The sequence below is a fragment of the Pontibacter brevis genome (genome assembly GCF_054779655.1).
The window spans coordinates 57,672-98,661 of the sequence record NZ_BAAGXV010000085.1; the positions used below are offsets into that span (position 1 = coordinate 57,672).

Annotated in this window: 25 protein-coding genes (1 of these 25 running past the window's edge); 7 read left to right on the forward strand and 18 right to left on the reverse strand. The window is 49.0% G+C overall.

Features of this window, described 5'->3' with window-relative positions:
* Window positions 1–673: the 5' portion of a restriction endonuclease gene (locus tag ACYVB1_RS18380; protein ID WP_460925265.1), read on the reverse strand. The gene continues 197 nt to the left of window position 1, outside the view; only the first 673 of its 870 coding nucleotides appear in the window; it begins with the start codon at window positions 671–673; the stop codon falls past the left edge of the window.
* A 497-nt stretch (window positions 674–1,170) separates the two neighbouring features.
* On the opposite strand from ACYVB1_RS18380, the gene cphA reads away from it, so the two are divergent.
* Window positions 1,171–3,807 (forward strand): cyanophycin synthetase, encoded by a 2,637-nt coding sequence (gene cphA / locus ACYVB1_RS18385; RefSeq protein WP_460925266.1) that lies wholly within the window; start codon window positions 1,171–1,173, stop codon window positions 3,805–3,807.
* A gap of 99 nt (window positions 3,808–3,906) precedes the next feature.
* Entirely contained in the window at window positions 3,907–5,364 is a 1,458-nt protein-coding gene (locus tag ACYVB1_RS18390; RefSeq protein WP_460925267.1) for an aldehyde dehydrogenase family protein, read from the forward strand.
* Window positions 5,365–5,918: 554 nt separating this feature from the next.
* On the opposite strand, the gene ACYVB1_RS18395 is transcribed toward ACYVB1_RS18390, so the two are convergent.
* The 10 genes from ACYVB1_RS18395 to ACYVB1_RS18440 form a co-directional block, all read right to left on the reverse strand.
* Window positions 5,919–7,253: an NAD(P)/FAD-dependent oxidoreductase gene (locus ACYVB1_RS18395; RefSeq protein WP_460925268.1), complete on the reverse strand. Its 1,335-nt coding sequence runs from the start codon at window positions 7,251–7,253 to the stop codon at window positions 5,919–5,921.
* 390 nt (window positions 7,254–7,643) lie between these two features.
* Window positions 7,644–7,979 (reverse strand): hypothetical protein, encoded by a 336-nt coding sequence (locus ACYVB1_RS18400; RefSeq protein WP_460925269.1) that lies wholly within the window; start codon window positions 7,977–7,979, stop codon window positions 7,644–7,646.
* Between the two features lie 184 nt (window positions 7,980–8,163).
* Window positions 8,164–9,066 carry a Gfo/Idh/MocA family protein gene (locus ACYVB1_RS18405; protein ID WP_460925270.1) on the reverse strand — a complete coding sequence of 301 codons (903 nt, stop codon included), beginning with the start codon at window positions 9,064–9,066 and terminating at the stop codon, window positions 8,164–8,166.
* Between the two features lie 250 nt (window positions 9,067–9,316).
* On the reverse strand, window positions 9,317–11,053 hold the full coding sequence (locus ACYVB1_RS18410) for an alpha-amylase family glycosyl hydrolase (RefSeq protein ID WP_460925271.1): 1,737 nt from the start codon (window positions 11,051–11,053) through the stop codon (window positions 9,317–9,319).
* A 308-nt stretch (window positions 11,054–11,361) separates the two neighbouring features.
* Window positions 11,362–12,402 (reverse strand): SusE domain-containing protein, encoded by a 1,041-nt coding sequence (locus ACYVB1_RS18415; protein ID WP_460925272.1) that lies wholly within the window; start codon window positions 12,400–12,402, stop codon window positions 11,362–11,364.
* A gap of 90 nt (window positions 12,403–12,492) precedes the next feature.
* The gene (locus ACYVB1_RS18420; protein WP_460925273.1) at window positions 12,493–14,046 is read right to left on the reverse strand and encodes a RagB/SusD family nutrient uptake outer membrane protein; all 1,554 of its coding nucleotides are present in this window, start codon (window positions 14,044–14,046) and stop codon (window positions 12,493–12,495) included.
* 51 nt (window positions 14,047–14,097) lie between these two features.
* Window positions 14,098–17,325, reverse strand: coding sequence for a SusC/RagA family TonB-linked outer membrane protein (locus tag ACYVB1_RS18425; protein ID WP_460925274.1), 3,228 nt, complete (start codon window positions 17,323–17,325; stop codon window positions 14,098–14,100).
* Window positions 17,326–17,432: 107 nt separating this feature from the next.
* On the reverse strand, window positions 17,433–18,473 hold the full coding sequence (locus ACYVB1_RS18430; protein WP_460925275.1) for a FecR family protein: 1,041 nt from the start codon (window positions 18,471–18,473) through the stop codon (window positions 17,433–17,435).
* 625 nt (window positions 18,474–19,098) lie between these two features.
* Window positions 19,099–20,703, reverse strand: a complete 1,605-nt coding sequence (locus ACYVB1_RS18435) for a DUF6377 domain-containing protein (RefSeq protein WP_460925276.1) — start codon at window positions 20,701–20,703, stop codon at window positions 19,099–19,101.
* Between the two features lie 125 nt (window positions 20,704–20,828).
* Window positions 20,829–21,422, reverse strand: coding sequence for an RNA polymerase sigma factor (locus ACYVB1_RS18440; RefSeq protein WP_460925277.1), 594 nt, complete (start codon window positions 21,420–21,422; stop codon window positions 20,829–20,831).
* A gap of 532 nt (window positions 21,423–21,954) precedes the next feature.
* Here ACYVB1_RS18440 and ACYVB1_RS18445 point away from each other — a divergent pair.
* Both ACYVB1_RS18445 and ACYVB1_RS18450 read left to right on the forward strand, forming a co-directional pair.
* Window positions 21,955–22,530, forward strand: coding sequence for a hypothetical protein (locus ACYVB1_RS18445; RefSeq protein WP_460925278.1), 576 nt, complete (start codon window positions 21,955–21,957; stop codon window positions 22,528–22,530).
* Window positions 22,520–23,392: a glycerophosphodiester phosphodiesterase gene (locus tag ACYVB1_RS18450; protein ID WP_460925279.1), complete on the forward strand. Its 873-nt coding sequence runs from the start codon at window positions 22,520–22,522 to the stop codon at window positions 23,390–23,392. The genes ACYVB1_RS18445 and ACYVB1_RS18450 overlap by 11 nt, the downstream gene beginning before the upstream one ends.
* Before the next feature lie 316 nt (window positions 23,393–23,708).
* Here the strand turns inward: ACYVB1_RS18450 and ACYVB1_RS18455 are convergent, their stop codons facing one another.
* From ACYVB1_RS18455 to ACYVB1_RS18480, 6 genes are all read right to left on the reverse strand, one after another.
* Window positions 23,709–24,734 (reverse strand): UDP-glucose--hexose-1-phosphate uridylyltransferase, encoded by a 1,026-nt coding sequence (locus ACYVB1_RS18455; RefSeq protein ID WP_460925280.1) that lies wholly within the window; start codon window positions 24,732–24,734, stop codon window positions 23,709–23,711.
* 55 nt (window positions 24,735–24,789) lie between these two features.
* Window positions 24,790–25,938 (reverse strand): galactokinase, encoded by a 1,149-nt coding sequence (locus tag ACYVB1_RS18460; RefSeq protein ID WP_460925281.1) that lies wholly within the window; start codon window positions 25,936–25,938, stop codon window positions 24,790–24,792.
* A gap of 405 nt (window positions 25,939–26,343) precedes the next feature.
* A complete protein-coding gene (locus tag ACYVB1_RS18465; RefSeq protein ID WP_460925282.1) occupies window positions 26,344–27,948 on the reverse strand; it encodes an alpha-amylase family glycosyl hydrolase in 1,605 nt (534 codons plus the stop codon).
* Window positions 27,949–28,017: 69 nt separating this feature from the next.
* Window positions 28,018–30,447, reverse strand: a complete 2,430-nt coding sequence (locus ACYVB1_RS18470) for a glycoside hydrolase family 2 protein (protein WP_460925283.1) — start codon at window positions 30,445–30,447, stop codon at window positions 28,018–28,020.
* A 2-nt stretch (window positions 30,448–30,449) separates the two neighbouring features.
* Entirely contained in the window at window positions 30,450–33,017 is a 2,568-nt protein-coding gene (locus ACYVB1_RS18475; protein ID WP_460925284.1) for a cellulase family glycosylhydrolase, read from the reverse strand.
* 514 nt (window positions 33,018–33,531) lie between these two features.
* A complete protein-coding gene (locus ACYVB1_RS18480) occupies window positions 33,532–36,360 on the reverse strand; it encodes a DUF4961 domain-containing protein (protein WP_460925286.1) in 2,829 nt (942 codons plus the stop codon).
* Window positions 36,361–36,765: 405 nt separating this feature from the next.
* Here ACYVB1_RS18480 and ACYVB1_RS18485 point away from each other — a divergent pair, with 405 nt between their 5' ends.
* From ACYVB1_RS18485 to ACYVB1_RS18495, 3 genes are all read left to right on the forward strand, one after another.
* Window positions 36,766–37,050: a GNAT family N-acetyltransferase gene (locus ACYVB1_RS18485; protein WP_460925287.1), complete on the forward strand. Its 285-nt coding sequence runs from the start codon at window positions 36,766–36,768 to the stop codon at window positions 37,048–37,050.
* A gap of 821 nt (window positions 37,051–37,871) precedes the next feature.
* Window positions 37,872–38,135, forward strand: coding sequence for a hypothetical protein (locus ACYVB1_RS18490; RefSeq protein WP_460925288.1), 264 nt, complete (start codon window positions 37,872–37,874; stop codon window positions 38,133–38,135).
* A gap of 331 nt (window positions 38,136–38,466) precedes the next feature.
* On the forward strand, window positions 38,467–40,128 hold the full coding sequence (locus ACYVB1_RS18495) for a M1 family metallopeptidase (RefSeq protein ID WP_460925289.1): 1,662 nt from the start codon (window positions 38,467–38,469) through the stop codon (window positions 40,126–40,128).
* A gap of 605 nt (window positions 40,129–40,733) precedes the next feature.
* Here the strand turns inward: ACYVB1_RS18495 and ACYVB1_RS18500 are convergent.
* Complete coding sequence (locus ACYVB1_RS18500) at window positions 40,734–40,883, reverse strand: hypothetical protein (protein ID WP_460925290.1); 150 nt, start codon at window positions 40,881–40,883, stop codon at window positions 40,734–40,736.
* Between the last annotated feature and the right edge of the window lie 107 nt (window positions 40,884–40,990).

A 40,990-nucleotide genomic window follows, 5' to 3' on the forward strand; every position in this document is an offset into this window, starting at 1 on the left:
TCCCCTGCATTGCCCCTCTAAAATCTCTTACGTGATGGGGCGAAACGGTTTCCTTGTAACGTTTACACTGGAAAATAATGTTTAGGCTTACAACATCATTAAGTTTTACCACACCTTTACCGTCAATACCTTGATCTCCTGATCCTCCAGTTATAATAATCTCATTTATTCCAATTTCTGTCAATAACCTTTTACAAAGTTTTTCAAAACCGGATGCTGATAAACTCTGAATTAAATGTATCAGGCCAACAGTATGCTCTTCATCCTCAGTTGGAATACTTTCAAATTTAGGTTCGCTTTTTTTAGGGGATGGCTCAGCAGATTTCTTAACGCTCTCCTGAACTTTTTTGAACAATTTGTAAACCCCGTCTTCTGTTAATTTTGATTCAAGCCCTTCATTGGTTAATCGCCAAATACCTCTTTGGGCATTGTCAATCAAACCAGCTTTGAACAGATAGAACCTTGCCCACTGAATCTGATTCCGTATTCGTGACTGACCATTAGATGTTGTTTCCTCTAGTTCTGACTCTGTTATGCCTAATTTTTCAATTACCTGATCAATTACATCAGATGAATCTCCAGCACCTCCATTAGCTTGCAAAATTGTTAATACTGGGATTATATATTTTAGAAATTCAGGCCCTTTCATTTTTTTGCTAATAAGTTCAATCACAAAAGCACAATTATCTGCAATATGAATGGAGAAGACTAAGCCTCAGCCTTGGTTTCATAGTGCTATCTCTGAACAATATAGTAAGAGCAGAAATATGCTCCTAACAACTATCATTGTATTATTATATACCTATAACACAGTATCTTAAACAATAAGGTTTTCACTTGCCACTTTCAGTGATGCTTACTAAAGGTACAACAGAGTCAATATTAAATGATAAATCTTACTAGAGCTAATTGTAGAAAGAAGCGACAGCCAAAAGGTGAGAAGAAAATACAACACAGCTAGATTAGCATAAAAAATACGTACATAAACGCTTTCTGCTGTTTATACTTATTTTAAGTGAGCGGGCACTTTTTAGACCCATAACTACTGCCATACCGCCTCCTGCAACGTATAAGTACTTTTACTAAGCTATAACACATCCTACCAAATCTTATATGGCATTGTACTTAAACATTCATATTGCTGTTTAAGAAGCACTTCCCACTTACTGTATGAAAATAGCAGAGCTTAAAATCATGCGTGGCCCTAACTACTGGTCCATCAAGCATCCGAAGATCATTGTTCTGAAACTGGACCTGGAGGACCTGCAGGACACCCTGACAAATGAAGTACAAAACCTGGCGCAAAAACTCGAAAAGCTTTTCCCCGGCATGTACAAGCACCGTTCTTCCGTAGGCATAGAGGGCGGTTTTTTCCGGTTGGTGCGGGAGGGCACTACCTTTAGTAAAGTAGTACAGCATATTGCACTCGAACTCCAGACAATGGCGGGTATGGAATGCGGGTACGGCAGACGCTACGCGGCATCTGCTCCGGGCATGGAGTGGGTCATATTCTCCTATCAGCAGGAGCGTGCCGGGGAGTATGCAGCCGAAGCAGCTGTACGCATTACTGACTCTCTTGCGAAGGGAGAAAGAGTAAACATCATACAGGACATAGCCAAGCTGCACCAGATACGGGAAGACGAATACTTCGGGCCCAGCACGGAGGCCATCATTCAGGAGGCCGTGTCACGCAATATCCCCTACATTCAGAACAAGAAAAGCGGACACATCCAGTTGGGCTACGGCGTGCATCAGAAACGCATTCAGGCTGCTATGTCAAACAAAACCTCCTTTTTTGCGGTGGAAAGCGCCGGAGACAAAAACACTACGAAACTCATATTAGACGAAGCCGGCATTCCAGTGCCAAAAGGCCATATTGTATATGATGCTGCTGAACTGGAGGAGGCTGTAGAGGAACTTGGATACCCTATTGTGACGAAACCACTGGATGGCAACCAGGGCAAAGGGGCTAGCATTAACATTCAGAATTGGAAAGAGTCGTTGAAAGGACTTGCTGAGGCAAAACGCTTTTCAAATGCGGTAATGGTAGAACAGTTTATACAGGGGTTCGATTACCGTCTGCTCGTGATTGACGGCAAGTTCATAGCGGCGGCAAAGCGCACACCAGCTATGGTAGTTGGAGACGGGCATTCTACTATCAGGCAGCTCGTGAACGTTGTAAACAAAGATCCGCGACGGGGCGTGGGACACGAGAAGGCACTGACACACATCAAGATTGATAAAATAACAAGGGGCATCCTGCGGGAGAAAGGGCTGACATTGCAGTCGGTGCTGCCTGCCGGGGAGACACTGTACCTGAAGAATACCGCTAACTTAAGTACTGGCGGTACTGCCACCGATGTTACGGATATTGTGCACCCCTACAATGTGCTGATGGCAGAGCGGATAGCTGGTATCATTGGCCTGGACATCTGCGGTATCGATGTGATGACCGCTGACATTGCCATACCGCTTCCAGAGACAAGAGGTGCTGTGATAGAGGTGAATGCTGCCCCCGGTTTGCGCATGCACATCTCCCCCACCGAAGGCCTGCCACGCAACGTAGCAGACCCAATCATTAATATGTTGTTCCCGTACGGCTGCCCTTCCCGCATCCCGATAGTGGCCATTACCGGTACCAACGGCAAAACCACCACCTCCCGCCTGGTAGCGCACATGCTCAAGTTTAAGGGCTATAAAGTAGGCTTTACCTCAACAGACGGCATTTATATACAGGACAGAAAGATCATAAAAGGCGACACCACCGGCTCCTTCAGTAGTGAGTTTGTGCTGAAAGACCCAACTGTGAATTATGCTGTTCTGGAGTGCGCACGGGGTGGTCTGCTGCGTTCGGGCCTCGCCTTTACGCAGTGCGACATCGGCATCGTAACCAACGTGTCAGAAGACCACCTCGGGCTGAACGACATCAATACAGTGGAGGATATGGCCAATGTGAAAGCTGTTATCCCCAAAACGGTTTGTGCAGACGGTTATGCCGTGTTGAATGCCGATGATGATTTGGTTTACAACATGGCTGCCGGTTTACGATGTAAGATAGCCCTGTTTAGTATGAATGAGGAAAACTTCCGCATCAAAGAACACATATCGAAGGGAGGACTGGCAGCGGTGTTTGAGGATGGCTACGTTTCTATCTTTAAAAACACCTACAAGATACGGGTAGACCGTGTGGCTGATATCCCCCTTACCTTTGGAGGGAAGGCTAAGTTCAACATTCAGAACGTTTTGGCAGCCACACTGGCGGGTTATATCTCCCATCTCGAGATAAGCGAGATAAAGACAGCCTTACGTACCTTCATTCCATCCGCTGAAACCACACCGGGTCGCATGAACCTGTTCCGCCTGCCAAAGTGCGAGGTACTGATTGACTATGCCCACAATGCCGCCGGCATGCAAGCCATTGGCGACTTTATCAAGAGTGTGGAGGCGCATCCCAAAATTGGTATTGTAGCGGGTATAGGCGACAGGCGCGACGAAGACACACGCGATGTCGGCAGACTTGCCGCCTCCGTGTTTGATGAAATTATTATCAGGCAGGATTCGGACCTGCGTGGCCGCAATGGCAAGGAGATAAATAACCTGCTGAAAGAGGGCATCTTTTCGGTGAAGCCGGAGCTGGAGCCTAAAGAAATTGACCAGGAAACACGGGCGCTTGCCTACGCCCTGGAATATGCCCCGGAAGGAGCCTTTATCACACTTTTCGCCGAAAACATACCCGAGGCGGTTAAATTGGTGGAAAGTTTCCGGATTATACAGCACCGCAAGCAAGCAACAGATCAGCTGAGTTAGGCAGTATGGAGCAGGAGCAGCAAAAGAGATAATCTAAACAATCAGGCTGCTTCGGCTGTAAACTTAGGTAGAAACACTTAAGTAACACCACATATACCTATGGAAGCATACAAAGATTTAAACAAGCAGTTTATCAACGGAGAATGGACAGACGGCACAGAAGGCCATGAAATAGAAAATCTAAATCCTTATGATGAGTCTGTCATCAATATATTTAAAGGAGCGAGTACCGAAGATGTAGACAGGGCCTTCAACACTGCCAAAGAAGCCTCCAAGTCATGGAGCGTATCGCCACCAACGGAGAGGCAAAAGGTGTTACTGAAGGCAGCGAACTTGTTGCAGGAGCGCAAAGACGAGGTCATGGACTGGCTGACAAAAGAGGTAGGCGGCACATACCTGAAGGCAGAAGTCGAATTCAAGCAAACATACCAAATGCTGATAGAGTCTGCTTCCTTCCCGATGTGGATGCACGGCTACACCATCCCCTCCTTTACACCGGGCAAGCAAAGCCTTGTCTACAGGAAAGCACTGGGTGTTGTGGCCATGATCAGTCCCTGGAACTTCCCGCTGTACCTGTCGATGCGTACCGTCGCCCCTGCTTTGGCAGTTGGAAATGCAGTGGTCATGAAGCCAGCTTCTCAGTCCCCGGTTACAGGGGGTACGCTCATCGCCAAGCTTTTTGAGGAAGCAGGTGTGCCCAAAGGAGTTATCAGCGTGGTAGTTGGTAAATCAAGCATCATTGGCGACTATTTTACCGGTCACCCCGTCTCCAGCCTGATATCCTTTACCGGCTCCACTCCTGTTGGAAAGGGAATTGGCCGCATAGGCGGGGAAGGTTTAAAGAAACTGGCTTTGGAGTTAGGAGGCAACAACCCGTTGGTTGTATTGGAGGATGCTGATGTAGAACGTGCGGTAGATGCTGCTATTTTTGGACGCTACATGCACCAGGGGCAGATATGCATGTCCACGAACCGGATTATGGTGCATGAAAAGATTTATGATGAGTTTAAGAACCGGTTTGTAGAGCGGGCTAAATCCCTGCCTTACGGTGATCCGACCGATAAGGAAACCATTATAGGACCGCTGATTGACAACAAGTCCGTAAAGCGTGTGCTGGACCTTGTTGACAGGGCTGTGCAGGCTGGTGCTAAGGTTGAAACAGGCGGTGAGGCAGAAGGCAACGTAGTGCAACCTACAGTACTCTCCGGTGTAACGGAAGACAACCCGGTGTTCCAGGAAGAAATCTTCGGGCCAGTGGTTGGCCTGACAACTTTCAAAGACGAGCAGGAAGGGATACGCCTGGCCAATGCCACCCAGTTCGGTCTAAGTTCAGCCATCCATACCAAAGACCTGCAAAAGGGTATCCGCCTGGCCAAGCAGATAGAAGCAGGCATGGTGCACATCAACGACCAGTCTGTCAACGATGAGATGAATACTCCTTTCGGAGGAGAAAAAGATTCCGGGGTAGGCCGTTTTGGAGGCCAGTGGATTCTGGAAGAACTTACTACCCTCCAGTGGATCAGTTACCAGGATGAGCCAAGAGATTATCCGTTTTAAGAGACGCAGCTTATAAAACAAGAGCGGCCTGTTCATTTAGTTGAGCAGGCCGCTCTTGTTCTTTGCCCAGACTCATCCCAAGACTCGTTAAGCTAATTAAGTACCACCATACTTTCTGCTTTACCGGGTCCAACCACCCCTTCCCCCTCCTTGTCCAAGGCGGGGAATCTGTTTTTTGCAGGTCGCCTAAAGCCTTTTCCATTGTTAAGGCTTTACTTATCTTTATTACTAAAACCAGCCAGCACGAAGTGAATCTGTTTCCAGTCTTCGGGTTGAGCGCCTTGTATTTGTTGCGGTGCTGAGCGGTAGCGAGGCAGCCGGAGCAGAGCGGTAGAGGGCCCCTACCCCCGGCAGCTTCAAATACACAGAGCGATGCCCGAAGACGGGGCCACTCGCCTTGAGAGCACAGAGCTAGAGAAATGAAACAGTAGAATAATTTCCGTTGGATAAACTGAACCCATGGCAGCTCAGACAAATTTAAAACGAGCAAATGCCGTGGCAGGAGCTTTATTTAAGACAGTCTTACCCAAGCAAAAAGCTTCTTCTCAGCAACGCTATACCACTGCCTTATGCGATATCGTTTCCTCCACCGGGATATTCACTTGTTTATTACCTACTATGAGGCGATTACCGGTATCGTAGGTAAAGTAGCTCCAAAGCCAGTTTACGGATACAACAAGGCGGTTACGGAAACCAATAACTGATATCAGGTGGATAAACATCCAGATTAGCCAGGCAAAGAAGCCCTGGGTTTTATACTCCTTTTTAAAGAGCTTCAGGTCAGCCACGGCCCTGTTACGGCCTACTGTTGCCATAGCGCCTTTGTCGTCGTAGTTGAAAGCCTCCAGTGGCTTACCTGCCAACATGTTTGCAATGTTCTTGCCCAGCTGCTCGCCCTGCTGCATGGCGGGCTGTGCCAGCATGGGGTGCCCGAAAGGATACTCCTCTGTTACCATAGCGGCTACATCGCCAAGGGCGAAAATGTCATCATAGCCTGACACGCGGCTATGCACATCTACCAGCAGCCTGTTCCCTTTCAGGATACTCTCAGGCCTTAGGCCCCGGATAGGAGAACCCGATACGCCTGCCGCCCATATTACGGTGCGGGATATCAGCGTCTCACCAGAATCCAGGTACACGGTATACCCGTCGTAGGATTTCACGCGGCGGTTCAGCCATACCTTCACGCCAAAGTCTTCGAGGTACTTAAGTGCTTCCCGTGACGCTTCTTCTGACATGCCTTTCAGTAAGGCAGGGCCGCTCTGCACCAGGTGTATGTCCATTTCGCAGAAGTCCAGCTCTTTGTAGTCTTTGGGGAACACATGCTTCCGCAGCTCACTCAGCGCTCCGGCCAGCTCCACTCCTGTCGGGCCACCGCCCACTATCACATAGTCCATCAGGCTGTTTACCTGCTCCTCGTCGTCCACCTGCAGCGCCTTCTCAAAGTTCTGCAGAATGGTATTGCGTAGCGTGACTGCATCATCCAGGCTCTTCATAGAGATGGCTTTCTCCTCCATCTCTTTATCTCCGAAAAAGTTAGAGGTGGCACCTGTAGCCAGCACCAGGTAATCGTATTCAATAAGACCAATAGAGGTCTCCACCAGGCGGTTAGCTGTGTCTATATGCTCTACATCAGCCAGCCGGAAGTAGAAGTTTTTCTGGTCACTGAAAATTTTCCGGAAAGGGTGAATAATGGAATCCGCCTCTACACCGGCCGTGGCCACCTGGTAGAGGAGCGGCTGAAAGGTGTGGTAATTCTCCCTGTCTACCAACACCACCTGTACATCAACATCGCGCAGGGACTTTGCCAGTTGGATGCCAGCAAAGCCTCCCCCGATGATAAGGACACGTGGTTTTCCAATATGTTCTATTCTTGTGTGACTTGACATATAAAGCTGCAGTTTGCAATCGTCTCACGTGCCTGTGGTGTGAGCATTGCATTTTTAGGATTAAAAATTAATGGAAATGCACCTGAACAAGTACTAAGCAAAACCTTCCATTCTTTCACTATTCTACGAATTAAGGCTGCTGCTGTTATACTGGAGAGGATTTACAAACCCGGAATTAGACAGAAAGGAGAAGAATAGCAGACTTTACTACTTCAGCAGTTACATCATTTTCCTGAACTACCTGCAAAAGGGGCGTAAGAAAGCAGCTACACAGGCAGCAATTTGCTGCTTATGTAGCTGCCAAAAGGAAACTTACTGCTGCGCTGTGGGGAAGATTCAGGGGAAGATTCAAAAGCTGCTTAGTTCTCTGCCATCAGCTATTAGCAAATGCTATATCCTGGTGTCCAGGTTCTTTCCCATATCAGTGACCTGCTTCAAAAAGCCTTCCACTGTATCGTCTGCATAAGGGCCATAAGAATCGGATATGGTGCCCCTGAAACCTGAGGTGGTTTCCAGCACATACAGGATTGCCATATCATCCGGGTTGGTTTCTCCTTCAAACCGGTAGAAGTTCACTATTCGCACCTGGTCCGGCGTAAACTGCTGCTTGCCGTCCATGGTGCACAGCACACCGTCTTCCGTTACCCTGAAGTCAGTTTTATAGCCTTCTTTGCGTAACTGGGTAAGCACCGAGACAAGGGACGATAATTCTACTTTGTTCTCCATATTTTTAGTAGTTAAATCAATCTGAATTATAAACCTATACGGAGAAAAAGCACAAGTATTCAGGTCAGGCAACAAGAAATAGCAAAGTATGAAGCGAGCACTACAGCATAAGGCTCATTACCATGCTGCTACACCATGTGTGAAAACCTTGAAAACACTGCATTGCTTGCGTTAAACAGCAGTTCTAAGAAAGTTCTGCCACTATTCTTTCACAGATTTCATGTGTGGCCAGGGCATCTTTTGCTGTTATTGCCGGAGAAGTACCCGATGCCACTGCTTGTATAAAATCAGCGACTATCTGCTCAAATCCACGCTTGTGTAAGGTAGGTTCCCAATCGCTGCTTCCCAGCCGTTTTTCGTCTTTTCCCTGCAGCACCACGACATCAGACACATTATAGGCCACTCTTTTCTCTGAGGCGCTCATCACCTCCACCTTCTCTTCATTTGTGCCACTGTCCCGGTTCATGATGCCGATGGCAGTGGCACCAGCGGAAACGAACTGTACCGTTACATGATGCAGTAGCCCCTTCTCCCTTCGGCCATTTACACGTAGCTGTTCGACAGAATAAGGAAACAGGTAGCGCAGGGTGTCTATTACATGAATGAAATCATCGAAAATAAAGGTGCGTACCTCCGCAGGCAAGGCTAGCCGGTTCTTTTGCATGATAACCATGTTCGGCTCCTGCACCTCTTTTAGTTTCTGGTAGGCCGGGGCATATCGCCTGTTAAAGCCGCTCATCAGTATCAAACCTTTGCTCTCCGCCAGTTCAGTTAAAGCCTGGCTGGATGCATAGTTGTAGGTAATCGGCTTATCGACGTAGACATGGATGTTATGCTGCAGCAACTGCTCTACCAGTTCATAATGGGCGTCGGTGGCGCCATGAACAAAAGCGCCTTTTACACCGCTGTGCAGCAGCGCGTCGAGGCTTTGGTGCAGGTGCTGGTACCGGTACTGCTGCCCGATGTGCGCCAGCTTTTCCTGGTTCCGGGTGTACAGGTGCAGCTCCACATCGGCCCGCTGACTAATAACCGGCAGGTACGCTTTCTGCGCAATGTCTCCCAGGCCTATCATTCCTAACTTCAGCATATCTTTTTATAATTTACTGTTCATGGTTTTTATCCCTGCTTCGCCCTCTATGTTATGTTGAGGCATACGTAATAAAACAAAACAAGCCGGAGACGCAGTATCTCCGGCTTGTACAACCTACAGCACAACAGGCTCTTGCAGCTAAATTAGCAGGCACCTTTCTTTGAACGATGAGCGATGGTTTAACCCGATCCGTCAGAAAAGAAGGTGTAAACAGAATTCCCGCTGTTCTTCATTGTTCCAATACAGATTAAAAAGACAGCACCACTGCATCAGAAGGCCCTACTCTTACAGGAATTGCATCAGCTGCATTCTTTACCTGAAAGGTTTCCTGAGTTAATTCATTTTTGAAGGTTAAGGATTTACTTCCGGCTAATCCGATTGCTGCACTTATATCCTGCGGCAATTTAATATTGGTTTCCAGAGGTTTGTTGCGGTCAAAGTTGGCGATGACGAGCACCCGGTCTTTCCCGTTAGAGCGCAAGTAAGCATATTGCTTTTGATTGAAGCCGGGCTGGTTGTTCAACTCATAAAACCTGCCGGCCCTGATAGCACTGTTCTGTGCACTGAAGTTTAAAAGCGTCTGGTAAAATGACCGGAGCTTTTTTTGATCAGCGCTTAATTCACCACCGTCAAAGCGGCCGTTGTTCATCCATTTCTGATGCTCCGGCACACCCCAGTAATCAAAGATGGTGGTGCGGTTGTCGTCTCCACTGAAGCCTTCTACTCCTGCACCGGGCTCTCCTACTTCCTGGCCAAAGTATATCATTACCGGACCCGAAGAAAGGGTAGCCGTGAGGACCATGGCCGGTTTTGCGCGCCACGGGTCCTGAGCAAATCCGGAGGAGGCAATACGTTCTTCATCGTGGTTTTCCAGGAAGCGTAGCATTCGGGACGAAAAACCACGGCTCTCCTGGCTCCAGATTTTTGTGATGTCATTGACATGGCCCTTCGGTTCATCCCGGATGAGGCGTTTCAAAGCATCGTACAGGCCCACTTTGTCATACAGAAAATCAAACTTTCCGACGGTGAGGTACTCCTCGTACACCTTTGGGTCGTAGGCTTCGGCAATAAAGATTAAGTTCGGGTTGATTTCCTTCACCTGCGGAATCACCCAGTTCCAGAACTCAACGGGCACCATTTCGGCCACGTCACAACGGAAGCCATCCACATCCTTGCCGGCCCAAAACCGGAGAATATCATGCATTTTTATCCAAACCGGCGGTATGGGTTCAAAATAGGTCTTTTTGTCATTCTGGTAATCTACACCATAGTTAAGCTTGATGGTTTCGTACCAGTCATCGATGCTGGGCTTGGCAGAAAAAACATTATTGCCCGTTGCCTTGGGCGGATCTTCATCAAACCGGCCGTCTTTCAGAGGGTGCTGGAAAGCTTCGCCCCCGGGGTTAGTACCTTCCGGAACAACAAAAGAACTGCCCGGCAGGTAATAAAAGTCGTTTTTCGGATCGAAGGCTTTCGTCTTATCATCATCTTCCCCAAAGCCCTTTACACCAGCCGGTTTGGCATCGGAGATATACGTTCTGGCAACATGGTTTGGAATAAAGTCAATGATCACCTTTAAGCCGTTCTCATGCGTCCGTTCTACGAGAGCCTCAAACTCTGCCATCCTGTTCTGTACATCCACCGCCAGGTCCGGGTCTACGTCATAATAATCTTTCACCGCATAAGGCGAGCCTGCCCGTCCCTTCACCACATCCGGGTCATCCATCGTAATGCCGTAGGCTGTATAATCGGTCATGGTGGCGTGCTCCAGTACTCCCGTATACCACACATGCGAAACCCCGAGCTTTTTCAGCTCCTGCAGGGCCTCGTCTGTGACATCGTTAAACTTACCGGTACCGTTCTCCTCTTTCGAGCCATGCGTTTTATTTGTGCTCGTCTTGTTGCCAAACAAGCGCACCATCATCTGGTAAATAATCAGCTTATTATCCTTTACTTCTTCCTCAGTCGTGTTGCTTTGGTTCATACTCGTATTGGGTGAAGTGTTAGTGGCACAGGAGTTTCCTATAAATGAAGTGATTAAAATGAAATATAGTAATAGGTTCTTGTTAATGCTCATAATCCGTTTCTGCATGTCTTGTTTACTACAAGTTATTCCTGCTGTTTGTTGTTTCCCCAGGTGACTGCTGCCCTAAGGTTATTGCAGTAGTGATTCGCACGGCTCCAGACCTACACCTGATGCAATGCTGTACATTTTTTTCTGATTGGCTGTTATAAAAAAGCACCTGCGCTTTCAGTTGCACAGGTGCTTTTTACATGGTTTATCATAAGACTTTACTGCCTGGTAACACTATGGCTAGGGCCGTCTTCGCCTTCCAAATCAAGCACAATTTCATATGTGCCGGCCTCTGTAATGGCAATATCAGTGCCTCCCTCATCTAACAGGTTGTTGCTGGTGTCGCTGTCGCCGTAGTTTAGAGCCCAGTCATCGTTGAGCCTGAACTTAATAGCACCCGGAGTTAAATTTGTTGTAAGCTTCCACACTCTTTCTTCATAGTCATACTCCATATCCAGGTCAGCATCCCATCCGGTTGATGTGGCGCTGCCAATTACCCCCCAGGAGTATCTGGCAAAAGACCAGGTGTTATTGTTCAGGTTGGCCGTAATTCTGTAATGGTCAGCGGTAGGTACCGACAAGTTAGCACCCTCTTCGCTCAGGGTTCCGGCAGTAGCTCCCATACCAAAATTCAGATCCCAGCTTCTGTCAGCAGTAAATTTAAAGTTCAAGTCTTCAGCGTCTGAAAAGTTGATGACGCCTGTGTAAATACCGTTATTCTCCACTGATATGAGAGCTGGCGCAGTGCCCGGGTTCCAGCCCTGGTAAGCACCTGGCACATAAAGATAGCCTGGCTCCACAAAAGTAGAATACGGTGTAACACGCACAGTCGTGACATTAGAATGTACCGGGTCTACCCTTTCAGAAACAGAGGCCCTGATACGGATTGGCAGGTCGTGCGCTTCTTCCGGTGTGTACCCTAACCTCGTGAGTAGGGTGTTTAGCTCCTCTACCGTCCAGGTTCTCTGCAGTTCATCTCCTACAGGGACCGTGTATGGCTGCTGAAAATCATTTCCTGCTGTATCTATCTGAACGGCATAGTCTACAGCCGCACTGTATCCAAAATCAGCCTCGCTCCATGAAAGTGTCAGCGCGTTATCAGCTGCCTCCTCCTCCATTAAAACTACATCTGTAGTGGATGTGGTAAGTGTAGGTCCTGCCCCTACATTAAGAATGGCACGGTCTTCATCCTTCTCACAGGAGAACAGCGCCAGGGAGCATAAAGTGAGAAGAAATACTTTGTTTATCCAAGTCTTCATATATCATATTTTAAAATTGGGGATAAAAGGGGGAAGCATGACAATACTGCTTCCCCGATTTTACAACCTGTAATTCGGTTTATTACAAGGTTAGTAACCATTATTCTGGGTTAGGTTCGGATTCGCGATAATGTCTGTAGCCGGAATTGGATACAGCCTGTAATTTTCGCTAACACCTCTGCCTTCTTTCACTCCGCCTTTCCACGGCCACAAATACTCGCCAGAAGTTAATCTTCCGTAACGAATAAGGTCTGTGCGGCGATGCGCTTCCCAATACAATTCCCGGCCTCTTTCCTCCAGAATAAAATCAAGGTTTATGCTATTAACGTTACCAGAAGTACCGTCATGAGCACGGGCACGCAGCGTGTTTATATAATTGATGGCTGTGTTCATGTCTCCACCAGTACCACCACGTAGTACTGCCTCAGCATACACAAGGTACATTTCCGCTAAGCGAAAGAGCGGAAAATCTGTAGAAACGAAGGTACCTCCGGGTGAGGGAGCGATTGCCCCGGTAGAAGTAATGTTCTTGAATTTGGTAACTTTCGGACCTTCATCAAATACCGCAACATTCTCTATTTCATAATTATCACCATAGAACATGGCGCGCTCATCAATAATGCCAGTAGTAGTCGGGAAGAGCGAGGGAAGCTCCTCTGTAGCGCGTACCCCACCCCAGCCACCGCCAGGTATTCCAAAAGCAGCCGGATTCATGGCTGCATTTACCGCTGCATTTACTATATAAGTAGTTCCGCCATAATTCTGGGTTCTTGTGCCATCGTAGTTTATAGCCAGAATTGTTTCTGAATTGTTTAGATGATTGTCGGCCAGGAACAGTTCACGGTAGTTTTCCTCCAGCATATAGCCTGAATTTATCACGTTGTTGGCGTACGTAATAGCATCCGTATAGCGGGCTTCACCGGTATATACCTCCGCATTCAGGTACAAACGAGCCAGCAGCGCCCAAACAGCAGCCTGATCAGCACGGCCGTATTCGTTTTGGCGCGGAGCAACCATCAGGGGCTCAATCGCCAGTAATTCTGATTCTACATAATCAAATAATTCAGCTCTTGAAATCTGCGGCGGGAAGTACTTGCCGATAGGGTCATTTTCAGTGATGAAAGGCGGATTGCCAAACAAATCCATGGCTACCCAATACTGATAAGCCCGCAGGAAACGTGCCTCTGCCCGGTAATGGCGAATATTTTCTGCAGCCTCTCCTGAAATCCCTCTTTCACTTAACTTTTCATCAGTAGACTCTCTGATGAATTCATTCGCCATAGTAATCTGGAAAAAGATACGGTTGTACAAACCCGTTGTCATCACATTGCTGGACGTCCAGTTCAGGTTATGGAAATCCTGCAAACCCGGGTCGTTCCAGGTTATGATGGCTTCTCCTGTCGGCAGTTCCTGGTGGTTCCAGTATAGCCTCAGGAAGTCAGAAGTACCGGCATCAATACCAGCTAGATCGGAGCTGGCGGGCCCGCCACTGCCTGTTAAGGCAAAGGCTCCGTACACTTTGGCCAGCACTTGCTTATAACCCTCAGGGCTATTGTAAGCTATTGCGGAGGTGGTGGCATTTGTTGGAGTTAAATCCAAATCGTCGTGGCAGGATGTAAGGCAGCCGAGCAGTAGGGCTGACATACAGGTTATATTTATAAAATATCTTTTCATTTCTGTATAAATGTGAATGGTTTAGAAACTCAGACCCAGGCCTAACACATAGGTTCTTGGTCTCAGATAGAAGTTATTGTCAATACCACTGCTGATTTCCGGATCTACACCGGAATAGTTCGTAATCGTGAATACGTTCTGGCAGGTAAGGCTTAGGCGGAGATCAGCGGCCTTCAGCACTCTACCGGCATTATAAGCCAGCGTCAGGTTATCCATCCGCAGGAAAGAGGCATTCTCGATATAGTAATCAGACTGGTATTGGTTATTGAAGAAACCTGTTTCAAAGAAACTGGTGCTGCTGTTAGCCAGGATACCTATCGGGCTTAAAATACTTCGTTCTACCCCCAGGTTAGAGGCTATGTTGTTGTACATATAGTTACCCAGGTAAGAGCGAACGATAGTACTGAGGTTCCACTTTCTGTAATCAACCTGCGTGTTGAATCCTATCGTAACCTGTGGGTCTGGCGACTGATACCGGTAAAGGTCATTCTGATTGATGACACCATCGTTGTTCAGGTCAGCGTACAGCCCTTCTATAGGGTTACCACGCTCGTCATAAACCTGCTTGTACACATAGAAAGACCTGGTACGGTACCCAACCGAGTTGATCTGAATGCTCTGGCCGGTTGCACCTGCAATACCGCCGGTTAAGTTACCTGGAAAAGAAGGATCCTCTGAAGCAGTCAGGTTCGTAATCTCGTTCCTGTTTGCAGTAAGGTTAAATCCAATGCTCCAGTTCAGGTCTTCTTTATCTACCGCTACGGCATTGATGCTGAACTCTAAGCCCCTGTTTTCAATGTTTCCGACGTTCGTAAGAATCTGGTTGCTGAAGTTAGAGCCAACCGGAATAGAAATCACGTTCAGTAGGTTCTCTGTGTATCTGCGATAAATATCCAAAGACCCGCTGATGCGGTTGTTAAAGAAACCATAGTCTAACCCGATGTTTGCGGCAGCTGTCTGCTCCCATCTAATGTTGGCATCATACGCAGCGGGGCTATACATCAGGTAGAACTGGTTGCCCAACTGGTACTGGGAGGCCTCGGTACTTAAGCCGTAAACAGGAAGATAGGAATAATTGGCAATGCCTTCCTGCTGCCCTGTAAGACCATAGCTAGCCCGTAGTTTCAGGTCAGAAAGGGACGCTACGGATTTCAGGAACGGCTCTTCGTTTACTCTCCAGGCAATAGAAGCGGACGGGAAAACACCCCATCTAACATCCGGCGCAAACCTCGAGGAGCCGTCAGTACGCACAGTACCGGTAAAAGTATACTTGTCCTTGAAGGTATAAATTATACGCCCGTAGTAAGAAATTAACGTATTTTCCGGAATATCAAACGGGAAAGTAGGGGTAGTTCCTTCTATAGTATCACCGGCTGCATTGAAGCTTGGGTAAAAATAGTTTGTAGTTCTGTTGTTGTAATAACCATACCCGGCAGTAGCATTGATGTTACTTTGTATACCTGGCAGGTCTTTCGTGTAGTTAAAATAAAACTCTAACACTCTATTGTTGACACGCTGCTGGTACTGGTTATTTAAACCTCCGGTAGTAAAGTTTTGTGCAGCCGCAGCCGGAACAAATATGGTTCCTTCGCCTTTGGCTACATCATAACCTAAGTTCAAATTCGCATGCAGGTCAGGCAGGAAATGGAATTTATAATCGATTTGTGCATTACCAAAGCTTCTTTGAACTTGGGAACGGTCATCTCTTAATTCGAGCAGAGCCACCGGGTTACGCGGAGCGTTCGGATTTAAAAGCACCTGTCCCTCGTCATCAACTGTCACCCATTCAAAGTAGTTGCCAAACCGGTTGTTGGCACGTACAGGCTGGGTTGGATCAAAAGAAACCGCTGCTCCGATGGCTCCCTGGTTGGCAAAGCGTGTGTTCGTAATCGAGCCCTTTACATTCAGATCCACTTTCAGGTGATCGTCCAGAAAGTATGGGGTCAGGCTTAACGCTGCAGACTTACGCTCAAACTTATCAGTGCGAAGCACGCCTTCCTGGTTTAAATAGCCTGCAGAAACACGGTAAGGCATGTTTTTAAATGCGCCGGACACACTCAGGTTGTTATCAGTACCGATTGCTGTCTGGTAAATTTCATCCTGCCAGTTGGTGTTGGCTGTACCTAACAATGCTCTCTGCTCTTCTGTGCCATTCTCATTTACATAGGCACGGAACTCGTCTGGGTTCAGGACATCTACCTGCTTTGTAACAGTAGAAGTGATAAACTGAGAGTTGAAATTAACCGTTGGTTTACCGCTTTGCCCCTTCTTTGTTGTAATCAACACAACACCATTTGAGGCTCTTGAACCATAAATAGCAGTAGCTGAAGCATCTTTCAGTATGGTCATGCTCTCAATGTCGTTCGGGTTAATCAAGCTCAAAGCATTGCTAGCCCCTGATATACCACTACTGGAAAGCGGCACACCGTCCACCACGATCAGGGGATCGTTGCTGGCGTTCAGGGAAGCACCGCCCCGGATACGGATGGTGCTGCCTGAACCAGGCTGACCACCATTCGATGTAATCTGAACACCGGCTACTTTACCGGTAATCAACTGCTCAGGCGTAGTCACATTGCCTCGCTGGAAATCCTCAGAGCCCACGGACGACACTGCCCCGGACAGATCTTCCTTACGCTGCGTACCATAGCCCACTATCACCACCTCTTCCAGGGCCTTCGCATCTACACCCATGGTAACATTGATGGCGGTGCGGTTTCCCACCTGAATTTCCTGTGTGGAATAGCCAATGTAGGAGAACACCAAAGTGGCGTTTGTGCTAGGAACAGCAATGGTAAAGTTACCATCAGCACCTGTTGCTGTGCCCCGGGTTGTTCCTTTTACTACTACGGTTACACCGGGCAGACCAACACCGGATTCATCGGTCACCCGGCCTGTTACCGTTACATCTGCCTGCTTCATCTCGCGCTCTGCCTCCTTGCGCACCGGAGCGAAATTATTGGCTCCGGCAGGAGCAGTACTGGCTGCAGCCTTCTGAATGATGAAGATGTCATTCGTTTTTTTGTAAGTAAGGCCGGCCGGCAGCAGGATTTTCTTTAAGAGCGCTTCTGCATCCAATTCCCCCTCAAGAGATGCCGGTACGCGCAACTGAATGTGTTGGGCCACATCCGCTTTAAAAGAAAACTGAATACCGAACTTGCTCCGTAGATCCGTGAGGGCTTCGGTTAATGATTTATTGACGTAGTTCGGTTTATTTCTGCTATAGTTAGCCGCCAGTTCCACCTGCATATCTGAGTTAGTCAGACCTTGCGCAGTTCCTGGTATAGCTAAGCAGCATAACGCAGTGGAAAGGCCAAGAGCCTTAATCCGCCTTGTGTATTTATTTTGCATAGAACTTAGTTGTTTGTTAGACTTATTGTTATTTCCTGATTCTGCTTTTCAATTGTAACTCCCAATGTTTCAGACACAGTTGCCAGAACAGGCTCAACTCCCCTGTCGTCGAGCTGGGCTGTCAGTTTCATCTCTGCCAGACTATTGTCTTTCATCGTAACTTTGTAACCGTACACCTCCTCCAGCATTGTAGCTATCTCCTGCAGCGAGGTGTTATCAAATATTATTTTGTTGTCTTTCCAGGAGGTGTAAAGCTCCGTCCGAACGTTTTTCCTGGTAATCCCTGCTGTGCTTCCTGCCATTTCCACTAACTCACCAGGTTCCATTACCAGTTGTTTTTCCTTGTTGTCCTGTTCATAGTTAATGCGGACTTTACCGGAAGCTAAAACCACACGGTTCCTGCTCCCTCTGCTGGACACGTCGAACGCTGTTCCCAAGACTTCTACTTCTACGCCATCTGTAGTCCGCACGACAAATTTCTGGTCGTTTTGTTTGTGTGTGACTTCAAAAAAAGCCTCCCCTTCAAGCTCTACCAGGCGGGGTTCACTCACAGGCCACTCCCTGGCATATGAAATCCTGGAGTTCGCATTCAGCACAACTATTGATCTATCAGGAAGCTGAAGGGTGCGTCTTTCACCATAAACAGTTGCATATTCCACCATGTCTACCTGCAGGCTGTTGTACAGCACGAAAAAGGACAGCAGGAGCAGGGTGCTTACCGACGCAGCAATTGCCAGCAAGCGACGTTTTTGCCAAAAACTTAATGCTACTACTTTCGCGCCGCCCGATCTACCGGAAGCCTCTGTAGTAATCTTGTGGCTCAAATGCCGCCAGACAGCATCTACCTCCTCTTGGTACAGCTCATCCTCCTCTTCTGACAGCAGCAAGACGAGTTGCCGGGCCTCCTGCACCAACTCCCGCTGGAAAGGATGCTGCTGCATCCAGTTCTCCCAAAACAGGTTGCTTTCCGGCGTAGGTGCTTTCACCCACTGAATAAAATTTTCGTCTGCGGCAAAGTCTGTTGCGCTATTGTACAGGTACTCCATCTAAATCTGCGTTCTCTTTAAACAGGAATAAGCTTCATACCCGTAATAGACAGCCAGTACTTAAATTATCCCCTTCTCACGCAAATTTTTTACCTGAAGTTTACCAGCCAAGACGCGTCTTTATTTTCTTTTGTGCTTTACCTGTGTCTATGGCAATCCTCCTGCTCTGGAAACGGGAGCAAAAACACACCAAAGGGTTAGTACTCACTTACAAAGAAGCATCACATGATAAGCAACAGCAATTCACCCATCTAAAATGTAGAAAATAATACTACTTTACAGATACTAACTACCTGATTCACATAAAGATATATACGATAAAGCTATCGTAAAAAGTAGGTAAAATATAGGCAATTATGTGCCTGAAGAGGAGCAAGAACAGCGGGCTTCAGAAGAGAAACCCCAGATACTGGCACACAGCAAGTGTGACCGGTGAGTGCTAACCTTAAAATTAAAAGTGCCGGGTGCGGCAGGAAAAGGAGCACAAAATCCCTACCTATGGTAGCCGGTTTAATGGCACATTCCATAGCTTAATGCTAACGTTTGCATCGCTGCAAGCAGACTAGGTTATGGGTATATACCAGCCTTTCAGAAGAGTGACAGAAGAGTCCGTCAGCTCACTGGGCTAGAAGGGTTTTATCTCCATTATCTTCTTCTCGAATTCCTCGTTCGGAAGGATGGACTTGTTTTTCACTTTGGTCTTGTAGTTATAGATGGTACTCACAGAGTACTCCAGAATCCGGGCTATCTGCTCATGGTCGGTTATGCCGATACGAATCAAGGCAAAGATCCGCAGTTCTACATTAAGTGAGTCCCGGCTTTTCGGCACAATTTTATCCTCCTCGTGGAAGTAGGAGTTGAAAACAGTGACAAAATCAGGAAAGAGCCGGATGAAGATCATGTCAAAGTTCGTGTACAGCGCCTCCCTTTCCTTCTTCAGGTTAATTGACTTCATCACATAAGGTATCTCATCATACTTTTTAGCCATCCATTTTGTATCCACCGCCTCTTTAAACTTCTCCAGCTTCTTGATATACTCTGAATACACATTAAAAGAGTGGCCGATGTACTCTTCTTTAATGATGTTTGCCTCCAGCAGTTTATCGTTCATTTCCTGCAGGTTCTTGTTTGCCTCCGTTACAGATTGTTTCGCCTGCCTGAGTTGCTTTAACTGCCTGAATATGATAAATACGAACGCAACCACCAGCACAGAAAGCAAAGTGACCGCAACTGCATACAGAAACAAGGTCCTGCGTTGCCGTTCTACTGTCTCCAGTCGCTCCCCTTCTATTACAGGCAATATAGCTGCCACCTGAATTTTACGCTGCTTGGCCCCATAAAAATCCGCATCTTCGAGTGCCTGCTTAATGTAAGTGTAGGCTCTGCTTTCATCCCCGTTTTTGTACAAAAGCTCCGCCAGGTTCATCAGGGCAACAGCTTCTTTTACTGAAGATTGGATGTCTGCGATGGCAGCCCTCGTCATCATCTCGATTGCCTGGTCAGTGTCGCCCATCTCCCTGTAGATTTTACCCAGCGAGTGAGCCGCCATGGCATACTGGTGGTAAGTAGGATTAAACTTCTCCAGCATCACCTGAAAGTCCTCTTTGGCTTTGCTGTAGTTGCCTGCGGCCTCGTGCTTCATGCCTCTTAAAGAGTAAAACTGCAGGCTGTTCGGGCTTGCAAGCGCAATGGCAGAGTCAATGTACCTGCCTCCTTCTTCCTTGTATTGGCTGGCATAGTACCTATCCTGGTTATAACTGGCCAAATCAAAGTAGCCCCTCGCCTTCTGCGCATAATAGTCAATCCTGATACTATCTGGCTGATTGGCCACGTTAACGGAGTCCAGCATATCAAAGGCTTCCTTAAACATGCCCGACGAGAGCAGGATAAAGCTCAGGTTTAACCTGGATTGGGTAATTCTGGTGGAGTCCTGCAGCTGGTTGGCAGTCTTCTGAAGCTTCAGCGCATAGGTAAAGGCAGAGTCATATTTAAAGGAGCGGTACTCATGGTAAAGCTTGTTATACAGGTTAAACTGTTGCACAAGGGAAGCATCACCTTCATTTTCTATTGCCTGTTTCAGTTTGGTTATCCGCTCCCTCTTTTCCCTGTCGAAGGTTTCTCTGTTTTCGATGGTTTGGCTTAACTCACGCAGTAAATTGTCTGTATCTTCTGCTGGAAAAGCCGGCAAAGCATACAGGAAAAGCACCAACAGAACAGAAAACAGCTTCATATTAATTTCTAAATGCATGGACAAGCCTTGATGTGCTTAAACATACAAAGTAACCAATTAATCTACAGGAAAGCTATAAACATATGTACCCGCCTCCACCTTTGTTTGGGGAGGACATGAGCTGATTAGTGCAAAAAGTTTTGGAATTGCTCCGCTAAAGCAGAGAATGTAAGAAGGCTGACGCAGACTTTTGCCAGCAGCTGTTGCAGCTTATCAATGGCTTTGTAAGTGAGTTTGTAAACAGAGTGCTGCTCAATCCCCATCACCGAAGCAATCTCCTCATATTTCAGGTTAGAGTAGTACTTCAGGAAAATAACCTCCCGCTGGCGGTGAGGCAGCTTTGCGAGCACCGCTTTCATTCTCTCGTGGCTGGTTTCGGAGGTCTGCAAGGTAATCAGGTCTGCCTCATAAGAAGCAATTGCCTCATAATTATACTCTTCCGGTAAGGTCTCGTGCGTCATGCCCCGGGTGAGCTTCTTGATAACCTCGCATCGGACTGCTTTTAAAAGGTAATTTTCAATACTAGGGGGCGTGGCAATATTTTCCCTGCTTTTCCATAAGGTAAAGAACACCTGTTGGATAGCATCCTTTAGCAGCTCTCTGTCTTTCGATAACTTTGAGCCATACCGGAACATAATGGGCGCATACTTCCTGTACAGGAGCGTGAAATCGGCTTCGCTGCCATTTTTAAAATTAATCCACAACTCCGGTTCGTTCATTGCAAAGAAAATACAGGATATCTTAGATAACTATATAATAAGTTGTTGATGAGGTTTGGGCGGCTGAAAGAAAGATACGTAAACAACTACCTGCTGTTACATCTTCTGTTCCAAAAGCATGTTAGCACCCACTCAAGACCAGATTTATGGAAAGACAATGCTGTTCCGGCAAGTAAAATTCCGAACAATAAAGCGCAAATACAAACCTATAGTTTAAAGTGAGTGACTTGTCACTTTAGTTAAACAGCTTATATTCTTCAGTGTTCAGAAAAAATTCATAATCATTTTTAAGAAAATGAAACACGATTACCTAACTGTAACCTTTTAGTATTGCATGTCGCAGAGTTGCCCGCTTTACAAGCATCGGATAGCATAGCCTATTCAATAGCAGCGCTATCATGGTTAACGTTGGTATTGTAGTAAAACAGGCACCTTAATGCTGAACCTGGTGATTGGTACTGTTATATTCGCAGAAAGTAATAATTCTGAAAAATGCGCTGCTGAAGTGAGCACCAGCTTTACATGTAATGAGATGCGTAGAACTTACCTGCTACTGATTTGCTTGTTTATGTTGTCTTTCCTGTCGATGGACATCCTGGCGCAGGCGCAACGACAGGAAGAGAAAAGGATAGATTTTGGTGCCTCTGTTAACTCCGGTGTTTCATATACCGGTCTTGGTATAACAGCCGGAGTGAGCTTTAGACTAAAGCAGTTAGAGTTGATTGCCGGACCCAGGCTTTCTGTTACAGATACATATCGTCTTGCATCCGGCCCCTGGGGCGTGTCCTCGGCTTTGTACTACTACACCACTGCCTCCGCCAATAAACGCCTGCAGAGCTTTATAAACATAGATTATCAGAACCTCATACAGAAACCATACTGCCCAACCGGAGACTGCGGCAGCAAACGCAGCATAACTCACGAAATCAGCCTGGGCTACGGGTTAAGTTATAGCCTGAACTCCCACATCTCCCTATTCAATGCTATCAACATCGGTGCTTACAGGGAGTCTCTCTACAACGGTGCGCTTGATGCGCGCTATAAGGTGGATGGGCTGAACATGCTGGTGAAACTAGGGCTAACATACCGCTTCCAGCATGAAGAATAAACTCAAATGCCTGTTGCTTCCCACGCTGCTCTGCCTGTTTTTCAGCTGTGATAAGGCAGACCTTGACCAGGTAAGCAACCTGAATAACGGCAGAATTCAGGTAATCAGGCACGGTGGCAGCGGCTTTCAATCGTACTTCAACCCCATCCCGCACAACAGCATGCGCTCGGTGAGCAGGGCTTTAGATGGACTCAATGTGGAGGGTGTGGAAGTGGATGCGCAGCTAACGGCAGACAGGCAGCTGGTGCTCTACCATGACGAGCAACTCGAAACGCTGACGGATTGCTTTGGCTGCATCTCGGACCAAACAGCTGAAGCAGTTCTTAATTGTCGGTATAACCTACATGCGGGAAACAACCTGGGGGTAAGAGAACCGCTAATCCTGCTGGAAACAGTGTTAGTCAAAGCCAGCACCTACGCCAGAAAGCCCCAGGTATTCATCGACCTGAAAGTAACCAACAACTGCGACCCTCATGCAGTGCCACAGCCAGAAGAATACGCCGCTGCAGTGGCCGCCTTAATCAGCAAATACAGGGCACAAGAATGGACGCGGGTGGAGAGTACCTCCGAGTATCTGCTGCAAAAGCTGAAGGCACAGGATGCAGCCGTACGCGTCTCGTTCTACGCGCAGGACGCCAACCAGGGTATCCAGGTAGCCGCCAGAAATCATTTCGAAGGCATCACCATCAACACTGATTTCATCAATAAGGCACAGGTAAGCGAAGCACATCAACGCAACCTGTTTGTCACGCTCTTCGGCGTTAAATCCCGCAGCGGCTTAATCGCCTCAATGGAGAAATTTCCGGATGCGATACAGACTGATAATGTTGAGTTAATGATAGAGATACTGCGGGGACGGTAAATAATTTGCTCCTTTCAGTCTGTTCCAGGCTGACATCATTTTCCCAAAGTTCCTATCATAGCACGTTTTCGTTGTTGATCTTTGCTTAAGCTGCCGTAGCAAGCTTATCCAGCGACTCATTAGCCACTTTTTTCATAGTTGTTTCCTGTGCTCTCCAGGCCGGGAGGCCTTGTCTTAGGGTAGGGGTGGTTTGACCCGGTACATCAGAAAAAATGAGGTACTGTGACAAAAGGATTGTTATACAGTATAAAAAACTAAAGGTGAAAAGCGACATGGCTTTTCACCTTTAGTTTTTTATCTACCACAGCTGTAATGCTTACACAAGGTCCCTCAGCCGCTCTGCACTGGCTTCCGGGGTTATGTCCCGCTGCGGGTCGCCCATCATTTCGTAACCTACCATAAACTTCCTTACCGAAGCGGAACGGAGCAGTGGCGGGAAGAAGTGCATGTGCAGGTGCCAGCCTGTGTGTTCCTGCCCATCGGTTGGGCGCTGGTGGATACCGGAAGAATAAGGGAAAGAAACATTGAACACCTTATCGTACACCATCGTCAGGCGCTTGATGGCATCGGCAAAAGCGTCTTTTTCCGCATCACTCATCTGGCCTATATGCTGCATGTGGCGCCTGGGCAGAATCATGGTTTCGAATGGCCAGACCGCCCAGAAAGGCACCAGCGCCACAAAATGCTCGTTCTGGTACACAATGCGGGTTTTCTCCTCGAGTTCTATCGCCAGGTAGTCCTGCAGGAGGCTGCGCTGATGCTGCGCATAATACTCAGCCTGGTGCCGGGTCTCTTTGGCCGGGCCACCGGGAACAGAACTCTGCGCCCATATCTGGCCGTGCGGGTGCGGGTTGCTGCAGCCCATGGTCGCGCCCTTGTTCTCGAATATCTGCACGTGGTTGATAAAGTCCAGCATGCCCAGTTCCTCATACTCCTGCTGCCACAGGTCTACTACTTTCCGGATGTCTTCTACCTCCATATCGGGCAAAGTGAGGTCGTGGCGCGGGGAGAAGCAGATAACTTTGGCAATGCCGCGCTCACTTTCTGCCCGCAGCAGTCCTCCTTTGGTAAAGGAGCCGGTGGGAGTGTCTGGCTGTAGTGCCCCGAAGTCGTTGTCGAAGGCGTAGGTCGTTTTGTAATCCGGGTTATGCTCACCGCTGGCCCGCTCGTTGGTGGGGCACAGGTAGCACGCAGGGTCATACTCCAGGCGGGCCTCTTTGTTTACTTTTTCCTGCTGTCCCTGCCATGGCCGCTTGGCCCGGTGAGGTGACACCAGTACCCACTCGCCGCTGAGCGGGTTATACCGACGGTGCGGATGCTCCGCTAAATCAAAAGCTGACATGTCTTCTAATGTTAAATACTAAAGCCATAGACAGGGCTATGCTTTGGGAATAAATTTATTTTGCAAAGCTGCTTCCGTCCACAATCTCTGCTATGTACGTTTTGAGCTGCACATTAAACTGCTCCTGGTACTCCTTTTCCATCTGTTGCACAAAATCTTCCAGCGCCTCTACCTTCACCAGGTTGATAGTACAGCCACCGAAGCCGCCGCCCATCATGCGTGCGCCAAGCACCGCCTCAGAACCCCTCGCCTGCTCTACCAGGAAATCCAGCTCCGGACAGCTTACTTCATAGTCGTGCTGCAGCCCGGCATGCGAGGCATACATCCTGTCGCCGAAAGACTTCATGTCGCCTTTCTCCAGGTCGGCGCAGGCTGCCTCTACCCTGTTGTTTTCGCTCACCACATAGGTGCAGCGCCTGTATACCACCGGGTCAAACTCCTGCTGGTGCTGCGCCAGCATGTCCAGCTTGGCATCGCGCAGGCTTTGCACCTCCGGGTAGTACTGCTGCAGAATCGCGACACCCGCCTCGCACTCTTTGCGCCGCGTGTTATACTCAGAAGAAGCCAGCGAGTGCTTCACCTGTGTGTCGCAGAGCACGATGCGGTAATCCTGCATGGCGAGGTTATAATACTCATACTCTAGTGAGCGGCAGTCCAGTTTGATGGCATGGTTCTCTTTTCCGAACATGCTGGCGAACTGGTCCATGATCCCGCACATGACGCCGGCGTATTCATGCTCCGCCTTCTGCGCCATTTTCACGAGCGTGAATTTATCGATGCCAAAATCAAAGACTTCGTTCAGGCCAAAAGCGATGCCACACTCCACGGCAGCAGAGGAAGATAGTCCCGCCCCAATCGGCACATTACCACCAAATACGAGGTCAAAGCCTGGTACTTTATAATCTGCTTTCTGCAATTGCGCCACCACACCCAGCAGGTAGTTCGCCCAGCTAACATCAGATGGCTGCACCTGTGTTAAATCAAACTCGGCGCTCTCTCCCAGGTTAAAGGAGTGCACCCGGAACGTAGTGGTGTTGTTAGGGGCAAGCGCAAAGAAAATTTCTTTGTTGATGGCTGCCGGCAGCACAAAGCCATTATTGTAATCAGTGTGTTCGCCAATCAGGTTTACCCGCCCCGGAGAGCGGAAAACCGTCGGCACCTCCTTATATAGTTCTCTGAATTTCTGAGATATTTCGTTTATCATTTTCCTGTTGCTTTCGCCCTTGGTCTCCTGTGGCCAGGGCTTATTATTCTGAATATCGGATAAAGCTAATAAAATACTTTATCAGCGCTTACGCAAATGCTCAAGCATATTGGTGCTTTACATATGTAACTCAAGTTACGTTACATTACACAAATGAACATTTCATACTGAAAACCTGCCCCTCCTTGGAGGGGTTAAGGGCAATGCCGTCAAATAAAAATTACTTATGTCATTTCGAACGCAGTGAGAAATCTGAAATATTGCGGGGCAATGAAATAACCCAGATTTCTCACTGCGTTCGAAATGACAGATTAGCTACTGTATTTTAAGCTGACGGCATCGGAATTGGGAGTTAAGGGTTAGGTGACAATTTTGAAACAGAGCGTAAACCGGTGCAGGCAGACGCTACTCTTCTAAAACCACGGTGCTGTAAGGTGCCAGCTTCAGGGTGTTGTTGCTTTTAGTTGATGCCTTGCTTTGGAAGCGCACGTCATCGTAATCCTGTAAGTTTGAAGGAAGACTGACAGACACCTCCTGGCCGGATAAGTTGTGCAGCACCAGGAGTGATTCGTCTTCATGCTTCCGCAAGAAGGCACTCACGCTGTTGGGCCCAAGCTCCAGCGGCTCCAACTCGCCGTAGGTAAGTGCTTTGCTGTTGTTTCTGAGCTGGATGAATTTCTTATAGTGGTTCAGCATCGAGTTCTCGTCCTGCATTTGCACGGCAGCCGGGGTTACCGTTTGCTCGGTGCTGTACTCCGGCTCCACCCAGGTGGCGCGGCAATCATCCGCCTCTTTTCTGTCCCAGATAAAAGGTTCCCGAATCAGCTCATCCGGCTTTTTGCCTGTCATGCCTATTTCCTCTCCATAGTACATGTAAGGGGAACCGGGCAGGGTGAAGAGCAGGGCAGCCGCCATTTTAGCTTTGTCCTTGTTGCCATTCACGGCGCTCATGATGCGGTTCTGGTCGTGGTTTGTCAGGAAAGTGGCGTCTACGTAGTCCGGGTTCACGGTGCTGTAAAAGTCTCTTATCTTTTTGTGGTTTTCCACCACTTCTCCTGCATCTTCTTTGTTCACAGCATCGGTGATAGCGTAGCCCATGTCGAAGTTGAACAGGGCCGGGAGTCCCTTCATATAAGGTGCAACGGTGGCAGCATCTGCCCACACCTCCCCTACCAGGTACACGTCTTCTTTTACCTTCCGCATCTCCTCCCTGAATTCAACCCAGAATGCATGGTTGTCTTCCGGCCTGTCGTCCGGGAAAATATGGCGAGCAGCATCCAGGCGGAAGCCATCCACGCCCACTTCTGAAAGCCAGAACCGGCCAATTTTGTATATCTCTTCCCGCAGCCTGGGGCTGTCGAAATTCAGGTCGGGCATGCCGCCGTAGAAATAGCCATAGTACAATGAGTCGCTTCCTTCTACCTTGTGCCACCTGTTCACATTGTCCGAGTCTCCGGCCAGAATCTTGCCTTCCGCCTGTGTCTGCGGATCATCTTTGTGCGCCCATACATAATAGTCTCTGTAGGGGCTGTTCGGGTTCTTTATCGCTTCCTGGAACCAGGGATGATCGCTGCCGGAATGGTTCACCACCAGGTCCATCACCACATGGATGCCCCGCGCGTGCGCTTCGTTGATAAATGTTTTAAAATCCTCCAGGGTGCCGTAGTCCGGGTGGATGTCGTAATAGTCGGTTACATTGTATTTGTGGTAAGACGGTGAGGGGTTCATCGGCATCAGCCAGATACCCTCCACGCCCAAATCCTGAAGGTAATCGAGTTTGGAAGTCATGCCCTTTATGTCCCCGATGCCATCGTTGTCAGAGTCGCAGAACGATTGCACGAAAATCTCATAGGTGACGCCTCTTGGCCATTTACTTGCTTTTTTCTGGTTCGCAGGTTGTTGCGCCGTGGCTACAGCCTGCGACTGGCTGATATTCTCTGCCGAGGAACAACCAGTGGCAAAGGCAACAGAAGCTGCCAGTGCTAGGTGTAAAAGGTGCTGCTTTTTCATGATTTACTTTCGGTATTATATGCTTACGTTATTCCTTCTTATCCTATAGCCGTTTCAGGGCTATTAAATTTATTCTGCTGGCCTCACCTGCACGGTGGTAGCAGCACTTTCCAGGCCGCTGCTGTTGGCGGTTACCCGGATAGCACCTGGTGTATCGCCCACTTTCAAAAAAATGGCTGCAATACCGGCTTCTGCATCAACGGTATCTGTGTACACAATTTCTGCGTCGCCGTCTACCTGGAAACTCACCTGGTTCGAGGCATCCGGTACTGTATTCCCCTTTGCATCGGTGATGTAGGCGTAAACAAACAGCACATCGTTCTGACCGGCTGTTGCTTCCCTCCCGCTGATGTCAGTCTGCAGGCGCAGTTTGGCTGGCGCTCCGGCTGTGCTTTGCTGCGTTTGCACCACCTGCTGCCCATTGATGTAGCCAATGGCGGTAAGGGTGCCCGGTTGGTACTGCGGCACCTCGAAGGTGAAGGGCGGATGGTTCAGATGTGTCGAGTATTTATCCTGGTCAGGTTTCTGGCGCGCTATTGTTTTCCCGCTCAGCTGCAGTTCCACCTCGTCTGCATTGCTGAACACTTTCACTGTCTTCAGTTCGGGGTCGTTCCAGTAATTGGCAATAAAAATCATCGGCTTGCCAAATTCCGCCTGCGGCTCCAGGTTCGGGCCAGCCTGGCTTTGGTAGAAGTAGTAGGCAAATTTGGGCAGGCGCACGATGTCCATGATGCCGGATGCCTCAATGTCCGGGGCATAGCCGCGCTTGTAGTCGTACATGAGCCAGTTGGCGTCGCCCACCGCCGGGCCCTGCAGGTTGCTGTTATGGGCCTCCTGGTAATTGAGTGCCTGCTGCAGCAGACGCCGCTGGCCAAAGCCGCGCAGCTGCCGGGACGTACGGGCCTCCTCCGTCAGGTCGGCATACTCCTTCTGGTTAAAGCCGGCATTCTGGGCGTAATATTCCCAGTCACCGTACTCGGCTATAAAGAGGGGCTTCTGTTTATCATACTTGTTCCAATAATCAGGAGCCTTGGCATGCTGGCGCGCAGGTATAAAGATGTCGTAGGCATAATCTATCCAGCCGCTGGTGTAGGTGTTTGGGAAAGGCAGTTCTTCGTGCACCGCCCGGTGCGTGGCCTCCATAAACTCCTTCGTCATGCCCGATTCGTTCAGCGAAGCCTCCCAGGCTATCACTGAGGCATGGTTCCGGTCGCGTCGCACCATGTCGCGCACGTCCTTAATGCTGTTGTTCTGAAATGCTTCGTTCCCAAAGAACTGCCAGCCCGGTATGGCATCCATTACGAGCAGCCCCAGTTCATCGGCCGCATCTAAAAACGCAGGCGACTGCGGGTAGTGGGAGGACCGGATAAAGTTAAAGCCGGCTTCCTTTATTTTGTAGGCATCGCGGTAGCGGGCATTGTCTGACAGGGCATAGCCCACGTAGGGGTACTCCTGATGCCGGTTAGTGCCGCGCAGGAAAAGCTTTTCCCCATTCAGGTAAAATCCGTCAGCTGCAAAACGATAGGACCTGACTCCGGTGCGAAGCGGCATATGGTCTATCACTTTCTCGTCCTGCACCAGTTCCACCGACAGGTTGTACAGGTAAGGAGAATCCGGCGACCATAGGTTAGGGTTCGGAATCTGAAGCTCCTGCCGGAAGGTGCCAAAAGCACCTGCTCGTATTGTCACAGGGTCTGACATTGCCGCTGCTACCCTGTTTCCATCTCTGTCTTTCAGCACGACCCTTACCTGCGCGCGCCTGGAGTTAGAGTGGTCGTTTTTCACCTCTGTCTGTACCATCAGCGTAGCCTGCTCCGGACTAACGGCGCTGTAGTGCAACAGCATACCGCCTCCCGCTACACGATTTGCGTCAATGGGGTCCGAGATATACAGTTTATCTTTTGTGATGAGGTACACGTTGCGGTAGAGGCCGCTGTAGTAGTTAAAGTCCAGGTCGGCCAGCGGCTTGCCGGGCGGCACCACGGGATTGTCTTCGTTGTTCAGCTTCACGAGCAGCGTGTTTTCCATTCCGAAGTTCACGGCATCCGAAATGTCCACATAAAACGGAAGATAGCCTCCCAGATGCTTGCAAACATGTTGCCCGTTCAGGTACACATCGGCCACCTGCATGGCGGCCTCAAACTTCAGCGCAATGTGCCGGCCCTGGTCAGAAGCCGGAAGCAGAAAGGTTTTCCGGTAAAAGGCATCTCCCTGCCACTGCTGTTCCGTTTTTTCGATAGGCTCCAGGCGGGCCGTATGCGGCAGCGACACCTGCTCCCAGTCCACCTGCCCCAGGCTACTGCCTGATAATCGGGCAGCGGCATCGGTGGTATCGATGTCCCGAACGAACTCCCAGTCGTCGTTGAAATTCTGCACCGCCGGCGGCTGAAGTACTGCGCTTTTTTGTTGTGTCCGGCAGGCTGCCATCAGGCAACACAGGAAAATCAGATAGGCACTGTATTTAAAAATAGAATTCATTTGCAGTTGATTGATTTTCATACTTACTGCCCTGCTTTCTTCAGCCACACACTCTCTACTTCAAAGGAGTAAGGTTTGCTTTTTTCTGCCGGAGAAAGCCCATCTCCTATGGTTATCTCGAATTTTTCTGCCTGGCCCAGGTTAAAAGGCTCCACTTTGCCAGGTTTAAACCAAAAAGGATGGAAGCCCGGGTATGGTCTCGGCAATAACATAAAAGAAGAAGCCTGGAGGCTGCTCAAAGGCACTTCGATTTCTCTTAAAGTATTATCTAAAGTGATGGTGGCAGCATAGGCCGAAGCATCATCTGTTATCAGCGCCACTTTCGCCTGCACCGGCTCGCTGTTGGTGGTGCGGGCTCTGATTACCAGTCTATCGAATGAGGCTAATTCAGCCTGCCGGCCTTTTACTTTGTCGCCAAAGTAAAACTGCCAGCCCATGACGTCATGGCCGGTGAGCTCTTTGGCTGCCAAACGGAGTCTGAGCTGCCCTGGCCGCTCTCCGGTCAGGAACTGCCGCTCTTCGGGCCGCCACAAGTTCGGGTACACCATAATGTTCTGGTCCTGCGTCGGGTTAAACAACTCCAGCGCTCCGTTTTCGGAAGCTACATATGTTTGCCAGGTGTCGTTCGCCACATAATCCCAGGCCCAAGGGTTGCCTTTGTGGCCTCCCGGGAAGGTGGTGAACTCCCCCTCCTTTGTCTGCACCATAATCCGGTACCGGATAAGCCCCGGTGTAACCATGTCGGCAGGTAAGCTGGCCTGGTAGGTATAAGGTGTCACCCGTTGCATAGGAACTGTTTTCCAGGAACCAGACAGGCTGCTGGCCACCAGGCTAACTTCAGCAGCCGTATCTGCACCTACTACTTCAGCGTTTACGGTGATAGACTGACCGGCAGAAACTTCCTGCTGCGGCTCATGCGACACATATACCTCCTTTGTAAGAGGCAGCGGGGCCACAAACTCATTCAAGCCAACAGCACCTAAGGCTGCGCGTTTTACGTTCCGGCTGTTCCTGCCGCTCCTGGTCAGCAGGTAGGTGCCAGGACCAATTTGGAAGCTTTTGTCTTGAGCGTTGCCGGTATAGGTATTGCCTGGGTTCTGCCCCTGAATGCTGAAGTTTCCCCCCAGGTCCGGCAGGCTGATTTCTATGGGGTGGTTCTGCCACTGGATGCGGGTCACGATTTTCTGAGGCGATGCCTTGGCGAAGGGATCGCGCACATGGATGGCATCCGGCATTACCTCCAGGCGCCACACGCCGTTCTCCAGTTTGTCCAGAAAATATGCCCCGGTGCCCTTGTATTGCACAACGGGCGAACTGCCCACACCGGCAATCTGCGTCAGCTTCGATACATTGGCGGGCCTGGTGCGGGTGGTGTTGGAGTGGTAAAACTTCTGCGGCGCATTCATCTCGCTCAGGCTTTCTTTGTAGCTCACCCGGAACACATCGAACACCGTGTCTAAAGGATAAGTACCGTAGTTCTTCAGCCGCGGCAGTTTATGAAAGGCCTCCGAGGCAATCATGTAGGAAATAGCTTTGGAAGGCGTGTAAGCGAGGTTGAGGTAGTGCGTCTGGTATTCGGTGTTGCCATAGGCCGTCGCCAGTGGATCGTAGGCAAACTGGGTGGCCCACTGGAAACCAGCACCACGGAAGCTGCGCGCCATGGCCGGGTACATCGTGGACTGCAGGATATCCCCGGCATCGAACTCATACACCATGCGGGCCTTGCCGGCAAATTGCGGAATGGTGTCAAACGGAATCCGGTACTGGTCTACGTGCGGCAGGTAATTGCCTGCGAGGGTACGGTTAGCCACCAAGCCAGTCGGGTACCACTGGAAGCTTACGCCATCGATGTTAGCCTTCGCCACTGCATCGGCATACCTGGGCGATTCGCTGATGTTGTAGAAGATAGGTTTCGTCCAGCCGGTGCCGCGCACGGCCGCCACCATTCGGTTTACAAATTCCGTTGCTCTTTCCTTTGGCCCGGAGTGATGTGGCTCGTTGTTTATCTCGGCTGCAATAATGTCAGGGTCATCCTGATAGGTGCGTTTGGTGTAGGGGTTCACGTGCTGGAAGAACTGCTGCAGGTAGCGCTCCTGTGCCAGAAAGGCTGCTTCTTCGGTTACCGCCTGCCGTTTGTTATAGATGCTGGAAAATCCGGCGGTTTTCACGTCCGGCTCCGGGTAACCGGATCCCCAGTAAGCGATGGGTGTGATCAGTATCTTGATGTTGCGCTCCTTGAGTTTGGCAATCAGATAATCAAACAGGCGCAGGTGTTCATTCTCCAGCAAATTTCCTACTGAGTCTGAAATCTCTGTATCCCAGACGTGCACCCGGAAAGCATCGAGTCCCATACGGGCGAAGTGGTACACATCCTGGTCAATGGCTTTCTCCAGGTCCGCATGCAGGGCTTTGTGGGATCGGTAGCCGTATGCGAAGGGCACCGTATAGTTGACGCCGAAAAAAGCAGCCTCTTTGTTTCCTTTCTGCCACCGCAGTACCCCCTGCTTGTCTACGTAAACGCCCTCCCTGTTTTGAGAGAAAACTTCTGTGCCAGCCGTTAGCAGCAGCATGAGCAGCAAACATAACTTCATGCTGAACCGATTATCTTTCATTGTGCTTTGTAATGTGTAAAGTATGTTCTAAAACTAAATAAACGGGAAAGCTTCCCGGGCATTTACTATGTTAAGTCTCATGGGTGAATGAATCCTGGCTCACAAGATTCTTTAAAACATGATAGGGCTCTCCTATTCTGAAACTGCCCTCGCTCGCGTCCCGCAAGTTTGAGTTATATATGAGCCTCCGGCCCAGTTGGGTTGCAAACCCGGCATCATTTTCAGACACAAGTTTGAAAACTTGTGCCAGTACCAGTAAAAGAGAATCCACTCCTAGCCCTAATGCCGTCTACTTAAGAAAATATTTGCCACGAAAATCTCCCGACGCCCTTGCTGTGTCTTTTGACCAGCAAGTAGTTGTTGGTGAAAACACACAACAACGGCAGCGATATTGTTAAGTTGATGGCATTGCCCCTACTCCTCCGAGGAGGGGCAGGTACAAAAGCTTCCCTTACTTCCTGGCTAATGATACTCTGCAATAAAGCCCAAGTAGTTACCGCGCCAGCTTCACCAGTTTACGGGTGCTTTTCTGGCCACCCTGGTCTACCTGCAGATAGTACAGCCCGCCAGCTAAGCCCTGCAACTGCAGTGGCTGCCAGAGCGTCTGCTGCGCTTTCTGGCTTTTGACTGTTCGGAGCACGCGGCCTGTCACATCCACCACCTGCAGCGTCACCGCACCACGATACGTGCTGTTCAGCTCGATAAGCGTGGATTCCTGTACCGGATTCGGGTACACCACCAACGAGCGGGCATCTGCTAATTCCTCTTCCGCATCCAAAACGAGCTGGTTCCAAGGCAGCAGGTTGACTGGCGGCGCAGGAAGTGGTGCTGTTGTGAGCAACCTGAACTCTCCTGGCTGCAGGGCAATAATTTCCGCGGTGTTGGTCACGTTCACCTCATCCCCGGTAAAGTAGTCGTACCAGGTGCCGGTTGCCGGGAAGTTTGCTACTGGCTCCTGGCGCTGCACGTCAAAGTTGCCGATGAGGAACACGGTCATGTCTTCGCCGTTCAGGGTGATGCGCTTCACCATACCGTCTAAAGCCACGTCAAAATCATCTGTCGCGAAGGCAGGCTGTGTTGTTTTCAATTTGATGAGCTCCGCATACACGTTGAACAGCTTTTGCCGCTCCGGATCATCCTGGTATTCCCAGCGTATTGGCTTGGCTCCTGTTCTGCCGTTTTGTTCAATAGACACATCGTAGCCCAACTCGCCGAATTGCCATATCATCTTAGGGCCGGGCACCGTGAGGCTGAAGGCCGCTGCCAGCTTGGCGCGGTTCAAGGCCGTGGTCAGGTTACGGATGTTGTAGTTGCCGGCAGAGCGGCCGTTTTGCAGCAAATCATACATCAGGCGCTCTTCGTCGTGGCTTTCGATATAACCCACCACGTGCGGCACCTGCCAGTCACGCGCCTGGTAAGAAATCCAATGCAGGTTTCTGCTATTTCCTTTGGCAACTTCACGGTAGTCGTGGTTCAGATTTCCCCAGAACAGCATGCCGAATTCCGCCAGCTCTTTTTCCTCCTGGTTCACGGCAAAGTGCTCCAGGATGACATAGGCAGTCGGATCTACCTCGCGTATGTCGGTATAGATGTCTTTCCAGATGGCAACACGGCTGGCATCGTAGGCGCTCCAGGCCTCCACATTATTGCCGGAGTTTCGCTGCGTAAAGCCTTTCGAGAGGTCAAAGCGGTAGCCATCTATGTTGTATTCTTCGAGCCAGTAACGGTTCACTCGCTCCACAAAAGCCTTGGTGGCTGGGCTTTCGTGATTGAAGTCGTAGAACACGCTGAAAGGATGCGTTGCCTGCTGGTTGAAGAAAGGGTTGTTGGCAGCAGGCTGGCTTTTCGCCTCGTCCCAGTACAGGCGCACGTACGGGTTTTCGTAATCTGCCTGGTTCAGGACGATGTCCAGGATAACGGCAATACCTGCTTTGTGGCACGCATCGATAAAGGCCTTTAAATCTTCTTCGGTGCCATAGGCTTTGTCAGGGGCAAAAAAGAAGGTGGGATTGTAGCCCCAGGAGTCGTTGCCGGAAAACTCCATGATGGGCATCAGCTGAACTGCGTTTACGTTCAGGCGCTTGAGGTAGGAAAGGGTATCGATGAGGGTCTGGTAGTTACGGGTGGCGACAAAGTCACGCACCAGCAATTCGTATATCACCAGACTTTCCACGTCCGGGCGCTCGAAGTTCTCTACCTCCCAGTTATACGCCTGCTGGTTTGTCTGCAGCACCGACACAATGCCGTTGGCGCGGCTCGGGTAAGGCTTCAGGTCCGGGTAATTGGCGTCGGTAAGGTACTTGTCGTTGTTCGGGTCCAAAATCTTTTCAGCGTACGGGTCTGCCACGGCAATTTCGCCATCCACCAGGTACTGAAACGCTACTTCCTCGCCTGCCGGCAAGTCGGTTAGCCGGAGCCAGTAGCGCTGGCCGTCAGGCGTGCGGTTCATGAGGTAGTCTTCTGAGGGCAGCCAGTTATTGAACTCCCCTATCACGTACACAAACTCTTTCTGTGGGGCAAAAAGGGTTAGAATCACCTCGTTGCCATTTACATAATTGATACCGTCCTGCACACCTGCCGGGAGCGCCGCCACTGCCGGGGCAGGCTCCACAATATAGTAAAAGGTATCTGCTGCTGTTTCTGTGGCGGTGGCAGCCTCCAGCACAACCATCCGGCGCCTGCCTGCCTGTGTACCAGTGTTCAGGTTATAGCTCAGTTCTTCTTCGTTGTTAGCCGTCGCTACAACTGTGTTGTCAACTTTCAGTGTCAGGTTTGCAGAAGCGGATGCCGCCGCCTCTATGGGTAGAATGGTATTCGCCTGCGTGAAAAGCAATTCCTGCGTGGGTGCTGTGAAGGCCGCTGTCAGTTCATCAGGATAAATCCGAACGAACAGGTCTTCTGTCTGGGCGGTCCCGTTTGCATTTTTCAGCAGCAGCCCCAACCGGCGGATAGGCACATTGTCCGGCACACCAAAATACTCCCGGGGCACCAGCGTAATTTGCCAGCGGTTGTTGCCCAGGTAAGTCATCCTGCCCGGCTCGAATGGCTGTGTCCAGTTGGTTTGGCCTGCCGGCTGGTATTCGAAAGCATCGCCGTCTTCTGTTGTTCCGGCCCCAGACCACAGATAAACGCCACTTGTTAAACCTAACAGTCCCGCTTTTCGGGAATCGGTAGCCTGCGACACATCAAAGGTAAGCGTCACCTCCTCATCTGCCGTCGGGAAAGTGGGCGACGTAGTGACAACCTGACCTGCTGCCTGCAGGCAGCAGCAGAAAAAGAAAACCAGTAAGAGGTATGATTTTTTGAAAGTAGAAAATTGCATAGGCTTTTATTTGAAGACAGCTACATTAAAATCAGTTGAAAAAACATGTAAGGTTCAATTTTCTTGCTCCTGCACAGGTTTTAGAACTGCAGAAGTTTCTCCTGCAGAAAAAGCATTGAAAGTCTGTTTGGAGCTAGACCCGTTTCATCAGTGCACCATCGCAACATGAATGACCATTCCGGGCAAGCATCAGAAACAGAATCCTTTCATAAGAAGTAGACCGAACTGCGCCATTTTATCCCTCCGGGTGAAATCTTTTTTTGCAAAAAGATGCAGAAGCCTAAACAGCCGCCAGCCTGAACAAAGGGTATTATAAACCTCCCTATAACGAGCCCTACCTGCGGGAATTAAATAACACCCCACTGCAGGCCCCGTATATACCTGAGGTTTAAAATTTTTAAGAATATGAGTTTAGATATCATACACGACGAGGAAGATTTGCGCTTTTATGCAGAAATTGAAGGAGATGAAGCAGAGTTAACTTATACATATCCTGAAAGTGGAATCATGGACTTTGACCACACATTTGTGCCGGAAGGCAGCCGGGGCAAAGGTTTAGCCGATCAGCTGGTAAAGACAGGGCTTGATTACGCACGCTCCCAGAACTATCAGGTTATCCCCTCCTGCCCGGTAGTGGGAGCTTACATAAAGCGCCACCCGGATTACCAGGATTTGGTGCAACCTGAGTAAATTGATTTAAATCCCCTGAACTTTAGCGCCTGTATAAGCCTCAAAAGTTCAGGGGATTTTTTTGCCGGGGCATTTACAGCACATTGGAGGCTATGAAGAATTCTCCAGGGCACACTGCATTTTAACCAGTACTACATAACTTCTGCAGGTAGGTATTTTTTCACCCACACCTCATTACCTATTCTTAATCATCTCCCACTGTCTGCATAGGCAGGACAACTGACGCGGCCATACACCTGCAAAGGATATAGAACATTCGCCGCCCCCTGAAAACCCCTCTTATTATCAACAAGTTACGCAAACTAACACCTGCCATACCTCCGGATAGAAGCTCTTTCTGTATAACAAATATTCGTTCAACTGAAAAAATAGGGGGATACACTTACTATATCATCATGTTAACACCCGGATCCCGGGAATACCAGTCGCCATAAGTATTTACACCGCTCTTCCGTACGTATAAACACCTGTCAACAAATATTCTGGTACACAGAAAAGTATTGCATATGAAACTACAGGCGAACTAGTTTTAACTGTACCCTCAGGATATTTCTGGAAGCATTGCCGCTATCTTCCTATGTATGTCAGCAGCAACTGCATGAACCAGGTTTTACAGCACATTCATTCGGGGCAACCGTGTAAACAGATAAGGTCTGGCGGAAAAGTAATGTTGCTACTTCCATCGCGAAGTCGGCAAGCTGCCGCATCAGGTTATGACATATGCAGTCCATCAAACGCCAATGTTACTTCTGAAGCAGCATATCAGAATGTAACAGTCGCGTTATCCATCAAATACATCAGACAATTAAGACGAGAGAATCATGAAACAGACAAAAACAATAGTAACGGAGACAGAGAAAGCAGTGGATGCTAAAGCCGAAGACATCGTTCATAAAGAACGCTTCCTGGAAGCCCTGTCTCACAACCATGCGAACCTTGATGAGGAAGAGTTGGGCCTGAGTATAGGCTTCAGTAAGGAATACACCTATAAAATTATAGAAGAGTTGATGAGGGAAGGTAAAATTACGCACCACACAACTGGCACATGCCGCTATAAACCAACAAAAGAGAAGCTCAACAGATAAATGTTAAGCCATTGAAAACAGAAAACAAAACATGTGAATGAGGGTTGTACAGCACCCTGTACGCCTGGTATAACCTGGGGGTTACTGCCAGTTACCGTTGGTATGTTTGGCAGCGCACCTGCATGCTTCAGTAACTTTTTCATCAGCGTAATCCCCGCAGTATAGCGAGAGTCTGTTGATTCGCGCTAACAATCCTGCCACGCTGTAATGCTCTCGTGCTGCAGTCCTGTTTGGCATAAACCTTGCAAAATGCTACTTTAGCTTCTTGTCAAACCACCTTAGAAGCTTCTGTAGGTTTAAACCGGGCTTTAAACGGCTGCACATCTGTTAGATGAAGAAGAACACATTAACAACTACATTTACCCGTTTCCTGCTGGGTACAGGCTTATACTTTGGCACTGTGCAGGCAAATGCACAGACGCCGGAGTTTACGCGGCAAGATACCCTCCGCGGAAGCATTACGCCCGAAAGGGCTTGGTGGGACCTAACCTATTATCACTTAGATGTTGAAGTGAACCCTGCGGACAGCACCATCTGTGGCAGGAACACGATACAATATAAAGTGCTGGCTCCTCAGCAGCAAATGCAGATAGACCTGCAGCCTCCTATGCGCATTCAGAAAGTAGTACAGAATGGAAAAGAGCTGCAGCTGCAGCGGGACGGCAATGCCTGGTTTGTGAAACTGGCGGAACAGCAGGAGCCTGGAAAGGTAAAAAGCGTGGAGGTGCATTTTGGAGGCAAGCCCCGTGTGAGCAAAAACCCTCCGTGGAGTGGCGGCATCACCTGGCAGTACGATGCAAACGGCAGGCCTTTTGTGGCAAACTCCAACCAGGGAGACGGCGCCAGCCTGTGGTGGCCGAACAAGGACCATATGTATGACGAGCCCGACAGCATGCTTATCAGCGTAAAGGTACCGGAGGGCCTGATGGATGTATCAAACGGCCGCCTGCGCAAAGTAGAACAGCACCCGGACGGCACCAGCACCTTCCACTGGTTTGTGAGTAATCCCATCAATAACTATGGCGTGAATGTGAACGTGGCCGACTACGTTCATTTCTGTGAGAAGTACCAGGGTGAAAAAGGCGTGCTGGACTGTGACTACTATGTACTCCGTGGTAACCTTGAAAAGGCAAAAAAACAGTTCAAAGACGTGCCGCGGATGCTGAAGGCCTTCGAGCACTGGTTTGGCCCCTACCCATTTTATGAAGACAGCTATAAGCTGGTGGAGGCCCCTTACCTCGGCATGGAGCACCAAAGCTCCGTTACGTATGGAAACGGCTATCAGAACGGTTACCTTGGCCGTGACTTAAGCGGCACCGGCTGGGGGAAAAAATTTGACTATATCATCATACACGAGTCCGGGCATGAGTGGTTTGCCAACAACATCACCTACAAAGACAACGCGGACATGTGGATTCATGAAAGCTTTACGACCTACTCTGAAAACCTTTTCCTGGATTACCACTATGGGAAAGACGCTGCCGCAGATTATGTTATTGGCCAGCGGGCGCACATTCAAAACGACCGGCCAATTATCGGCATATATGGGGTAAACTATGAAGGGTCCGGCGATATGTATTTTAAGGGAGCGAATATGCTCCACACCCTGCGCCAGATAATAAACAACGACGAAAAATGGCGGGGAATACTGCGTGGACTGAACAAAGAATTCTATCATCAGACTGTTACCTCTGCCCAAATCGAAAACTACTTAAGCGAAAACACTGGCCGTGACCTTCGCCCCTTCTTTGACCAATACCTACGGGGTGTGCGCGTACCTGAACTTCAGTATCGCCAGGAAGGAAATAAGCTGATGTACCGCTGGAACAACACTGTAGCAGACTTCAACATGCCTGTGAAAGTGACAGTTAATGGAAAGGAACAATGGCTGGAACCCAGCACGGAATGGCAGGAGTTACAAGGCGCTCCAAAAAAAGCGAAACTGGAAGTAGACAGAAACTTTTACGTGACTGCAGCAAGAACAACTTCTTAAAATTAAGGTCCAGTCAAAAAAGCAAAGGCTAAAAGAAGCCATCCTCAGCACCCAAACGGGTATGGCAATCTTTTAGCCTTACAAAATAAAAAATCAGCTTTTGCCAGTCTTCCTGTAAGCTTGATGGGGTGTTTTAATTTGTACTTTAGAGTACGTTATGCCTTTCATCAAAGTGACCCCTCTTCCTATTGTTTGCGTGTTTATCCAGGTATTTTACCTACAAATACTTAGCTTCTGGATTTCCTTTCCTGGTGAATGTTCACCTCAAAGCCCCTGTTCCCGTTCATCCTGTAACAACTGATAAAACGGGTCTCCCTTCTCTTTTATTTGCCGCACCTATACCTCAGCACAAATACTGAACAAACCGCACTTAATTGGTAAATAAGCTGTATTAACTACTAATTTCCATTATAAATGCAGCTCCTGAGCTGTGTGTGCGTAATAGCAGAACATTGGTAGCAACCGCTGCAAAAGGGCATGTTTTGGTTGGTTGAAAGTTGTTTAGAAAGATTCGCTCTTTGGCTTTGCTACCAGTTTATTGGTTTGATGTTAATGGTGGGGTGCTGATGACGGGTGCCTGAAGTACCCTATCCATTTAACTTCAACTAACCCGCTCTCCAGCCTGACCAGAGGAAATCTCTGAACACGTTCCCAAAGCTGAGGTTTTCTGCTGCTTTTTCGTCCACAGTACTGTTTGGGGTGTCGCCACACTTATCTGAAGCAAAGGCACTCCTTTTCCTCATAATAGTTTTCATTCTTTGGCTGTGTTCTAGAATGTATGATGTTGGAATAAGTATGGCAGCAAGGGTGTTTATAGGAAGTTATGTGCGAGATAACTATCCAGGTAAACTGCCCCTACTGC

Bases quoted from the DNA above. Each gene is read 5' to 3' on its own strand.
- cphA (WP_460925266.1), top strand. From the start codon at position 1,171: ATGAAAATAGCAGAGCTTAAAATCATGCGTGGCCCTAACTACTGGTCC.
- ACYVB1_RS18390 (WP_460925267.1), top strand. From the start codon at position 3,907: ATGGAAGCATACAAAGATTTAAACAAGCAGTTTATCAACGGAGAATGG.
- ACYVB1_RS18395 (WP_460925268.1), bottom strand. From the start codon at position 7,253: ATGTCAAGTCACACAAGAATAGAACATATTGGAAAACCACGTGTCCTT.
- ACYVB1_RS18400 (WP_460925269.1), bottom strand. From the start codon at position 7,979: ATGGAGAACAAAGTAGAATTATCGTCCCTTGTCTCGGTGCTTACCCAG.
- ACYVB1_RS18405 (WP_460925270.1), bottom strand. From the start codon at position 9,066: ATGCTGAAGTTAGGAATGATAGGCCTGGGAGACATTGCGCAGAAAGCG.
- ACYVB1_RS18410 (WP_460925271.1), bottom strand. From the start codon at position 11,053: ATGAACCAAAGCAACACGACTGAGGAAGAAGTAAAGGATAATAAGCTG.
- ACYVB1_RS18415 (WP_460925272.1), bottom strand. From the start codon at position 12,402: ATGAAGACTTGGATAAACAAAGTATTTCTTCTCACTTTATGCTCCCTG.
- ACYVB1_RS18420 (WP_460925273.1), bottom strand. From the start codon at position 14,046: ATGTCAGCCCTACTGCTCGGCTGCCTTACATCCTGCCACGACGATTTG.
- ACYVB1_RS18425 (WP_460925274.1), bottom strand. From the start codon at position 17,325: ATGCAGGTGGAACTGGCGGCTAACTATAGCAGAAATAAACCGAACTAC.
- ACYVB1_RS18430 (WP_460925275.1), bottom strand. From the start codon at position 18,473: ATGGAGTACCTGTACAATAGCGCAACAGACTTTGCCGCAGACGAAAAT.
- ACYVB1_RS18435 (WP_460925276.1), bottom strand. From the start codon at position 20,703: ATGAAGCTGTTTTCTGTTCTGTTGGTGCTTTTCCTGTATGCTTTGCCG.
- ACYVB1_RS18440 (WP_460925277.1), bottom strand. From the start codon at position 21,422: ATGAACGAACCGGAGTTGTGGATTAATTTTAAAAATGGCAGCGAAGCC.
- ACYVB1_RS18445 (WP_460925278.1), top strand. From the start codon at position 21,955: ATGCGTAGAACTTACCTGCTACTGATTTGCTTGTTTATGTTGTCTTTC.
- ACYVB1_RS18450 (WP_460925279.1), top strand. From the start codon at position 22,520: ATGAAGAATAAACTCAAATGCCTGTTGCTTCCCACGCTGCTCTGCCTG.
- ACYVB1_RS18455 (WP_460925280.1), bottom strand. From the start codon at position 24,734: ATGTCAGCTTTTGATTTAGCGGAGCATCCGCACCGTCGGTATAACCCG.
- ACYVB1_RS18460 (WP_460925281.1), bottom strand. From the start codon at position 25,938: ATGATAAACGAAATATCTCAGAAATTCAGAGAACTATATAAGGAGGTG.
- ACYVB1_RS18465 (WP_460925282.1), bottom strand. From the start codon at position 27,948: ATGAAAAAGCAGCACCTTTTACACCTAGCACTGGCAGCTTCTGTTGCC.
- ACYVB1_RS18470 (WP_460925283.1), bottom strand. From the start codon at position 30,447: ATGAAAATCAATCAACTGCAAATGAATTCTATTTTTAAATACAGTGCC.
- ACYVB1_RS18475 (WP_460925284.1), bottom strand. From the start codon at position 33,017: ATGAAGTTATGTTTGCTGCTCATGCTGCTGCTAACGGCTGGCACAGAA.
- ACYVB1_RS18480 (WP_460925286.1), bottom strand. From the start codon at position 36,360: ATGCAATTTTCTACTTTCAAAAAATCATACCTCTTACTGGTTTTCTTT.
- ACYVB1_RS18485 (WP_460925287.1), top strand. From the start codon at position 36,766: ATGAGTTTAGATATCATACACGACGAGGAAGATTTGCGCTTTTATGCA.
- ACYVB1_RS18490 (WP_460925288.1), top strand. From the start codon at position 37,872: ATGAAACAGACAAAAACAATAGTAACGGAGACAGAGAAAGCAGTGGAT.
- ACYVB1_RS18495 (WP_460925289.1), top strand. From the start codon at position 38,467: ATGAAGAAGAACACATTAACAACTACATTTACCCGTTTCCTGCTGGGT.
- ACYVB1_RS18500 (WP_460925290.1), bottom strand. From the start codon at position 40,883: ATGAAAACTATTATGAGGAAAAGGAGTGCCTTTGCTTCAGATAAGTGT.